At 69.8% G+C, this 56,407-nt stretch carries 56 protein-coding genes and 2 pseudogenes (2 of these 58 only partly in view); 39 read left to right on the top strand and 19 right to left on the bottom strand.

Translation table 11 applies throughout. From position 1 onward, the window contains the following. On the bottom strand, nt 1-12 hold the 5' portion of the coding sequence (locus RM423_RS07280) for an aldo/keto reductase (protein ID WP_311422348.1). Its footprint begins 972 nt before the window's first position; only the first 12 of its 984 coding nucleotides appear in the window; its start codon is at nt 10-12; the stop codon falls past the left edge of the window. A gap of 51 nt (nt 13-63) precedes the next feature. On the opposite strand from RM423_RS07280, the gene RM423_RS07275 reads away from it, so the two are divergent. Beyond that, nucleotides 64-1,311, top strand: coding sequence for a molybdopterin molybdotransferase MoeA (locus tag RM423_RS07275; RefSeq protein ID WP_311422347.1), 1,248 nt, complete (start codon nt 64-66; stop codon nt 1,309-1,311). On the opposite strand, the gene RM423_RS07270 is transcribed toward RM423_RS07275, so the two are convergent. Then, nucleotides 1,304-2,179 carry an alpha/beta fold hydrolase gene (locus tag RM423_RS07270; protein WP_311422346.1) on the bottom strand — a complete coding sequence of 292 codons (876 nt, stop codon included), beginning with the start codon at nt 2,177-2,179 and terminating at the stop codon, nt 1,304-1,306. The two genes, RM423_RS07275 and RM423_RS07270, sit on opposite strands and share 8 nt — an antisense overlap. A gap of 45 nt (nt 2,180-2,224) precedes the next feature. Here RM423_RS07270 and RM423_RS07265 point away from each other — a divergent pair, with 45 nt between their 5' ends. Further along, nucleotides 2,225-2,662, top strand: coding sequence for a TIGR03668 family PPOX class F420-dependent oxidoreductase (locus RM423_RS07265; RefSeq protein ID WP_311422345.1), 438 nt, complete (start codon nt 2,225-2,227; stop codon nt 2,660-2,662). Nucleotides 2,663-2,759: 97 nt separating this feature from the next. Here RM423_RS07265 and RM423_RS07260 read toward each other — a convergent pair whose 3' ends face one another. Continuing rightward, nucleotides 2,760-4,169 carry an NADP-dependent succinic semialdehyde dehydrogenase gene (locus RM423_RS07260; RefSeq protein ID WP_311422344.1) on the bottom strand — a complete coding sequence of 470 codons (1,410 nt, stop codon included), beginning with the start codon at nt 4,167-4,169 and terminating at the stop codon, nt 2,760-2,762. A gap of 123 nt (nt 4,170-4,292) precedes the next feature. On the opposite strand from RM423_RS07260, the gene RM423_RS07255 reads away from it, so the two are divergent. Both RM423_RS07255 and RM423_RS07250 read left to right on the top strand, forming a co-directional pair. Then, nucleotides 4,293-4,667 (top strand): TraR/DksA family transcriptional regulator, encoded by a 375-nt coding sequence (locus RM423_RS07255; protein ID WP_311422343.1) that lies wholly within the window; start codon nt 4,293-4,295, stop codon nt 4,665-4,667. 97 nt (nt 4,668-4,764) lie between these two features. Continuing rightward, entirely contained in the window at nt 4,765-5,340 is a 576-nt protein-coding gene (locus RM423_RS07250; protein WP_311422342.1) for a dienelactone hydrolase family protein, read from the top strand. Nucleotides 5,341-5,656: 316 nt separating this feature from the next. Here RM423_RS07250 and RM423_RS07245 read toward each other — a convergent pair whose 3' ends face one another. After that, nucleotides 5,657-6,979: a hypothetical protein gene (locus RM423_RS07245; RefSeq protein WP_311422341.1), complete on the bottom strand. Its 1,323-nt coding sequence runs from the start codon at nt 6,977-6,979 to the stop codon at nt 5,657-5,659. Between the two features lie 93 nt (nt 6,980-7,072). Here RM423_RS07245 and RM423_RS07240 point away from each other — a divergent pair, with 93 nt between their 5' ends. Beyond that, entirely contained in the window at nt 7,073-7,507 is a 435-nt protein-coding gene (locus RM423_RS07240; protein WP_311422340.1) for a VOC family protein, read from the top strand. A gap of 39 nt (nt 7,508-7,546) precedes the next feature. Here RM423_RS07240 and RM423_RS07235 read toward each other — a convergent pair whose 3' ends face one another. From RM423_RS07235 to rnhA, 3 genes are all read right to left on the bottom strand, one after another. Beyond that, nucleotides 7,547-7,780: a hypothetical protein gene (locus RM423_RS07235; RefSeq protein ID WP_311422339.1), complete on the bottom strand. Its 234-nt coding sequence runs from the start codon at nt 7,778-7,780 to the stop codon at nt 7,547-7,549. A gap of 106 nt (nt 7,781-7,886) precedes the next feature. Beyond that, a complete protein-coding gene (locus RM423_RS07230) occupies nt 7,887-9,074 on the bottom strand; it encodes an MFS transporter (RefSeq protein WP_311422338.1) in 1,188 nt (395 codons plus the stop codon). Nucleotides 9,075-9,117: 43 nt separating this feature from the next. Further along, nucleotides 9,118-9,612, bottom strand: a complete 495-nt coding sequence (rnhA, locus tag RM423_RS07225; protein WP_311422337.1) for a ribonuclease HI — start codon at nt 9,610-9,612, stop codon at nt 9,118-9,120. 192 nt (nt 9,613-9,804) lie between these two features. On the opposite strand from rnhA, the gene RM423_RS07220 reads away from it, so the two are divergent. After that, nucleotides 9,805-10,359 (top strand): AAA family ATPase, encoded by a 555-nt coding sequence (locus tag RM423_RS07220; protein ID WP_311422336.1) that lies wholly within the window; start codon nt 9,805-9,807, stop codon nt 10,357-10,359. A gap of 87 nt (nt 10,360-10,446) precedes the next feature. Here RM423_RS07220 and RM423_RS07210 read toward each other — a convergent pair. The 3 genes and pseudogenes from RM423_RS07210 to RM423_RS07200 all read right to left on the bottom strand — a co-directional run bounded on the left by RM423_RS07210 (nt 10,447) and on the right by RM423_RS07200 (nt 14,001). After that, a pseudogene (locus RM423_RS07210) lies at nt 10,447-12,095 on the bottom strand (alpha-amylase family protein). A gap of 37 nt (nt 12,096-12,132) precedes the next feature. Continuing rightward, nucleotides 12,133-13,407 (bottom strand): competence/damage-inducible protein A, encoded by a 1,275-nt coding sequence (locus tag RM423_RS07205; RefSeq protein ID WP_311422333.1) that lies wholly within the window; start codon nt 13,405-13,407, stop codon nt 12,133-12,135. 45 nt (nt 13,408-13,452) lie between these two features. Continuing rightward, a complete protein-coding gene (locus RM423_RS07200) occupies nt 13,453-14,001 on the bottom strand; it encodes a DinB family protein (protein WP_311422332.1) in 549 nt (182 codons plus the stop codon). 115 nt (nt 14,002-14,116) lie between these two features. On the opposite strand from RM423_RS07200, the gene RM423_RS07195 reads away from it, so the two are divergent. Next, nucleotides 14,117-15,910 carry a carbohydrate-binding module family 20 domain-containing protein gene (locus RM423_RS07195; protein ID WP_311422331.1) on the top strand — a complete coding sequence of 598 codons (1,794 nt, stop codon included), beginning with the start codon at nt 14,117-14,119 and terminating at the stop codon, nt 15,908-15,910. Between the two features lie 23 nt (nt 15,911-15,933). After that, the gene (locus tag RM423_RS07190; protein ID WP_311422330.1) at nt 15,934-16,284 is read left to right on the top strand and encodes a VOC family protein; all 351 of its coding nucleotides are present in this window, start codon (nt 15,934-15,936) and stop codon (nt 16,282-16,284) included. Nucleotides 16,285-16,483: 199 nt separating this feature from the next. On the opposite strand, the gene RM423_RS07185 is transcribed toward RM423_RS07190, so the two are convergent. From RM423_RS07185 to RM423_RS07180, 3 genes and pseudogenes are all read right to left on the bottom strand, one after another. After that, on the bottom strand, nt 16,484-17,032 hold the full coding sequence (locus RM423_RS07185; RefSeq protein ID WP_311422329.1) for an MOSC domain-containing protein: 549 nt from the start codon (nt 17,030-17,032) through the stop codon (nt 16,484-16,486). A 77-nt stretch (nt 17,033-17,109) separates the two neighbouring features. Then, a pseudogene (locus RM423_RS25460) lies at nt 17,110-17,219 on the bottom strand (VOC family protein); the annotation flags it as partial. Nucleotides 17,220-17,274: 55 nt separating this feature from the next. Continuing rightward, nucleotides 17,275-18,201, bottom strand: a complete 927-nt coding sequence (locus RM423_RS07180) for a CapA family protein (protein WP_311422404.1) — start codon at nt 18,199-18,201, stop codon at nt 17,275-17,277. Between the two features lie 324 nt (nt 18,202-18,525). Here RM423_RS07180 and thrS point away from each other — a divergent pair, with 324 nt between their 5' ends. Further along, nucleotides 18,526-20,601, top strand: a complete 2,076-nt coding sequence (gene thrS / locus RM423_RS07175; RefSeq protein WP_311422328.1) for a threonine--tRNA ligase — start codon at nt 18,526-18,528, stop codon at nt 20,599-20,601. An 89-nt stretch (nt 20,602-20,690) separates the two neighbouring features. Then, nucleotides 20,691-21,164: an HIT family protein gene (locus tag RM423_RS07170; RefSeq protein WP_396327634.1), complete on the top strand. Its 474-nt coding sequence runs from the start codon at nt 20,691-20,693 to the stop codon at nt 21,162-21,164. Between the two features lie 51 nt (nt 21,165-21,215). Here RM423_RS07170 and RM423_RS07165 read toward each other — a convergent pair whose 3' ends face one another. Then, nucleotides 21,216-21,773: a hypothetical protein gene (locus RM423_RS07165; RefSeq protein ID WP_311422326.1), complete on the bottom strand. Its 558-nt coding sequence runs from the start codon at nt 21,771-21,773 to the stop codon at nt 21,216-21,218. Nucleotides 21,774-21,888: 115 nt separating this feature from the next. Between RM423_RS07165 and RM423_RS07160 the strand changes: the two genes are divergently transcribed. From RM423_RS07160 to RM423_RS07120, 9 genes are all read left to right on the top strand, one after another. After that, nucleotides 21,889-22,314 carry a VOC family protein gene (locus RM423_RS07160; protein ID WP_311422325.1) on the top strand — a complete coding sequence of 142 codons (426 nt, stop codon included), beginning with the start codon at nt 21,889-21,891 and terminating at the stop codon, nt 22,312-22,314. Nucleotides 22,315-22,456: 142 nt separating this feature from the next. Next, complete coding sequence (pgsA, locus tag RM423_RS07155; protein WP_311422324.1) at nt 22,457-23,068, top strand: phosphatidylinositol phosphate synthase; 612 nt, start codon at nt 22,457-22,459, stop codon at nt 23,066-23,068. After that, a complete protein-coding gene (locus RM423_RS07150; protein ID WP_311422323.1) occupies nt 23,065-24,018 on the top strand; it encodes a phosphatidylinositol mannoside acyltransferase in 954 nt (317 codons plus the stop codon). The genes pgsA and RM423_RS07150 overlap by 4 nt, the downstream gene beginning before the upstream one ends. A gap of 3 nt (nt 24,019-24,021) precedes the next feature. Next, nucleotides 24,022-25,149: a glycosyltransferase family 4 protein gene (locus RM423_RS07145; RefSeq protein WP_311422322.1), complete on the top strand. Its 1,128-nt coding sequence runs from the start codon at nt 24,022-24,024 to the stop codon at nt 25,147-25,149. 82 nt (nt 25,150-25,231) lie between these two features. Then, entirely contained in the window at nt 25,232-25,801 is a 570-nt protein-coding gene (locus RM423_RS07140) for a LemA family protein (RefSeq protein ID WP_311422321.1), read from the top strand. Between the two features lie 52 nt (nt 25,802-25,853). After that, nucleotides 25,854-26,795 carry a pyridoxal 5'-phosphate synthase lyase subunit PdxS gene (gene pdxS / locus RM423_RS07135; protein ID WP_311422320.1) on the top strand — a complete coding sequence of 314 codons (942 nt, stop codon included), beginning with the start codon at nt 25,854-25,856 and terminating at the stop codon, nt 26,793-26,795. An 86-nt stretch (nt 26,796-26,881) separates the two neighbouring features. Then, nucleotides 26,882-27,124: a DUF2277 domain-containing protein gene (locus RM423_RS07130; RefSeq protein WP_311422319.1), complete on the top strand. Its 243-nt coding sequence runs from the start codon at nt 26,882-26,884 to the stop codon at nt 27,122-27,124. Then, nucleotides 27,121-27,798 carry a pyridoxal 5'-phosphate synthase glutaminase subunit PdxT gene (pdxT, locus tag RM423_RS07125; RefSeq protein WP_311422318.1) on the top strand — a complete coding sequence of 226 codons (678 nt, stop codon included), beginning with the start codon at nt 27,121-27,123 and terminating at the stop codon, nt 27,796-27,798. The genes RM423_RS07130 and pdxT overlap by 4 nt, the downstream gene beginning before the upstream one ends. After that, nucleotides 27,795-28,553: a YebC/PmpR family DNA-binding transcriptional regulator gene (locus RM423_RS07120; RefSeq protein ID WP_311422317.1), complete on the top strand. Its 759-nt coding sequence runs from the start codon at nt 27,795-27,797 to the stop codon at nt 28,551-28,553. The genes pdxT and RM423_RS07120 overlap by 4 nt, the downstream gene beginning before the upstream one ends. 36 nt (nt 28,554-28,589) lie before the next feature. Here the strand turns inward: RM423_RS07120 and RM423_RS07115 are convergent, their stop codons facing one another. Together RM423_RS07115 and RM423_RS07110 are read right to left on the bottom strand one after the other, a co-directional pair. After that, nucleotides 28,590-30,902: an MMPL family transporter gene (locus RM423_RS07115; protein ID WP_311422316.1), complete on the bottom strand. Its 2,313-nt coding sequence runs from the start codon at nt 30,900-30,902 to the stop codon at nt 28,590-28,592. A gap of 156 nt (nt 30,903-31,058) precedes the next feature. Continuing rightward, nucleotides 31,059-31,847, bottom strand: coding sequence for a site-2 protease family protein (locus RM423_RS07110; protein WP_311422315.1), 789 nt, complete (start codon nt 31,845-31,847; stop codon nt 31,059-31,061). A gap of 124 nt (nt 31,848-31,971) precedes the next feature. Here RM423_RS07110 and ruvC point away from each other — a divergent pair, with 124 nt between their 5' ends. From ruvC to RM423_RS07070, 8 genes are all read left to right on the top strand, one after another. Then, nucleotides 31,972-32,535, top strand: coding sequence for a crossover junction endodeoxyribonuclease RuvC (gene ruvC / locus RM423_RS07105; RefSeq protein WP_311422314.1), 564 nt, complete (start codon nt 31,972-31,974; stop codon nt 32,533-32,535). After that, complete coding sequence (gene ruvA, locus RM423_RS07100) at nt 32,532-33,140, top strand: Holliday junction branch migration protein RuvA (protein ID WP_311422313.1); 609 nt, start codon at nt 32,532-32,534, stop codon at nt 33,138-33,140. The genes ruvC and ruvA overlap by 4 nt, the downstream gene beginning before the upstream one ends. Further along, nucleotides 33,137-34,180: a Holliday junction branch migration DNA helicase RuvB gene (gene ruvB / locus RM423_RS07095; RefSeq protein WP_311422312.1), complete on the top strand. Its 1,044-nt coding sequence runs from the start codon at nt 33,137-33,139 to the stop codon at nt 34,178-34,180. Before ruvA ends, ruvB begins: the two co-directional genes overlap by 4 nt. A 205-nt stretch (nt 34,181-34,385) precedes the next feature. Next, nucleotides 34,386-34,760 carry a preprotein translocase subunit YajC gene (locus RM423_RS07090; RefSeq protein WP_311422311.1) on the top strand — a complete coding sequence of 125 codons (375 nt, stop codon included), beginning with the start codon at nt 34,386-34,388 and terminating at the stop codon, nt 34,758-34,760. A 152-nt stretch (nt 34,761-34,912) separates the two neighbouring features. Beyond that, nucleotides 34,913-37,123 (top strand): protein translocase subunit SecD, encoded by a 2,211-nt coding sequence (gene secD / locus RM423_RS07085; protein WP_311422310.1) that lies wholly within the window; start codon nt 34,913-34,915, stop codon nt 37,121-37,123. Next, entirely contained in the window at nt 37,123-38,226 is a 1,104-nt protein-coding gene (secF, locus tag RM423_RS07080; RefSeq protein ID WP_311422309.1) for a protein translocase subunit SecF, read from the top strand. The genes secD and secF overlap by 1 nt, the downstream gene beginning before the upstream one ends. Next, nucleotides 38,223-38,777 carry an adenine phosphoribosyltransferase gene (locus tag RM423_RS07075; protein WP_311422308.1) on the top strand — a complete coding sequence of 185 codons (555 nt, stop codon included), beginning with the start codon at nt 38,223-38,225 and terminating at the stop codon, nt 38,775-38,777. The genes secF and RM423_RS07075 overlap by 4 nt, the downstream gene beginning before the upstream one ends. Before the next feature lie 314 nt (nt 38,778-39,091). Then, nucleotides 39,092-41,572 carry a RelA/SpoT family protein gene (locus tag RM423_RS07070; RefSeq protein ID WP_396327633.1) on the top strand — a complete coding sequence of 827 codons (2,481 nt, stop codon included), beginning with the start codon at nt 39,092-39,094 and terminating at the stop codon, nt 41,570-41,572. A 53-nt stretch (nt 41,573-41,625) separates the two neighbouring features. On the opposite strand, the gene RM423_RS07065 is transcribed toward RM423_RS07070, so the two are convergent. Next, complete coding sequence (locus RM423_RS07065; RefSeq protein ID WP_311422306.1) at nt 41,626-42,537, bottom strand: peptidylprolyl isomerase; 912 nt, start codon at nt 42,535-42,537, stop codon at nt 41,626-41,628. A 267-nt stretch (nt 42,538-42,804) separates the two neighbouring features. Here RM423_RS07065 and RM423_RS07060 point away from each other — a divergent pair, with 267 nt between their 5' ends. The 8 genes from RM423_RS07060 (at nt 42,805) to bsaP (ending at nt 51,365) form a co-directional block, all read left to right on the top strand. Continuing rightward, nucleotides 42,805-43,473, top strand: coding sequence for an MBL fold metallo-hydrolase (locus RM423_RS07060; protein ID WP_311422305.1), 669 nt, complete (start codon nt 42,805-42,807; stop codon nt 43,471-43,473). Continuing rightward, nucleotides 43,470-44,885, top strand: coding sequence for a histidine--tRNA ligase (hisS, locus tag RM423_RS07055; protein ID WP_311422304.1), 1,416 nt, complete (start codon nt 43,470-43,472; stop codon nt 44,883-44,885). Before RM423_RS07060 ends, hisS begins: the two co-directional genes overlap by 4 nt. 103 nt (nt 44,886-44,988) lie before the next feature. Continuing rightward, nucleotides 44,989-46,842 (top strand): aspartate--tRNA ligase, encoded by a 1,854-nt coding sequence (gene aspS, locus RM423_RS07050; RefSeq protein WP_311422303.1) that lies wholly within the window; start codon nt 44,989-44,991, stop codon nt 46,840-46,842. 59 nt (nt 46,843-46,901) lie between these two features. Continuing rightward, nucleotides 46,902-48,140: an adenosylmethionine--8-amino-7-oxononanoate transaminase gene (locus RM423_RS07045; RefSeq protein ID WP_396327632.1), complete on the top strand. Its 1,239-nt coding sequence runs from the start codon at nt 46,902-46,904 to the stop codon at nt 48,138-48,140. A 16-nt stretch (nt 48,141-48,156) separates the two neighbouring features. Then, nucleotides 48,157-49,365 carry an 8-amino-7-oxononanoate synthase gene (locus tag RM423_RS07040; protein WP_311422301.1) on the top strand — a complete coding sequence of 403 codons (1,209 nt, stop codon included), beginning with the start codon at nt 48,157-48,159 and terminating at the stop codon, nt 49,363-49,365. Then, the gene (gene bioD / locus RM423_RS07035; RefSeq protein WP_311422300.1) at nt 49,362-50,114 is read left to right on the top strand and encodes a dethiobiotin synthase; all 753 of its coding nucleotides are present in this window, start codon (nt 49,362-49,364) and stop codon (nt 50,112-50,114) included. Before RM423_RS07040 ends, bioD begins: the two co-directional genes overlap by 4 nt. After that, nucleotides 50,111-51,160 (top strand): biotin synthase BioB, encoded by a 1,050-nt coding sequence (bioB, locus tag RM423_RS07030; RefSeq protein WP_311422299.1) that lies wholly within the window; start codon nt 50,111-50,113, stop codon nt 51,158-51,160. The genes bioD and bioB overlap by 4 nt, the downstream gene beginning before the upstream one ends. Before the next feature lie 7 nt (nt 51,161-51,167). After that, nucleotides 51,168-51,365 (top strand): biotin synthase auxiliary protein BsaP, encoded by a 198-nt coding sequence (gene bsaP, locus RM423_RS07025; protein ID WP_311422298.1) that lies wholly within the window; start codon nt 51,168-51,170, stop codon nt 51,363-51,365. Here bsaP and RM423_RS07020 read toward each other — a convergent pair. Beyond that, the gene (locus RM423_RS07020) at nt 51,362-52,039 is read right to left on the bottom strand and encodes a pyridoxamine 5'-phosphate oxidase family protein (RefSeq protein WP_311422297.1); all 678 of its coding nucleotides are present in this window, start codon (nt 52,037-52,039) and stop codon (nt 51,362-51,364) included. The genes bsaP and RM423_RS07020 overlap by 4 nt on opposite strands. Before the next feature lie 31 nt (nt 52,040-52,070). Between RM423_RS07020 and RM423_RS07015 the strand changes: the two genes are divergently transcribed. Further along, complete coding sequence (locus RM423_RS07015; RefSeq protein ID WP_311422296.1) at nt 52,071-53,399, top strand: aminotransferase class I/II-fold pyridoxal phosphate-dependent enzyme; 1,329 nt, start codon at nt 52,071-52,073, stop codon at nt 53,397-53,399. A 36-nt stretch (nt 53,400-53,435) separates the two neighbouring features. On the opposite strand, the gene RM423_RS07010 is transcribed toward RM423_RS07015, so the two are convergent. Next, a complete protein-coding gene (locus RM423_RS07010; protein ID WP_311422295.1) occupies nt 53,436-54,305 on the bottom strand; it encodes a formate dehydrogenase accessory sulfurtransferase FdhD in 870 nt (289 codons plus the stop codon). 215 nt (nt 54,306-54,520) lie between these two features. Here RM423_RS07010 and RM423_RS07005 point away from each other — a divergent pair, with 215 nt between their 5' ends. The 3 genes in view from RM423_RS07005 to RM423_RS06995 are tightly spaced (at most 12 nt apart) and all read left to right on the top strand, a layout consistent with a single transcriptional unit that may run on beyond the window. Beyond that, nucleotides 54,521-55,825 (top strand): replication-associated recombination protein A, encoded by a 1,305-nt coding sequence (locus tag RM423_RS07005; protein WP_396327631.1) that lies wholly within the window; start codon nt 54,521-54,523, stop codon nt 55,823-55,825. Nucleotides 55,826-55,837: 12 nt separating this feature from the next. Then, a complete protein-coding gene (locus tag RM423_RS07000) occupies nt 55,838-56,248 on the top strand; it encodes a DUF948 domain-containing protein (protein ID WP_311422293.1) in 411 nt (136 codons plus the stop codon). 1 nt (nt 56,249) lies between these two features. Next, a protein-coding gene (locus RM423_RS06995) for a hypothetical protein (protein WP_311422292.1) crosses the window boundary here: on the top strand, nt 56,250-56,407 show its 5' portion. 121 nt of this gene lie beyond the right edge of the window; only the first 158 of its 279 coding nucleotides appear in the window; it begins with the start codon at nt 56,250-56,252; the stop codon falls past the right edge of the window.

Below are 56,407 nucleotides of genomic sequence, written 5' to 3'. Positions count from 1 at the left end.
GCGTTTTTCCATGCGTCAACAACTACCGCATGGCCGTAAGTGGCGGCATCGTAGGGTGGCGCCATGATCGAGCTTGCCGACGCGCGGCGGACCCTGCTGGCCGCCTGCCCGTCCATCGCGCCGGTTGCGCTGCCCGTCGCCCGGGCCGACCGATGCGTCATCGTTGCCGACGTGGTCGCCACTCATGCGGTTCCGCCGTTCGACAACACCAGCGTGGACGGCTACGCGGTTCAGGCGGCGGACACGGTCACGGCCACCCAGGACCAGCCGGTGCACCTCGACGTCCTCGGCTCGGTGCTGGCGGGCTCGGTGGCTGATCGGCCGGTCGAACCCGGACGCACCTGGAAGGTGATGACCGGCGCCCCGCTACCGGCCGGCGCGGACGCGGTCGTGATGGTGGAGCGGACCTCCGCCCGCGCCGGGTCACAGCTCGGCGCGGCCGGCGACCAGGTTGCCATCCTCGCTCCCGCGCGGTCAGGGGCGGGCATTCGCAGGGCCGGCAGCGACGTCCGCACGGGAGAGACGGTGCTCGCCGCCGGAACGGTGCTGCGGCCGGCACACCTGGGAGTGCTCGGCAGCGTCGGCGCGCGCGAGGTGCTGGTGTACCGGCGGTTGCGGGTCGGCGTGCTGGTCACCGGCGACGAGCTGGTCACCGATGGCGGCGAACTCCGGCCCGGGCAGATCCACGAGTCGAACCGGGCGATGCTGATGGCGTTGCTGGTGCGGGCGAATTGCGAGCCGATGGACCTCGGCGTGGCCAGTGACGATGTCGCTGACCTCGAACAGCGGCTGCGCCATGCCATGGCAGCCTGCGACGTGATCGTGACGTCCGGCGGGGTGTCCATGGGCGACTCCGATCCGGTGAAGGCGGTGCTGGAGCGGATGGGGCGGCTGAACTGGATGCAGGTGGCTATCCGTCCGGCGAAGCCGTTCGCGTTCGGAGTGCTGGACGGACCATCCGCGCCGGTGTTGGTGCTCGGGCTGCCCGGAAATCCGGTGTCGTCGCTGGTCAGCTTCGAGCTCATCGCGCGCCCGGCGTTGCGGCACATGATGGGCCACGTCGAGCCGTACGGCCCGTCCGTCCTTGCCATCGCCGACGAACAGCTCGGCAGGCCGCTGGCGGACGGCCGGACGGCGTTCCTGCGCGTGCTGTCACGAATCGGTCCGGACGGCCGGGTGCATGTCCGTCCGGTGACGGGTCAGGACTCGCACCAGCTGTCGGCAAGCGCCTCCGCCGACGCGCTTGCCGAGGTTCCCGATGACCGGACGGTCCAAGCCGGTGAGGATGTGCTGGTGTATCCGCTCAGCTGAGCGGGCCGTCCTCGACGGGCAGTCCCAGAAACCCGGCGATCAGCTGCCCGACCCGGGCGGCGTGCCGGCGGTGCGGATCGTGGCTGCTGCCGGACAGGATCTCGACCTGGGCGCTGGGCACCCCGTCGAGCACGGCAAGAGCGTGCTCGACGGGCACGATCGGATCGTGCTCGGACCAGATCACCAGGGTGGGCCGGTCCGGATCGAGATAGCCGAGCTCGACCATCGAGCCGCGCTGGCCGTGCGGGGCGATCGCCCCGCGCAGGCTCTCGAAGAAGACCGACCGGCGCTCGCGGCCGCCGATGTTGGCGCCCACCCGGCCCAGGTTGGCCACCGTCTCGGGCCGCAGCCGCAGCAGCTTGTGCAGAGCGCGAGCCCGGTAGACCGGCGCCATCCGGTCGTTGACGAGCAGTGCCAGGACTCCCTCGGTGCCCGGAACGGCCGCGGCGCGCAGCACCGGATGCACCCGGTGCCCGAGGCCACCGCTCGAAATCAGCACGAGCCGCTGGCAGAACTGCGGAAAGCCGCGCGCCAGGTGCATCGCGATGGCGCCACCGAGGGAGTGGCCGACGACCGTGACGTGCCGAAGCCCCAGCGTCTCGACCAGCGCGGACGCGCTGCGGGCGAACGCCTCGAGGTCATAGGTGAGCGGCGGCTTGTCGGATTCGCCGTGCCCGAGCAGATCCGGGGCGATCACCCGGGCGCCGCGCCGCGCCAACTGGGACATCAGTGGCTCCCATGTCCGCGCGTCCGAGGCCAGGCCGTGCAGCAGCAGGATCGGCGGTCCGTCCGCCGGACCGGCGCTGAGGTAGGACACCGTGTGGCCCCAGATGTTGGCGCTCTGCCGGTGCGGCGTCGGAGATTCCACAGGGGAACAGTAAGCGGACCGCCCGCGGCGCTCTACTCTTGGCCGGTGCCGGTGCTTCCCGATAGCGAGTCACGGTCGCGGGCGGCCGCTGCCCGGGTCGCCCGGCTGGCGACCGTCTCGGCCGCGGGGGAGCCACACCTGGTGCCGGTGTGCCTGGCGATCGTGGACGGCACCGCATATATCGCGGTCGATCACAAGGCCAAGCGGAGCACGGAACTTCGCCGGACGGCCAACCTGCTGGCGACCGGACGGGCCAGCCTGCTGGTGGACTTCTACGACGAGGACTGGCAACGGCTCTGGTGGGTCCGGCTCGACGGCACCGGCAGGGTGGTCGAGGCTCCGGCCGAGCTGGCCTCGGCCCGAGCGGCGCTCACAGCGAAGTACCCGCAGTACCGGGAGCACCCGCCGGACGGGCCGATGCTCGCGGTGGACGTCCACCGGTACCGGGGCTGGACGGCTGCGGCTCAGATGCCCGCGACGTGAATTCCGCCGAGTCGTCCCTGGAAATCGGCGTGAACACTTACTTATCAGCGACTGCCGCTGACCACCGCGCTTGCGCTATCTGCGCTGTCTGTGCCGGCTACTCGGCGTGTGAGCCGGTCCGGACGTCGGCCGCTTCGCCGATCCATACCGCCTTGAGGTTGCAGAACTCGCGGATGCCGTGCTCGGACAGCTCGCGTCCGTAGCCCGAGTTCTTGATGCCGCCGAAGGGCAGTTCGTTGAACGAGGTCGTCATGCCGTTGATAAACACCGCGCCCGCCTCGAGGTCCCGCGCGAAGGCCTGCTGCTCGTCCGGGTCGGTCGTCCAGGCGTTGGAACCCAGGCCGAACTTGGTGCCGTTGGCGATTTCGATGGCCTCGTCGTAGGAGTTCACCCGGTACAGCCCGGCGACCGGCCCGAAGACCTCTTCGGCGTACATCTCCATGTCGGTGCTGAGCTCCGCGACGACGGTCGGCGGGTACCACCAGCCCGGCTTGTCGATCGGCTCTCCGCCGCACAGCACCTTTCCGCCCTTGTCGACCGCGTCGCGGACCTGGGCTGCGACGTCGTCGCGCCCCTGCTCGGTGGCCAGCGGGCCGACGTCGGTGTTCTCGTCCATCGGGTCGCCGATGACCAGCTCGGACATGTTCTGAACGAACGCGGTGGCGAAGGCGTCATAGACGTCGGCGTGGACGATGAACCGCTTCGCGGCGATGCAGGACTGCCCGTTGTTCTGGCAGCGAGCGGTGGTGGCGACCTTGGCGGCCTTCTCGATGTCGGCCGAGGGCATCACCACGAAGGGATCGCTGCCGCCGAGCTCCAGGACGGTCTTCTTCAGGTTGCGTCCGGCGGCCTCGGCCACCGCACGGCCGGCGCCCTCGCTGCCGGTCAGGGTAGCGGCGGCGACCCGCTCGTCGGCGAGCACCTTCTCGACCTGCGCCGAGCCGATCAGCAGCGTCTGGAACGAGCCGGACGGAAAGCCCGCGCGGTCGAACAGGTCCTGCATGAACAGCGCGGTCTGCGGAACGTTCGAGGCGTGCTTGAGCAGGCCGACGTTGCCCGCCATCAGGGCCGGGGCGGCGAAGCGCATCGCCTGCCACAGCGGGAAGTTCCACGGCATGATCGCCAGCACCGGCCCCAGCGGCTGGTACGTGCCGTAGGCATTGTCGGCGTTGACCGCGGCGGCCTCGACCGGTTCGTCGGCCAGGAACCGCTCAGCGCTGTCGGCGTAGAACCGGCAGGCCTTGGCGCACTTGGCGGACTCAGCCCTGGCCGAGGCCAGCGTCTTGCCCATCTCGGTGGTCATCATCGCGCCGATTACGTCCTGCTCGGCGTCGAGAATGTCGGCTGCCGCGCGCATCCATCCGGCGCGCTCGGCGAAGCTGGTGCGCCGCAGCGTGCGGAAGGCGTCGGCGGCGGCCTGCAGCTTGGTGTCGATCTCGGCGTCGGTGAGGGCGTCGAAGGTCTTGAGGACCTCGCCGGTCGCCGGGTTGGTGGTCGCGATAGCCATGAAGGGCACTCCTGCTCTGGCGGTGGGCTGGCCGTTTCTCACCACGTTAGTCCCCGTGCTGAACTGATCGCGGTCGCGTGTCAGCGTGGAATTTCGGCGTTCACGCCCGCGTTCGGGTCCGACGTGAGCGAGCAGCGGGCGTCCTCAGAGCTGTCGGACCGGCTGGCTGCCGAGTGGTCCTCCGCGCTCGCCCAGATCGCGTCGCTCAGCGCGGACCTGCAGGCCATGATGGCGGCATCGGAGTCCACCAACGCCGACGACGAGCACGACCCGGAAGGCTCGACCATCGCCTTCGAGCGGGCGCAGCTGGTCGCGGTGCTGGACCAGGCACGGGGCCGGCTGATCGACCTGGAACGCGGGCTCGCCCTCGTGGCCGACGGCTCGTACGGGGTGTGCGAGCGCTGCGGTTCGGCCATCGGCGCTGAGCGGTTGCTGGCCCGGCCGGCGGCTCGGACCTGCATCGAGTGCGCCCGGTCCGGCTCGTCATCCCGGCGCTGAGATACCTGCGTTGAGTCGCGAGTATTGCGGGATCTCGTTGGAGCATCCTAGATTCTGGGGTATCCGATCTACGCGTTCGACAAGCGGGAGTGCAGGGATGGCCGAGGTACTGCTCTTTCACCACGCGCTCGGGCTGACCCCTGGTGTGGTGACCTTCGCCGACGAGCTGCGCCGCGCCGGGCATACCGTGCACACGCCCGACCTGTTCGAGGGCCGCACCTTCGACACCCTGCAAGAAGGGGTGGCCCACGCCGAGAAGGTCGGCTTCGGCGAGATCCTCGCGCGCGGCGTCCGGTCGGCAGACACGCGGCCTGCCGAGCTCGTGTACGCCGGCTTCTCCCTCGGTGTGCTGCCGGCCCAGAAGCTGGCGCAGACCCGGGCCGGCGCACGGGGTGCGGTGCTGTGCTATTCCTGCGTCCCGGTCTCGGAGTTCGGCTCAGGCTGGCCCGACGGGGTACCGGTGCAAGTGCACGGGATGAACGCCGACCCGATCTTCGTCGACGAGGGCGACATCGACGCCGCCCGGGCGCTGGTCGATGAGGCCGCGGACGCCGAGCTGTTCCTCTACGCCGGCGACCAGCACTACTTCGCCGACAGCTCGCTGCCGTCCTATGACCCGGAAGCCGCGGCGCTGCTGACCCAGCGCGTGCTCGAGTTCCTCGACGGCCGGTAGCCGAGATTCGGCTGCTCGTCGGCAGCTGAAGTCACTCGGGGTCCGGGCAGTTCGGCCGACCGAGTGGGATGCTGCGGCGGTGATACTGGTGCCACCGTCCGCGTGGCGGATGTTCTGGATATATGGTCCAGGACAAGACCCGATCTCCATCGTCACCATTGGTCCTCACCCGGACTAAAGATGCCAGAACGGCCCGCCCCCGTCATCGGGAGCGGGCCGTTCTCGCGTGCAGTTCTCGCGTGCGGACGTGTCAGTCGGTGGTGCCTGGTTCGACCACCAGATCGTCAGCGTCCATCGCGCGCCAGTGTGCTCCGGCTCACCAGCCTTCCATCCGAACCTGGCCGAGCCGTCCGTGCAGATCGCGCATCACAGCCCAGGTGTCATGCCCCGACGGCGCCGGCGTCCCCGGCGGGTTGAGCAGGATCGGCGCGTCGGCACCGAGCAGCTTCCGCAGAGCGTCGGCCTCGACCGGATTGCTGGTAGCGAACGCGACCGCAGTGGACAGGAGCGCGCCGCTACCAGCGATCTGGGCGACGGTGTCGGCGCTCTCGGCGGACAGACCGACGGCGGCGTTCTGTTCGCGCGCGATGCGTACCACCCTGCCCAGCACGGACCCGACCGCGGACGGGATCGAGACACCAGCGGGCAGATCCACCTGCAACAAGCGGGGAAACTCAGCCTTCGACGCGAACTGCGACAGCAGCTGCATGGCGGCCAGGCCGGCGCCCAGCTGGCCATCGCCGGCCAGCCGGATGATGGTCACGTACCCGGGCTCGATCCGCTGGCCGCCCGAGCCGCCGAAGAGTTCGCCCACGCCCGTGCTACGTGACAGGCTGCCGAACGTCTGCCACAGGCCGCCCAGTCCGACGGCTCCCTGCACCAGATCATCCAGCTTCGGCAGACTCGCGGCGGAGTGCCGGATGACGCGCACGTTGCGGCCGAGGCCCTTCGCCCGTGAGCTCAGCTCGCCGGAGAGGTCGAGCAACACCACACCGGTGCCGCGGGAAGCCGCGTCCTGTGCGACGCTCAGCGCCAGCCGCGCCCGGAGATCCGCCTGACCGAGGATGGCGAACAGGGGGCTCTTGCCGGCTCGCACGGCGGCGTGCGGGTCGAAGGACACCGGCGAGCCGTCCAGCGTCACGCCAAGCTGGGAACCTGAATCGTCGCCCAGTTCGATGGGATCGGCGCTCGACTGCTCCGCCTCATCCGTGGTCGCCGTCGCAGCCCGGGGCGGCGCGTCCGGCTCGTCCGGCTGTTCGACCGCGGGAGCGGCAGCGCCCGGGGCCGGGATACGCACCAGGGTGCGGGCAGCCTCGACGAAGCCCGCCTCCCAGGCCAGCGTCTGCTCCTGGCTGAGGGCGTAGAGGTCATGCGGAAGCATCTCGGTCGGAATGTCCAGGCGCTGGTCTCGCAACAGCGTCAGCAGCGCCTCGTGCGACGCTCCCTGGGTCCAGCGGACGCCGCTTTCCCAGCCGCGCCGGAACTGGACGCCGACGGTTTCGCCGAAGGGATGGTGTAAGCCCTCGGCCGACTCGACAGCGGCAAGCAGTGCTCGCTGGCAGACTTCGGAGATCGGGATCTGAGCCGCCTTGACGCGGCGCTCCAGATCGTCGGGCAGGTAGACATTGGCACGGCCCATGACGTCGCCTCACTTCTATGCGCAGGTATGCGCACACCCTACTCACGAACTCTAGGCGGCGTGGCGATGCGCCACCCCCGGTAGGCTCCGACCGTGGAACAGCGACTCAGCCTCGTCACCCTCGGCGTCACCGACCTGCCGCGTGCCCGAGCGTTCTATGAGCACCTCGGCTGGCGCGGTCAGGAGGTCGAAGAAACGGTGTTCTTCCAGGCCGGCGGCATGGGGATCGTGCTGTGGAGCCTGGATAAACTCAGCGCGGACTGCGGTGTTGCGCAACGGCAGGAAAGCGGCTTCGACGGCCTCGCCCTGGCGCAGAACGTCCGCTCGCGCGATGAGGTGGACGAGGTGATGGCGGCCGCCGAGCGTGCGGGCGCAAGCGTCACCCGCGCGCCGGCGGAAACCTTCTACGGCGGCTACGCCGGGGTCTTCACCGACCCGGACGGTCACGCCTGGGAGATCGCGCATAATCCCGGATTCACCCTCGGTCCCGACGGAACCCTTACGATCCCGGACTTCAGCGCTCTCTAGACAGGCGCTTGTGAGACAGGCGCTTAGAAAACCGGTGGGTCAGCGCCCGTGAATGGCGCCCAGAATGACACCGCCGGCGGCGATGTCCTCGGCATCATCGTCGGTCCCCGGGCCGTTGGTACTCGCGTCGTCGTTCCCCGGTACGGCCGAGTCCTCGCGACCCTCCTCTTCGGCGCGGTCGATGTTGCCGACGCCGGGAAGCGGACCCTCTTGAGCGGCCTCTTCCACGGACTCGTGCTGGGAATCGCGGACGGTGTTGTCGCTGTCGGTCATGGCATGCCTCACACGGACTCGGGTGATCCAGGGTCAGGACGCACCAGCGGCCCAGCGGCCACCGACCCCATTTTCGCCGCGGGCAAGCCGCACCGCAAGGTAAACGTCAAGCCTGTCCATGACGCCGGGCGGTCAGCGGCAGTGCGGTGAGCATGAGCAGAGCCGTCAGGGCGAGGACGATCGGCACCCCGAGGCCGGTGGCGGCCAGCGCGCCGACCACGATGGCGCCGATCCCGGTGCCGGCGTCGAAGGCGGCGTTCCAGAGCGCGCTCGCGGTGGTGGCGTGTCCCGGTCCCGCCGCCGCGAAGGCCTGCACCAGCGTCAGGTTCTGCACGGCGCCATAGCCTGCTCCGAACAGGACGGCACCGGCAACGAGCACCGGCGCGGACCCCTTTCCGAGGCCGAGCGCGACCAGCGCCGTCCCCAGCACGGCGGCAACCAGCGCGGCCGGCAGCAGCAACCCGGTGCCGAAGCGGTCCGACAGCGCTCCGGCACGCCATCGTCCCAGTGCGGCGGTTGCCCCGAAGCCGAGCAGCGCGGCGGTGGCGAGCGCGCCGGTGGGCAGCTGGATCGGCAGGTAGGTCACCAGGCCCCCGCCGGCGAGGGTGGCGGTGAGCAGCACGAATGCGGGAGCGGCGACCCGGACCACGACGGCGCGGCCGCGCTCTGGACGGGCGCGCTCGGACTGTGATTGCGCCGTCCGGACCGGTGAGTGCGCCGAACGTCCGAGGGCCAGCGCGAGCGGCACCGCCAGCACCGGCAGCGCGCTCGCGTACGCCACCCAGCGGAAGCCGCCGTGCTGGGCCAGCGCGACACCACCCGGGACGCACAGCAGGTTCGGCACCGCGATGGCCAGCCCGTACAAGCCGATCGACTCACCGCGACGCTCCGGTGACGCCACCGCGGCGGCCAGCGTCGAGCCGACCACGGTCACCACCGCAAACCCGGCACCCCGAACCGCGGCCGCGCCGAGCAGCAGCCCAAGGTGGTGCCCCGCCGCGTACAGCGGCGCGGGCGCGCCGAGAGCGACCAGGCCCGCCGCGAGCGTCGGTCCCAGTCCGCAACGCCGGACGAGGGCCGGCACCGCGCCCTGAACCAGGACCGTGCACGCAAGCATTGCCGTCGTCACCAGCCCCGCGCGGTTCTCGCTGACACCGCCGGCGGAAGCCCAGGCCGGCGCCGAGCCGAGCAGCAGGCAGAAGCTGGAGAACGCGAGCAGGCTCAGCCCCACCAGCCGACGCACATCGCGGGAGTGCCAGAGCGCGCGCTCGACGGGTAGGGCGGCGTTGCTCACCGTCCCACTCTCTCAGGCGCTCCCACGCTGTTGACGGGCTGAGTCAGCGAAGCGGTACCCGAAGGAACTCCGCCGCCCCGGCATTGGCCAGCGCGTCGGCCCTCTCGTTGCCCGGGTCCCCGGCGTGCCCGCGAACCCAGCGCCACTCGACGCGGTGCCGGGCGCAGGCGTCGTCGAGCTCGCGCCACAGCTCGGCGTTCTTGACCGGCTTCTTGTCCGCGGTCATCCAGCCCCGCGCCTTCCAGCCGTGGATCCACTCGGTGATGCCCTTGCGCACGTACTGGCTGTCGGTGAAGAGCGTGACCTCGCAGGAGCCCTTCAAAGCAGTGAGGCTCTTGATCACTGCCGTCAGCTCCATGCGGTTGTTCGTGGTCAGGGCCTCGCCGCCGAACAGTTCCTTCTCGTGCGTCCCGCTCCGCAACCAGACGCCCCAGCCACCCGGACCGGGATTGCCCTTGCACGCGCCGTCGGTGTAGATCACGACCTGAGTGGTGACGCCGGATGCGGCACCGCTGGTGCGAGCAGGGGAATCGGCCATCCGCAGACCTTAGCTTGCTACGGTGCCGACCTCGGGTCGCGATCGCCGACGCGACAAAGGAGCCCGCCGCCTACTCTGCCTTCGCCGCCATCGCCTCACAGACCATCCCCTCACCACCGGGGCGGTCGACATCACCTCATGGCGGGTCGCCGGCTAAGAATCGACGGTTGTGGGCGTCGGTAAGCTCCCACGGTGGCTGAGACAGTGCTGGTCGTGCTCGCGGGGTTGCCGGGTACCGGAAAGACGACTTTGGCCCGGCGCCTGGTGACGGCCCTGGGAGCGGCCTATGTCCGCATCGATGCCATCGAGACGGCAGTGATTCGCTGCGGTCTCGCGCGGCCGCCGGTGGGACCCGTCGGCTATGTCGTCGCCCACGAGATCGCCGCCGCAACCCTGTCGCTGAGCACGCCGGTGGTCGTGGACGCGGTGAACCCGGTGCCCGAGGCCCGCGCCGGTTGGGCGGGGCTGGCAATGCGAACCGGCGCACGGCTGGCCGTCTGCGAAACCACGCTCCGCGATCCGGCGGAGCACCGCAGTCGGGTGAGCGCTCGGTTGCCCGACCTACCCGACCAGGTGGTGCCGTCCTGGGACGAGGTGCTGATGGGCGGGTACGTCGAGTGGGACGAGATCCGCGATGGCGCCCGTCTCGTGGTCGACATGACCGACACCGACGAGGGAGTGTCGAAGGCCCTGCGCTACCTAGGCGACCCGGCCGGTTCGGAAGCCGCTCCCAGCTGGCATCGGTAGCGAACCTCGGTGATGGTGACGCCGCCGATCTCGGCTGTCTTTCCGTCGCCGTCTGCGCGCCAGCGATCAGCATCGAAGGCCCCGGCATCACTGGCCCCGGCGCAGCCGGATCCAGCGATAGCCCCAGCCGCCCAGCGACAACTGCGACAGCTTCGACCGCAGCGGCTCGTACACCGTGTCGGAGAAGACCTCGTACGGACGCTTGCCGGTGTCCACCCCGCTGAGGTCGATCGTGACCGGCTCCTCGGCCAGGTTGTGAATGAGCAGGATCGAACCCTCCGGGGCGTCGAAGCGATGCAGCAGCACCGAGCGCGGCAGTGGGATGTCGACCACGCTCGGCTCGCCGACGCCGATCTCGGGGCACTCGCGCAGCACCCGGATCAGTTCCTCGAACCAGCGCAGCAGCGAATCGCGTTCACGCCGTTGCGATTCGACGTTGACGCGCTTCGGTGCGTAACTGCCGCGAGTGGGCAGCGGCCTGACCAGTTCGGCGACGGATGCGGTCGAGAATCCTCCGGTACGGTCGGCGCTCCACTGCATGGGTGTGCGAATCGCCTCGCGTCCGGCAGCTTGAGGTCCTCGCCCATGCCGATTTCTTCGCCGTACCGAACGACCGGGGTACCCGGCATGCTGAATTGCAGCGAGTACGCCAACTCGATGCGCTTGCGCTCGCCGCCCATCATCGAAGCAAGCCGCCGGCGGATGCCGCGGTCGTAGATGCGCATGGTGGCCTTGGGGGCGAACGCCGCCATCACGTCGGCGCGCTGCTCGTCCGTCAGCTTGCTCAGATCGAGTTCATCGTGGTTACGCAGGAACGTTGCCCACTGCGCCATCGCGGCGAGCTTCGGCAGCGCGCCGAGGGCTTCGATCAGCGGCTCGGCGTCCTTGCGGGCCAGTGCCAACCACAGTTTGGCATTCAGCCCGAACGCGAACATCAGGTGAGCGCGGTCATTCGGGCCGCCCGGGGCTGCGGCGCAGTATGTCGGCACATCCTCGGGCGACACATTGGCCTCGCACAGCAGGACGGCCTGGCCCTCACGCCACTGCACGTCCTGTCGCCAGTCGTCCAGGATGGAGAAGTCCAGCGGGCCGGAATCCACATCGGGGGAGACCTGCTCCAGGACGAAAGGCGCGGCGTCGATCCGGAAGCCGGACGCCCCCAGCTGCAGCCAGAACCCCATCACCTTCTTGATCTCCGCCCGGACGGCGGGGTTACCCCAGTTCAGATCGGGCTGGAAGTCATAGAACCGGTGGAAGTACCACTGCTTGGCGCCGTCGTCGAACGTCCAGGTCTCGGTCTGCTCACCGGGGAAGACGATGCCCTGTCGACGGTCGGCCGGCTCGTCCTTGCTCCAGACATACCAGTCGCGATAAGGCGAATCCGGGTCGCTGCGGGCGGACTGGAACCACGGGTGCTGGTCGGAGGTGTGATTCACGACGAGATCCAGCAAGAGCCGGATGCCGCGCGAGCGCGCCTGGGTGGCCAGTTCCACGAAGTCCCCGAGCGTGCCCAGCCGCGGATCGACGCCGTAGTAGTCGCTGACGTCATAGCCGCCGTCACGCTGCGGCGACGGGTGGATCGGGTTGAGCCAGAGGCAGGTCACGCCCAGGCGAGCAAGGTAGTCCAACCGGCTGGTCAGGCCGGGCAGGTCGCCGCAGCCGTCGCCGTTGGAGTCCTGAAAGGAGTCGACCTCGACGGAGTAGACGACGGCCTCTTTGTACCAGCGCTCGGACATCGATCGGCCTTTCGCCGGGACGTGGGTTCGACGCAGCTTAGGTCACCAGCAGCTCTCGGATCAGGTGCATGGCGGTGAGCACCGTCCGGGCGCGGATGTCGGCCCGCGAACCGGGCAGGTTCAGCCTGCGGGCCAGCGATCCGTCCTTGCTCGTGACGCACAGGTATACGAGCCCGACCGGCTTCTCGTCGCTGCCTCCATCCGGCCCTGCGATGCCGGTGACGCCGACGCCGAGGTCGGCGCCCAGGCGTTCGCGCGCACCGGCGGCGAGCGCCTCGGCCACCTCGGCGCTCACGGCACCGACATCGGCGATCAGCTGGACGGGCACCCCGGCGAGGTTGTGCTTGGCCTCGTTGGCATAGACCACCAGGCCGCCGAGCAGGTACGCCGACGAGCCGGGACGATCGGCCAGCCGGCCCGCGAGCAGCCCGGCCGTGCAGGATTCAGCCGTCGCTATGGTGAGTTCGCGCTCGATCAGCGCACCGGCCACGATCTCGTCGATGGTCCTGCCGTCCGACGAGAACAGCGTGCGTGCAAAGGCCGATTGGATCGCGGCCTGAAAGTCCTCGTAGCTGTCCTCGGCGGCCGGGCCGTACCGGGTGACGATCTCGAGCTCCCCGTCGCGCAGACAGGTCGTGATCTCGAGCTCGGCGATCGTGGCCTCGCTCTCGCGCATGGTGGCGGCGAGCTCGGATTCCGGGGTACCCCACAACCGGATCGTCCGCTGCCGCAGCTCGTCCCGCCCGGCCAGCGCGGCCTGGACGTCCGGGTCCGCCAGGGCGGCCGGCCACATTCCCTGCAGCTCGCGCGGCGGGCCGGGCAGGACGACGACGGGCGGCCCGCCGCGCCCTTGCGCCACCGGGACCACCAGCCCTGGCGCAGTTCCGACCGGGGCGAGGACGGTGGCGCCGTCGGGTACCAGAGCCTGCTTGCGGGTCGCGGCGGCAGTCGCTACCGGATCGGGCTGCCAGCCGCGCCGCTCGTTCAGGCTCGCGACGATGGCCGCGATCTGCCGCTCCAGTTCCGGGTCCAGCCGCGACCGGCGTCCCTGGCTGGTGCCCACAACCTCCGCCGTCAGGTCGTCCGCGGTGGGCCCGAGGCCGCCGGAGGTGATGATGAGATCGATGCCAGTGCTGCCGAGAAACTCCAGGGCCCGGCGCAGGTCATCCGGACGGTCGCCGACGACGATGACCTGGGCGACGTCCACACCCGCGATCCGCAGCTGCTCGGCCAGCCATGGACCGTTCCGGTCGCTCACCCGTCCGGTCAGCACTTCTGTTCCGGTGACGACGATTCCTGCGCGGCTGCTCATCCTCGGATCTTAGGAGCGCCGCCGGATCTTGGGAGCGCCGCCGGATCAGTCGCCGGTGCGGCCGTCGATGCGCTCCCGAAGCAGGTCGGCATGGCCGTTGTGGCGGGCGTACTCCTCGATCATGTGGACGTAGATCCAGCGCAGTGATACCTCGGAAACCCCATGCCGCAGCTGAGCGCCCACCGCGTCCAGGCTCGGGTAGCTCTGCGCCACCCGGTCGCAGTGTTCGACCTCGGCGCGGAAGGTGGCCAGCGCCTCGTCCGGGTCCGCGGTGTGCACGTTGTCGAAGTCGCCGTCCGGGTCGCTGTCGGAGCAGTAGAGCGGCGGCGCGTCCTCACCGGCGAGGGTTCGGCGGAACCAGCTCCGTTCCACCTCGCTCATGTGCCGCAGCAGCCCCAGCAACGACAGCGAGGACGGCGGCACCGATCGGGTCCGTAGCTGCTCGGCGTCCAGGCCTTCGAGCTTGGACAGCAGGGTCGCGCGGTGGAAGTCCAGCCACGCCTGCAACATCGGACGTTCGTCTGCCGCGAAGGGCGGGTCGCTGCGTCCGGGTGCGGGTGGGAACTCTGGTTCGCTTGCGGGTGCGTCGCTCATCCTCAGGACCGTAGCGCAGTGATCGGTTGAACTGGCGCCTCGCGATCAACTGTGTACCGTGGCCTAAACCCTCCAAATGCCTTTAGAGCCACATTCGTCTACCTGGGGAGCCCGAATGCGCCTACCCGCCGAGCGAGTCCGCCGCACCCTCTACGCGACCGCCGCCAGCGCCGCACTGGCAGCCACCGCGTTTGCCGGAGCGTTTCTCGCTCAGCCAAGTTCGGCTGCGGCCACGGTCGCGCCCCGGGGAGACGTCATCGCGAACCTCTTCGAGTGGAACTGGGCCTCGGTGAGTGCCGAGTGCACCAACGTGCTCGGACCGGACGGGTACGGCGCGGTGCAGGTGGCGCCGCCGCAGGAGTCGGTGACGCTGCCCGGCAACAGTCCGGCGCACCCGTGGTGGGAGGTCTACCAACCGGTGAGCTACCAGTTGAACAGCAGGATGGGCAACCGCGCGGCGTTCACCTCGATGGTCTCGGCCTGCCACGCGGCTGGCGTGAAGGTATATGCCGACGCGGTCCTCAACCACATGACGGGACAGGGCGCCACCGGGTACGCAGGCACCGACTTCACGAACAAGTACACCTATCCGGGTCTGTACGGCAGCCAGGACTTTCACCACTACCCGGCCGACTGCCCGAACTCCAGTGGGCTCGTGACCGACTACAACAACCAGACCGATGTGCAGAAGTGCGAACTGGTCAGCCTGTCCGATCTGCGCACCGAGAGCTCCTACGTGCGCGGCAAGTTGGCGGCGTATCTCAATGACCTGCTCAGCGTGGGGGTCGACGGCTTTCGGCTGGACGCCGCCAAGCACATCAACGCCGCCGACATCGCCGCCATCCAGTCCCAGCTGACGCGTGCTGCCTTCGTATACCAGGAGGTCATGCCCGGTGGTGCGGTCAACCCGCCGGCGTACGAGGCCAATGGCAGCGTCCTGGAGTTCAGCTATGGCCAGCAATTGAAAACGCGCTTCCAGAGCACCATCGCCGGACTGCAGACGTTCGGCTCATCCGGCCTGGAACCGAGTGCCGAGTCGGTCACCTTCGTCGACAACCACGACACTGACCGCAACGGCTCCACCCTGAGCTACAAGGACGGCGCCACCTACCAGCTCGCCAACGTCTATTCGCTCGCCCGCGGATACGGCACGCCGCAGGTGTATGCAAGCTTCACCTTCTCCAACAACGACCAGTCGCCGCCCGCTGACGGCAATGGCTTCGTCACCGCGACCAACTGTGGCAATGGAGCCTGGTCGTGCCAGGACCGAACGTTGTCCACGGTCGGGATGGTCGGCTGGCACAACGCCGTGGGTACTGCTGCAGTAGCGAACTGGTGGAGCGATGGCAGCAATGTAATTTCATTCAGCCGTGGCACCGCCGGCTTCGTAGCGATCAACAACTCTGATTCCGCGACGACCCGAACCTTCGCCATCGGGCTCGCCGCCGGGACGTACTGCGACGTCATTCACGGCACCGCGTCCGGCACCACCTGCAGCGGTCCTACGGTCACCGTGGACGCATCGCACAACGCGAGTATCACCGTCGCCGCCAAGGACGCGGTTGCCTTCGACATCGACTCGACGGTGACCGGCGGTGGCAGCCAGCCGCCGGCCAGCACCGTGGCGGTGAGCTTTCACGAGTACGCCACCACGACGTACGGCCAGAACGTGTTCGTGGTCGGTGACATCGCGGCGCTGGGCGGCTGGGACACCAGCAAGGCGGTCGCCCTGTCCTCGGCTGGCTACCCGACGTGGTCCGGCACCGTCATCGTCCCGGCCGGAACGTCCTTTCAGTACAAGTACCTCAAGAAGAACCCGGACGGGTCCATCACCTGGGAAGGCTCCTCGAACCGCACCGCGTCCTCCGGAACCGGCAGCACCCTCAGCCTGAGCGACACCTGGCGTTAGCGGCGGCGCCTACCCTGCTGAGCATGGACCTCGAGTGGGAGCAGGTTGTCGTTGATGCCGCACAGCCGAGGGGACTGGCCCGCTGGTGGGCTCAGGCGCTCGACTGGGTGATGGTCGACGAGTCCGACGAGGACTGCGAGATCAGGCCGACACCGCAGCGCCTGCCAGGCATCTTGTTCACGCCGGTCACCGAGGCGAAGGCCGGTAAGAATCGGCTGCACCTCGACTTCCGGCCAGCTGACCAAGAAGCCGAGGTTCAGCGGTTGCTCCGCCTGGGAGCCACCCGTACTGACATCGGTCAGGGTAAGCAGTCCTGGGTGGTGCTGCAGGATCCAGAGGGCAACGAGTTCTGCGTGCTGTCCTCGCGAAGCTGACTCGGCTTCATCCGCTTCTGCTGTCACGGCCGCGATCGAACCGATGCTGAACCGGGGCACCTGGAACAAGTAACACCTCGGCCACCCAACGGTGGAGTGAGCTGCCGCGAAGGCGTGCGGCACGCTGTCTCTTCGTGCTCGGTCTGTACAACCGCTCTCACCAGACAGATATGGCGCGATGGGAAATCTGTTGCATGCCTCAGACGGGTTCGAGCCGGTGATGGTCTCCGGTGGGCAACTCGACCGTGATGGAATCTCGCGGCGAAACGACACCGCCAGCCAGCACGATGCCCATGACGCCCGCCCGGCGAATCACCGTTCCGTCGGGGGCGTACCCCACCACCCGCTTGAGCAACCCGGACCGGAAGTCATTGATCTGACCGCAGGGATTGCGCAGTCCGGTGACGCGCACGACGGCGTCCTCGCTTATCCGCAGCAGCGCACCGCGGGGCAGGTCGAGCAAGGGGATACCGCGGGTGGTGATGTTCTCGCCGAGTTGGCCGGGACGGACGTCGAAGCCGTCCTCGCGCAACTCGTCAAGCAGCTCAACGGAGATGAGGTGGACCTGGCGCAAATTGGGCTGGGTGGGGTCCGCGGCGACGCGCGAGCGGTGCTGCACGGTGACTCCTGCGTGGGCGTCACCCCGCACCCCGATCCCGGCAAGCAGCGTGATCTCGTCCGCCGGTACTTTGCTGAAACGGTGCTCGCCGTCGATGCTGACGGCTTCCACCGCCGCAGGGGTGCTCATTCGCCGATCCTCGCACGGCCAGCGGAGGGCGCCCGGTCGGCTCGCTCGGCTGCGGATCGTCCCGGTGCCCGGACCTCTCAGAAGCTGTGGTGCACGGCCTCGACATTGTGGCCGTCCGGATCACGAAGGAAGACGCCGTAGTAGTCGGGGTGGTATTCGGGCCACTCGCGCGCGCGTGCAACACCTCACGCATGGCGAATGTGTACCGGGAGGGTCTGACACCCTCCCCGATGTCGACAGCCTCAGTGGCCGGGCGGGGTGCTCGACAGGTCCGCGCACCGGGTGGCCTGAGTGAACTCGCCGAGGACCGTCCGCGCCACCGCCCCGGTCGCCGGAGGTGAGACGCCGGTGTCGTCCAGCCGTGACGGGGAGAAGTCCGCGGTCCGCACCCGGTCGTGCGCGATGGTCAGGGTCAGCACGCCGTTGTCGTCCTGGGCGTTGCCGAAGGACCGCCACCAGAAGTAGTTACCGAGGCCGTAGGCGACGTACGTGCCGTCCGGTCGCCAGCCGGCGCCCTGCAGCACGTGCGCGTGGGTGCCGACGACCGCGGCCACGCCCGCCGCGGCCAGCCGGTCGGCGAGGCCACGCTGGTCGGAGTTCGGGCAGCTGTCGTACTCGGTTCCCCAGTGGAGATAGGCGATCACCACATCAGCCTTGCCCTTGGCGGCCCGGACGGAGGCCAGCAGCCGGTCCGAGAAGGCGCTGGCGATTCCCGGGCTGTCGTCGGTCGCGGAAAAGCTCACCAGCGTCTCGTCCGGTACCTGGCTGGCGGCCACGATGGCGATCCGGACGCCGTTGACGGTGGTGTAGTACGGGGCGTAGGCGGCCGTCGCGTCGGCGCCGATGCCCACCACCGGAAAGCCGCTGGAGCGGATGGCGGCCAGGGTCTGGGACAGCCCGTCCGCACCGTAGTCGGCGCCGTGGTTGTTCGCCATGGTCGCGATGTCGACGCCGGCGTCCTTCAGCGCGGTGAACGCGGCCGGCGGCGCCTGGAAGGTGAACGTCTTGCCCTCGGCGCTACCGCCTACCGCGATGGCCGTCTCGAGGTTGACCATGCTCAGATCGGCCTTGGACAGCACCGCGGCGGAGCGGCCGAAGGCGGTGGCCGGGTTGGCGCTGAGCCGTGCGGCGGTCCGCCCGGCGAAGTGCACGTCACCGGCGAACGAGATGGTGAAGGTCCCCGGCGACTCGGCGGGCTGGTGTTGGCACTGGTGCTGCTGCTGGTGCTCGCCGGTGAGCTGGCGCCGGACGGGGCCACCGCTCCCGAGGTCTCGGCTGCCGGCGTTCGCTCACCGCGAGCGGAGGAGCCGCAGGCGGAGAGCGTGAGCAGCCCTGCCGCGGCACCGGCAGCCCAGATACTGCGTCGGATGTTTTCGGGCATCGCACTAGCATGCATCCTGAGATCGCCGATTCTCAGCACCGCCACGGGCAGCTCCGCAGCAGCACTGTCGGAGCTGCCAGGCACCGCATCGCGACAACAGGGGAGCCCATACGTGTCCAGCGCCGTATCGCCGTCAGCCGCCCAGCCGGACTTCCGGCCGCCGGTCACGGTGGCCGCGGGAACCACTCCGCGGACCGCGCTGGAAGCAGCCGGAATCGACATCAACTCACCCACCGGGGCCGTCGTCGTGCGCGACTCCGCCGGCCAGTTGCGCGACCTCGACGTCGCCTTCGAGAACGAGGACGACGTCGAGCCGGTCCGCATCGACTCACCGGCCGGCCTCGCGGTGCTGCGGCACTCGACGGCGCACGTGCTGGCCCAGGCCGTCCAGCAGCTCTTTCCCAACACTCTGCTGGGCATCGGGCCGCCGATCGAGAACGGCTTCTACTACGACTTCCTGCCGTCCCGGCCGTTCACCCCCGAGGACCTCAGCGCCATCGAGAAGAAGATGACCGAGATCATCAAGGCCGCACAGCGCTTCTCCCGTCGCCCGATCGCCGAGGACGAGGCCCGCACCGAGCTGGCGCACGAGAAGTTCAAGCTCGAGCTGATCGGCCTCAAGGGATCCGGCGACGGTGCCGATGACAGCGTCGTCGACAGCCCCGTCGACAGTGAGGAGGCCACCCAGGTCGGCGGTGGCGTCCTGACGATGTATGACAACCTCGACCGGCACGGCGAGCGGGTCTGGACGGATCTGTGCCGCGGTCCGCACCTGCCGACCACGCGTCGCATCCCGGCCTTCAAACTCATGCGCAGCGCCGCCGCGTACTGGCGCGGGGACCAGCAGAACGAGCAGCTGCAGCGCATCTACGGAACCGCCTGGGCCACCAAGGACGACCTGCGCGCCTACCTGGCGCGCCTGGAAGAGGCCGCCAAGCGAGATCACCGCAAGCTGGGTGCCGAGCTGGACCTGTTCAGCTTTCCGGACGAGATCGGCTCCGGCCTGGCGGTCTTCCATCCCAAGGGCGGCATCCTCCGCAAGAACATGGAGGACTACTCCCGGCAGCGCCACATCGAGGGCGGCTACGACTTCGTCAACACCCCGCACATCGCCAAGCAGCAGCTCTTCGAGACGTCCGGGCACCTGCCGTACTACGCCGACGGCATGTTCCCGCCGATGGAGTTCGAGGGAACCGACTACTACCTCAAGGCCATGAACTGCCCGATGCACAACCTGATCTTCCGGTCCCGGGGCCGGTCCTATCGTGAGCTGCCGCTGCGGCTGTTCGAGTTCGGCTCGGTGTACCGGTACGAGAAGTCCGGCGTGGTGCACGGCCTGACCAGGGTGCGGGGCATGACCCAGGACGACGCGCACATCTACTGCACCAAGGAGCAGATGGGCGACGAGCTCAAGAACCTGCTGACCTTCGTGATCAACCTGCTGCGCGACTACGGCCTGGACGACTTCTACCTGGAGCTGTCCACCCGCGACGACTCTCCGAAGTTCATCGGCGAGCCGGCGGAGTGGGAAGAGGCGACCGAGGCGCTGCGCCAAGCCGCACTCGATTCCGGGCTGGAGCTGGTGCCCGATCCCGGCGGTGCGGCGTACTACGGCCCGAAGATCTCGGTGCAGGCCCGGGATGCGATCGGCCGTACCTGGCAGATGTCGACGATTCAGGTGGACTTCCAGCAGCCCAAGCGGTTCGAGCTCGAATACACCGGGGCCGACGGCGAGCGGCACCGTCCGGTGATGATCCACCGGGCGCTGTTCGGCTCGATCGAGCGGTTCATCGGGGTGCTCACAGAGCACTACGCGGGCGCCTTCCCCGCCTGGCTCTCGCCGGTGCAGGTGATCGGGATCCCGGTCTCCGACGACCAGGTCGAGTACCTGCTCGGCGTCGCCACCCTGCTCCGCGGCCAGGGCATCCGGAGCGAGGTGGACGCCAGCTCGGACCGGATGCAGAAGAAGATCCGCACCGCGCAGCAGTCGAAGGTGCCGTTCATGCTCATCGCCGGGGCCAAGGACGCCGAGGACGGTGCGGTGTCGTTCCGGTTCCGGGACGGCGAGCAGCTCAACGGCGTGCCGCTGCAGGATGCGATCGACCTGATCACCGCCTTCGTCGTGCGGCGGGACAACCACTCGCCCTCGGTGGCGGATTTCTCTCCCGTCATTGCCGAGCAGCTGTGACCGGTACCGACGCGGGCGTCGAAACCGTGGACGCGGCTGAGTTCGCCGGTACGCCCGACGCGTTCCAGCGGCTCTGGACGCCGCACCGGATGGTCTACATCGGCGGCGAGGGCAAGCCGGCCTCGGACGCCGAGCAGCACTGCCCGTTCTGCGAGGTTCCGAAGAAGTCGGACGAGGACGGGCTGGTCGTCGGCCGCGGCGAGCTGGTGTTCGCGGTGCTGAACCTGTTCCCGTACAACCCGGGCCACCTGATGGTGGTGCCCTACCGCCACATCGCCGACTACACCGAGCTGACGGTGGACGAGGCCGCCGAGCTGGCGCTGTTCGTCCAGCGGGCGATGACGGTGCTGCGGCAGGTCGCTCGACCCGGTGGCTTCAACATCGGCATCAACCAGGGTGTGGTGGGTGGTGCCGGGATCGCGGCGCACCTGCACCAGCACGTGGTGCCGCGGTGGGGCGGTGACATGAACTTCATGCCGCTGATCGGGCACACCCGGGTGCTGCCGCAGTTGCTGTCGGACAGCCGCGACCAGCTGGCCGAGGCCTGGGCCGAATCCGGCTGAGCCGGTGACCCCCGCGCGGAACGGTCTACCGACCCTCCCGCGGCGGGTGGCTCAGGAGCGGGACTGGCGCGCGGACCTGAACGCCACGGCGCCCATGGCGAGGACGAGCAGAACCACACCGGCCCGCTCCGCCGTCTGCGACTGGACCCGGTTCAGCACGCTGCCCCCGCGCTTCTTGGCCTTCCTGGCCTGCTTGCGGGCCTTCTTCTTGGTCTGGGTGCTGGCGACGGCGGCCTGGTGGCGACGAAGGGCGGCCTCTTGCTTGGCGTGCTTGCTGGCGAGGGCAAGCTGGGCGGCGCGCAGAGCGGCCTCCCGCTTGGCCAGCTTGCGTGCCCGGCGGCCGCGTACGGCGATGGCCTCGGCACCCGCACCGACACCGGCTCCCACCGCATCGACGCCGGCGCTGACAGCGCCGACGCCGGTTCCCACGGCGTCCGTCATCGTGCCGGCCGCCGAGGCGATCGCGTCACCGGCGGTGCTGAGCGCATCCCCGGCGGTGGTGGCCGCCGTCTTGGCGGTGTCCGCGACGGCGCTCCCGGCGGTCCGGGCCGAATCGGTCACGGTGTGCACCGCATCGGCGACGTCTGACCGGGTGGAACTTCTGTTCACGATGGGCTCCTGACGGTGTGAGGAAGTTGGGTTGAACCTACCCAACGCGGTGAGGCCGAGCCCTGGTGGCTCGGAGGGGCTGCCCAAAGCCCGCCGGGGCTGCCACACTCGGACCATGACCGAGACGCCCATCACAGTGGAGGGTCCGCCGCCTCAAGTATGGCCCACCCTGCGCGCCCGCGACGCTCGGGCGCTGATCCGGTTCCTGGTCGACGCGCTCGGATTCGAGGAGACGGTCGTCTACTCAGACGGCGACGACGTGGCGCACGCCCAGCTGTCCTGGCCGCTCGGTGGCGGGATCATGCTGGGTTCGGCGGGGGAGTCGCGGCCGGATGACCCGTGGCCGCTGCAGCCGGGCACCTTCGGCGCGTACGTCGTGACCGACGATCCCGCGGCGCTGTTGGAACGTGCCCGTACGGCCGGGGCGGAGATCACCACCGAGTTGCACACCACCGATTACGGTTCGCTCGACTTCGCGCTGCGCGACCCGGAGGGCAACCGCTGGTCCTTCGGAACTTACCGAGGCGCTGCCCGGGCGTAGTGCGAGCGGCACGAGTACGAACCGGGCGGGCAGATATGCCATCCCACGGCGTGCGGCGGCGTTACTACCGGACGGCGGCCGCTTCCACGCGGACAGCGCCCGATGAACGGGAACGGGGTGCCGTGACAGCTATCGTTGAGCGGTGCTGAACCTGCTACGGGCCCCGATCGGCAAGGCCATCGCCCCGCTTGGACGATCCCTGGCCCGGGCCGGCGTGACGCCGGACATGATCACCGTGGCAGGAACCGTGGGCGCCACCGCGTCCGCGCTGGTGTGCTACCCGCGCGGCATCTTCTTCGTCGGAACCCTGTTCATCTGGGCGTTCGTGATGTTCGACATGGTGGACGGCGCGGTGGCGCGGGCCGGCGGGCTCACCACCCGGTTCGGCGCGGTGCTCGACTCCAGCTGCGACCGGATCGCCGATGCCGCGGTGTTCGGGACGCTCGCCTGGTGGTTTGCCCGGCACGGCCACCCGGCCCTGCTGGCGGCGTCGCTGCTGTGCCTGTGCCTGGGCTCTCTCACCTCCTATATCAAGGCCCGTGCCGAGGGCGCGGGCTTCACCTGCAATGTCGGCATCGCCGAGCGCTCCGAGCGGCTGATCATCGTCCTGGTCGGCACCGGCCTCACCGGCTGGCCGTTCCGGGTGCCCTACGTCCAGGGCATCGCTTTGTGGCTGCTGGTGATCGCGTCCACCATCACGGTCGGCCAGCGGTTCCTGACGGTGTGGCAGCAGGCTCGGGTGCAGGCGGCGTGAAGCTGCCGGCTCGCCTGACCGACTGGGCCGGCGACGCCGGCTACCCGGCGGGCTGGCGACTGGTTCGGGCGCTGCCGGCCCCACTCGCCCGGCGGGCGTTCGACCTCGGTGCGGACGTGGCCGTCCACCGGGACGGCCGCTCGGTGCACCAATTGCGTCGCAACCTGAGCCGGGTGCTGGGACCTGACGCGGGCGCCGGTGCGCTGGAGCGGACGCTGCGCGCCGGGATGCGATCCTACGGCCGGTACTGGCTCGAAACCTTCCGGCTGCCCAGCATGGACGTGACCGACACCCTGGCCCGCGTGCACACCGACGGTGCCGATCACGTGGACGCCGCCATCGCCGCCGGCAACGGCGCCATCTTCGCCCTGCCGCACAGCGGCAACTGGGACATCGCCGGGCTGTGGCTGGTGCGGCGCGGCTACCCCTTCAGCACGGTCGCCGAGCGGCTGCAGCCGGAATCGCTGTTCGACAAGTTCGTCGCCTTCCGCGAGGGCCTGGGCATGCGGGTGCTACCGCTCACCGGGGGCCCGCGGCCGCCGATGACCGTGCTGGCCGAGCGCCTGCGCGCTGGTGAGGTCGTCTGCCTCGTCGCCGACCGGGACCTGTCCCGGGCCGGTGTGCAGGTCGACTTCTTCGGCGAGCCCACCAGGATGCCGGCCGGCCCCGCGCTGTTGGCGGCCACTACCGGCGCCAAGCTGCTGCCCGTGCACCTGTACTTCGACGGCGACGGCTGGGGTCAGTGGATCGGCAAGCCCATCGACCTGGGCGACGGCAACCTCAGGGCCAAGGTGCAGCGGGGCACGCAGGCCCTGGCGTCGGCCTTCGCGGACCGCATCGCGGGGCACCCCGAGGACTGGCACATGCTGCAGCGGCTGTGGCTGGCCGACCTGGATCCGTCGAAGGCACCGGCCGCGCCCGCCGGCAGCTCAGCTCCCGAGGCGGGCTGAGCCATGCGCATCGGCATGGTCTGCCCGTATCTCTGGGACATCCCGGGTGGCGTGCAGGCCCACGTCCGGGACCTGGCCGAGACGCTGATCGCTCTCGGCCACGAGGTCTCGGTGCTGGCGCCCGGCGAGGAGGGGTCACCCACGCTGCCCTCCTACGTGGTCGCCGCCGGCAAGACGGTGCCCATTCCGTACAACGGCTCCGTCGCCCGGCTGCAGTTCGGGCTGGTGTCGGCGACCCGCGTCCGACGCTGGCTCCGGCAGGGCAACTTCGACGTGGTGCACGTGCATGAGCCGGCCCCGCCGAGCCTGTCGCTGCTCACCGTCCTGCTCGCCGACGTCCCGCTGGTCGCCACCTTCCATGCCGCCTCCACCCGGTCACGGTTCCTGGCCATGTTCGACAGCGTCGTTCAGGCCGTGCTGGAAAGGCTGTCCGGACGGATCGCGGTGTCCCAGGCGGCGCGCAAGATGATCGTCGAGCACCTCGGTGCGGATGCGGTCGTCATTCCCAACGGCGTGTCGATCGCGCACTACGCCGACGCCGCGCCGCTGCCGGGCTATCCGCGCGACCCGGCCCTGGGCGGGACGATCGGCTTCATCGGCCGCTACGACGAGTCCCGCAAGGGCATGGCGATCCTCATCGAGGCCCTGACCACGCTGGTGCGGCGGCGTCCCGGCGTGCGGCTGCTCGTCGCCGGCCGCGGTGAGGAGGCGGAGTTCCTGGAACGGCTGCCCGAGTTCCTGGTCGGATCCGTGGTGATGCTGGGCATGGTGAGCGAGCGGGACAAGGCCAGTCTGCTGCGCAGCGTCGACGTGTACGTCGCTCCGAACACCGGGGGCGAGAGCTTCGGCATCATCCTGCTGGAGGCGATGGCCGCGCGTACCCCGATCGTGGCCAGCGACCTGCAGGCGTTCCGCCGGGTGCTCGACGACGGCCGGGCCGGGCTGATCTTCCGCAACCGCGACGCCGCGGACCTGGCCGCGGCGCTGGACACGGTGCTCGGGAACGAGGCGTTGCGCGGTCAGCTCGCCGCCGCGAGTGCCCAGGTGGTGCAGCCCTACGACTGGGCCGTGGTCGCGTCCCAGATCATGCGCGTCTACGAGATCGCGGTCGCGGCCACCCTTCCGGACTGACGTGGCTGCCGCCCATCGCATTGGGGCTGATGCCGCAGTCGTGCCTACTCCGCACGACGCTTCACGTTTGTAGCCTGGGCTCGTGTTCTCGGCGGGTTGGTTGGTGGCGGCGGTGTTCGTCGCGATCTTGCTGACCAGCTGGGTCACCTTCACGCTGACCCGCCTGGACCGGTTGCATGCCCGGGTGGACGCGGCGCAGGCAGCGCTCGACGCCCAGCTCGTGCGGCGGGCGGCCGCCCTGCTGCATCTCGGCGAGATGCAGGGCTCGGCGATCCCGCGGCGCGCGGAACTGGTGCGGGCAGCTCGCGCGGCGATGGCCGCGTCACCGACGGACCGGCGGGTGGCTGAGAACGAGGTCGGTCATGCCATCGCGGGCCTGGCCGAGCGGCGCGAGGAGCTTCCCGCGGAGGCGGTCGCCGAACTCTCCGAGGCCGCGGCGCGGGTGCTGATCGCACGGCGCTTCTTCAACGATGCGGTCCGTGACACCCGGACCCTGCGAGCCCGCAGGATGCCCCGGTTGCTGCGGCTGGCCGGGCACCGGGAACTGCCGCAGTTCTTCGATATCGATGACACCAGCCTGCTGGTGGCCGAGCCGGCCGGGTCCGCCGAGCAGGGCGCGCCGAGCCCGCAGGACCGCTGGAGGGCGCCCTAACAGAAAGTGGCGCGTGCGGGTAAGAGAAGTGGCCCGGTCGTAGACTGGAGGCATGACTTCTGAGCACGACATCACTTCTTCCAATGGCAGCGTCTCCGCCGGCGGCAGTGCTCCCTCGGTGGGCACGGCGCGGGTCAAGCGCGGGATGGCCGAGATGCTGAAGGGCGGCGTGATCATGGACGTCGTCACGGCAGAGCAGGCCAAGATCGCCGAGAACGCCGGCGCCGTCGCGGTGATGGCCCTGGAGCGCGTCCCCGCCGACATCCGCGCCCAGGGCGGCGTGTCCCGGATGAGCGACCCGGACATGATCGACAGCATCATCGCGTCGGTCTCGATCCCGGTGATGGCCAAGGCCCGCATCGGCCACTTCGTCGAGGCCCAGGTGCTGCAGGCCCTCGGGGTCGACTACGTGGACGAGTCCGAGGTGCTCACGCCGGCCGACTACGCCAACCACATCGACAAGTGGCAGTTCACGGTGCCCTTCGTGTGCGGCGCGACCAACCTGGGCGAGGCGCTGCGCCGGATCACCGAGGGCGCGGCGATGATCCGCTCCAAGGGCGAGGCCGGCACCGGTGACGTGTCGAACGCGACCACCCACATGCGCAAGATCGGTGGTGAGATCCGTCGCCTGACGTCGCTGTCCAGCGACGAGCTGTTCGTCGCCGCGAAGGAGCTGCAGGCACCGTACGAGCTGGTGGCCGAGGTCGCCCGCGCCGGCAAGTTGCCGGTGGTGCTGTTCACCGCGGGTGGCATCGCGACTCCGGCCGATGCCGCGATGATGATGCAGCTCGGTGCCGAGGGAGTGTTCGTCGGCTCGGGCATCTTCAAGTCCGGCAACCCGGAGCAGCGGGCCGAGGCGATCGTCAAGGCGACCACCTTCTACGACGACCCGGACGTGCTGGCGAAGGTGTCGCGCGGGCTCGGTGAGGCCATGGTCGGCATCAACGTCGAAGACATCCCGCAGCCGCACCGGCTCGCCGAGCGCGGCTGGTAACCAGATTCAGATGTGATCTCAAGGGGATCCGACCGCTTTAGCGGCCGGTTCACCCCCGCGATCGTCAGCAGCGAGGGAGCGCCACCATGTGCCGCAGCATCAAGACCTTGCGTCCGCCCTACACCGAGGACGCGACCTCGGAGGACAGCCGGGCCGCCGCGCTTCAGTACGTCCGCAAGGTCGCCGGCATGCGCGCGCCGTCCAGGGCCAACACCGAGGCGTTCGACGCAGCGGTGGCGGCGGTGGCCAAGGCCACGGACGAGCTGCTCGCGCAGTTGGTGCTGGCCGGGCATTCAACGTCAGGCCGAGCCACCGCCGATAGCCGGTGACCGCGGCGCGACCCCGCATCGGCGTCCTCGCCCTGCAGGGCGACGTCCGGGAGCATCTCACCGCCCTGCGGTCTGTCGGAGCCGACGCGATCCCGGTTCGCCGCGAATCCGAGCTGGCCGATCTGGACGGCCTGGTCATCCCGGGTGGCGAGTCGACCACCATCGTGAAGCTGGCCCAGCACTTCGACCTGCTGGAGCCGCTGCGCAAGCGGATCTCCGACGGCCTGCCGACCTACGGCTCGTGCGCCGGGATGATCCTGCTGGCGGACCGGATCGTCGGAGGCGCCGTCGATCAAGAGACGTTCGGTGGGATCGACATGACGGTCCGGCGCAATGCCTTCGGCCGCCAGATCGAGTCGTTCGAAGAGCCGGTGAACGTCGAGGGCGTCGCGGGCGGCCCGGTGACGGCGGTCTTCATCCGGGCACCGTGGGTCGAGGACGTCGGCGGCGGGGCAGAGGTGCTCGCCAGGGTCACGTCCGGACCGGCGGCGGGTAGGGTTGTGGGGATTCGTCAGGGGCACCTGCTGGCCACGTCGTTCCATCCCGAACTGACCGGTGACGCGCGGGTGCACGGGTATTTCGTGGACATGGTGCGGAACGTCCTCGGGAAGTCGGCCGAGGTCCCCACCACGAAGAGCGAGGATTCAGCAGTGACTGCGAGGACAGGTAGATGAGCGGCCATTCCAAATGGGCGACGACCAAGCACAAGAAGGCTGTCGTCGACGCCAAGCGCGGCAAGATGTTCGCCAAGCTGATCAAGAACATCGAGGTGGCCGCGCGTATCGGCGGGGGCGACCCCAACGGGAATCCGACGCTGTATGACGCCATCCAGAAGGCGCGCAAGACCTCCGTCCCGCTGGACAACATCGAGCGGGCGGTCAAGCGCGGCTCCGGTGCCGAGGCCGGCGGGGCGGACTGGCAGACGATCATGTACGAGGGGTACGGCCCGTCCGGCGTCGCCGTCCTGATCGAGTGCCTCACCGACAACCGCAACCGCGCGGCCGGCGAGGTCCGCATCGCGATGACCCGCAACGGCGGCAACATGGCCGACCCCGGCTCGGTCGCCTACCTGTTCGCGCGCAAGGGCGTCGTGCTGGTTCCGAAGAACAAGCTGACCGAGGATGACGTGCTCGGCGCGGTCCTCGACGCGGGCGCGGAAGAGGTCAACGACCTGGGCGACGAATTCGAGGTCATCAGCGAGGCGACCGACCTGGTGGCGGTCCGGACGGCGCTGCAAGAGGCCGGCATCGACTACGACTCCGCCGACTCGTCCTTCCTGCCGAGCGTGCAGGTGCCCCTCGATGAAGAGGGCGCCCGCAAGGTGTTCAAGCTGATCGACGCGCTCGAGGACTCCGACGACGTGCAGAACGTGTACGCCAACTTCGATGTAGCCGACGACGTTATGGAAGCGCTCGAAGCCGTCGGCTGACCGGCTGCCGCACTCCGGACCGGCCGGCGTCTGATGTCAGACGCCGGCCATTTCTTTCTGACCGTCCGGGCCTTCTCCACCCGCCTGCGCGCCTGCGTCGTGACCGTCGTCCTTGGCCTCGATGGACACCTGCGGCGTGATCCGCCCCAGCCAGGACGGGAAGTACCAGTTCGCCTTGCCGATCACGTGCATGAGCGAGGGCACCAGGATGGTCCGCACCACGAAGGCGTCCAGGAATACCGCCGAGGCCAGGCCGATGCCGAACAGCTTGATCACCCGGGCGTCACCGAGCACGAAGCCGCCGAACACCGCGATCATGATGAGGGCGGCCGCGGTGATGATGCCGCCGGTCTCGCCCTGCCCCACGGTGATGGAACGCCGGTTGTCGCCGGTGTGCACCCACTCCTCGTGCATCCGGCTCACCAGGAACACCTGGTAGTCCATCGACAGCCCGAACAGGATCGCGAAGAACATCACCGGCACGAACGCCTCGATGGGGCCACCGCCACCGATGCCCAGGGTCTCCGACAGCCAGCCCCACTGGAAGATCGCCACCACCACGCCGAACGAGGCACCGGCCGCGAGCAGGTTCATCGCCGCGGCCGTCAGCGGGATCACCACGCTGCGGAACGCGATCAGCAGCAGCAGGAACGACAAGCCGATCACCGCGATGAAGAAGTACGCCATCTTCGCAGACAGCACCTTGGCGAAGTCGACGAAGATGGCGGTGACACCGTAGACGTAGATGTGGTTGGAGCTGTTGGCGTAGAGCGGCGGAAGCACCGTGCCACGCAGATTCTTGACCAGATCGGTCGTTCTCGCGTCCTGCGGCGAGGTGGTGCTCTTGAAGGTGACGAGCGCGATCCCACGTCCGGTGGGAATGGCGTGCACGCTCGCCGGCGCGACGTCGGGCACCTGGGCCAGGGTCTGCCCGACCTTGGTGAGGTAGCCCTTGTCGGCCGCGCCCGGGCCGCTGATCACCAGCTGCAGGCCCGAGTTGTAGCCGGGACCGAAGCCTTGGGCGATCAGGTCATAACCCTTGCGGGTGGTGGACGAGCTGGGGTCGTTGCCCTGGTCGGAGGACCCGAGCCGGATCGAGAAGAACGGGATTGCCAGCACCGCCAGGACGACGAACGCGGCGATGCCCAGCACCAGTCGCCTGCCCTCGACGAGGCGTGACCAGCGGTACCAGAAGCCATGGTGCTCCGAGAGATCGAACGAGCCGGCCCGGACGGCCTTGCGCTGCTTGCGCGGGAGCACCTTCAAGCCCAGGAAGCTGAGCAGTGCCGGCAGCAGGGTCAACGAGGCCAGCATGGTGAGCGCCACGCCGATGGCGGTGCCCAGCGACACCCCGTACAGGAAGCTGACGCCGAGGGTCCACAGTCCCAGCAGCGCGATGCACACGGTCGTGCCGGCGAACAACACGGCGCGTCCGGAGGTGTTGACAGCCAGCAGGATCGAGTCTTCGACGCTCATCCCGCGCAGCAGGTTGCGCCGGTGCCGGGTGACGATGAACAGCGCGTAGTCCACTCCGACGCCGAGGATCATGAGCAGCGCCAGCTGATTCGCGAACGAGGCGACCGACATCACGTGCGAGAGCAGGCCGATCAGGGCGAGGCCGCTGCCCATCGCGGCGATCGCGCTCACCAGCGGAAGCACCGTCGCGCCGACCGTGCGGAACACGATCAGCAGGATGATCAGCGCGGCGATGAAGCCGATCACCTCGGGCGGAATGCCGTGGGCCCTCTGCATCGACAATGCCTGGAACGCGTTGCCGGTGAACTCGACCTGCAGGTTGCCCGCGCCGAGGCCCTGCAGCGCCTTGTGCACGCCCGCGATGTCGCCGTTGGTGGGCTGCACCTGCGCCCAGTTGAGCTCGACGACGGCGATGGTCTTGTCCTTGCTCACCAGCGCGGCCTGGGCCGCCGCGGCTTGCGAACCGCCGGCCGCTCCCGCGCCGCCCGCGTTGCTCGAACCGCCGGTGCTCCCGGCTGAGCCGGCTGCCTGCGGGCAGGTCACCGTGCCGAAGGGGGAGTTGACCGACGCGATCCCGAACCCGGCGGTGCACAGCCTGCGCAGTTGCGGTTGCACCGTCGAGGCGAAGTCGCTCACCACGCCGGACTTGGCGTGCAGCACCATGGTGCCGCTCGCGCCGTTCTGGCTGTTCAGCCCGGACGCTGTCAGCAGCTGCGCCACGGTGTCGGTCTCGGTGTGCGGCAACTTGAAGTCGTCCTTGTAGGCGGAGCCGCCGGCCCCCGACAGCAGCACCTGCACGGCGACGATGAACGCGATCCAGGCGGCCACCACGAGCCAACGTCGGGAAACCGCGAAGCGAGCGAGCGTCTGCATAGGTCAAGCCCCACGTGACTAGCCGGAAACATCAAAGTCCAACAGCAGATGGAGTATCGCCGACAGCGGGCGCATCGGACGCATCGGGCGCGCTCGCTCTCAGCACCTCTACAGAATCGGCACCTCTACAGAATCAGCCGGCCCGGCGGTACCGCGTCAGCTCGATTGCCAGAACTTGATCAGCTGGAAGCCGGCCGCGGCGTAGTACCGGGGCACCCCGGAGAAGTCGAAGAGCCAGTAGATCGCCGAGAAGAACGCGCGGTTCACCGTCTGGATCTGGATCAGCGCGAACACGATCAGCATGCCGAACGGCTTGAGTTGCTCGGCGCCGTGGCGGAACTTCGGGTCGAGGTACGGCTCGATGGTGCCGTAGCCGTCCAGCCCGGGTATCGGCAGCAGGTTCAGCACGGCGGCCATCACCTGCAGCAGACCCAGGAACGCCATCGCGTACCAGAACGCGGCGTGTGCCCCGGTGTCGAGGTTCATCCGGACGACCACCAGCAGCACGACCCCGAAGGCCAGGTTGGTCAGCGGACCCGACAGTGACACCAGCGCGCGCTGGGCGTCGGTACGGAAGCGGTGTGGATGGACGTACACCGCGCCGCCCGGCAGGCCGATCCCACCGAGGGCGATGAACAGGACGGGCAGCGCGATGGACAGCAGCGGGTGGCTGTACTTCAGCGGATTGAGGGTGAGGTACCCGCGCGCCTCGACCTCGTCGTCGCCGAAGCGCCAGGCAAGGAAGGCGTGCGCGAACTCGTGCAGGCACAGCGTGACGACCCAGCCCGCGATCACGAACAGGAACACGCCCAGCCGAGCCGTCCGGGTGTCGGTCGTGGCCTGCCACGCCAGGTATCCGCCGAGCGCGGTGGCGGCGAGCACGGCCAGGAAGATGGGACTGGGACGGACGCCGGCGCTGCGGGAGCGCCGATACGGCAGGGTCATGGAACCGGAGTCTAGGGAGGACAGTCCAGGGACGACTCCGGCGTGCCGCCGAAAGCGACGCGAGCGGCGGCGGTAGGGTGTCGAACGCGCGTTCGATTGAAGTGCCGTGAGAGGTGGGTGGCGGATGCGGGTGCTCGGCGTGGACCCTGGCCTGACCCGCTGCGGCGTCGGAGTCGTCGAGGGCACCACCGGGCGCCCGCTGACCCTGGTGCACGTCCAGGTACTGCGAACGCCGGCTGAGGACGACATCGGGGCGCGGCTGCTCGCGCTCGCCGACGGCCTCGACGCCGCGGTCGCTGCCCACCGTCCCGATGTCGTGGTGGTGGAGCGGGTCTTCGCCCAGCACAACGTCCGCACCGTCACCGGCACGGCACAGGCAGCGGGGCTCGCGATGGTCGCCGCCACTCGGCTCGGAATCCCGGTGCACCTGCACACGCCGTCGGAGGTCAAGGCGGCCATCACCGGATCGGGCTCGGCGGACAAGGCTCAGATCACCGCGATGGTGACTCGTATCCTCAGGCTGGACTGCGCGCCCAAGCCCGCGGACGCCGCCGACGCGCTGGCGCTGGCGATCTGCCACATCTGGCGCGGCGCCGCGCTGGCCCGATTGAACGACGCGGCCGTCCGGGCGAAGGCGGGCGTGCGCACCGCACCGACGCGCTCAGCACCGATTGGAGTACGCCGATGATTGCCAGCGTCCATGGCCGCGTTGCCGCCGTCGGCCCGGACGGCGCCGTGGTCGAGGTCGGCGGCGTGGGCCTGGCTGTCTCGTGCTCGCCTGGGACCCTCGCCAGGCTGCGCGTCGGTGACAGTGCCCGGCTGTCCACCAGCCTGGTCGTCCGCGAGGACTCGCTCACCCTGTACGGATTCGCCGACGACGACGAGCGCGGCCTGTTCGAGCTGCTGCAGACCGCGAACGGGGTCGGCCCGAAGCTGGCGCAGACCATCCTCGGTGTGTATCCACCACGCGAAATCCGCCGCGCCATCGCCACCGCCGACCACAACGCCCTGGTGAAGGTGCCCGGCATCGGCCGCAAGGGCGCGGAGAAGATCGTCATCGAGCTGCGGGACCGGATCGGGGCGTTCGACGGTTCCGACAGCTCCGTCGAGCTGGCCGGGGTCACCGCAATCGCGCCCTGGAAGGACCAGGTGCTGCACGCGCTGGCCGGCCTGGGCTTCCCTGGTAAAGAGGCCGTCGAGGCGATCGAGACGGTCAGCGCCGACTCCGGCGACAATCCCGAGGTCGCCGTCATCCTGCGCCGGACGATCCAGCTGCTGGGACGCACCCGGTGACCGGCGGCCCGCTCGAGCGGGACGTGGTGTCGCCGCTGCCCGACGTGGACGAGACCGATATCGAGGCGAGCCTGCGACCGAAGCAGCTGGCGGAATTCGTCGGCCAGCCGAAGGTCCGCGAGCAGTTGCAGGTGGTGCTCGAGAGCGCGATGCGCCGCAACCGGCCGCCTGACCACGTACTGCTGTCCGGTCCTCCCGGCCTGGGCAAGACCAGCCTGGCCATGATCATCGCGGCCGAACTCGGCGCCCCCTTCCGGCTCACCTCCGGCCCGGCGATCGAGCGGGCGGGTGACCTGGCCGCCCTGCTCACCAGCCTGGGCGAGGGCGAGGTGCTGTTCATCGACGAGATCCACCGCATCGCCCGGCCCGCCGAGGAACTGCTCTACATGGCCATGGAGGACTTCCGGGTCGACGTGATGGTCGGCAAGGGGCCGGGCGCGACGGCCATTCCGCTCGACCTGGCGCCGTTCACGCTGGTCGGAGCCACCACGCGGGCCGGCCTGCTCACCGGTCCGTTGCGTGACCGGTTCGGCTTCACCGGCCACATGGACTTCTACGACGTCGCCGAACTCGAACTCGTGCTCCACCGCTCGGCCCAGCTGCTGGGCGTCCGGCTGACACCGGAAGGTGGCGCTGAGATCGCCAGCCGGTCCCGGGGAACCCCCCGGATCGCCAATCGCCTCCTGCGGCGGGTTCGCGACTTCGCCGAGGTTCGCGCGGACGGCATCGTCACCTCCGCGGTCGCCCACGACGCGCTAGCGGTGTACGACGTGGACGAACTCGGGCTGGATCGGCTCGACAAGGCGGTGCTGAACGCCCTGGTGCGCCGGTTCGGTGGCGGGCCGGTCGGCGTCAGCACCCTCGCGGTGGCGGTCGGAGAAGAGATCGAGACGGTGCAAGAGGTGGCCGAGCCGTTCCTGGTACGAGCCGGCCTGCTGGCCCGGACGCCGCGCGGGCGGGTTGCCACGCCGGCCGCCTGGCACCATCTCGGCATCCAACCACCGCCCGGCTCCGGCGCGCCTACGCTGTTCGACGCCTGACCGCTGTTCGACGCCTGACCGCAGTCGCGTGCCTGACCGGGCGGCGCGAACTTTTACGGCCGCACAGGCGTTGACGAACTAGACTTCCATCCGAACTTCGGTTCGCCACACTTGCACCCGACCTTTCCTTCGCCACGCTGCCGTGCCCACGCGCGGCAGCTCATCCGCCGCCGGTGCCGGCTCAGCCAGTTGGGATCTCATCGCCGTGACTCAAGCCCTGCCACTGATCGTCCTGGCCGCCCTGCTGGTCGGCATGGTGGCTTTCTCGCGGCGTAACAAGCAGCGTGCCGCCGCGGCCGACGCAGCCCGCCGCGAGCGGATCGGCGCCGGTACCGAGGTGATGACCACCTCGGGGCTCTACGCGACGGTGGTGTCGGTGAACGATGACGGCTCCGCACTGCTGTCGGTCGCGCCGGGCGTCGAGGTGCGCTGGACGGTCGCGGCCCTTCGGGAGGTCAATGAGCTGCCCGACCAGTACCGCACGCCGATCGCGGGCACGGCTCCCGGCACCGATCCCGCGGCGCGGGCTCGTCCGGCTCGGAATACCATGCCGCAGTCAGACGCGTCCGACCCGAGTTAGTCGCTTTTGCCGCCTCGCCAAGCCGGTTCGTCGCGTGATCGGTCATACTATGCGGCGAGTCCGGGGCCGGCTGTGGCTGGCGATCGGCTGAGGCGCCTGCCGCCGCATATGGGTGCGCAGGCGATCGATAACGACTGAGGAGAACAACTTCCGTGGCACCATCTGCCGGAACGCTGCGCGTCGGGCGTTATTTCGCAGTGCTTCTAGGTCTATTCGTCGTCCTGTACGGCGTGGTGTTCTGGCCACACCAGCCCCGCACCCCCAAGCTCGGCCTGGACCTCCAGGGTGGCGCCCAGGTCATCCTCAAGGCCGAAACGACCGGCGGCAAGGCGCCCACCAAGGCGTCGATGGACCAGGCCCGCCAGATCATCACCAACCGCGTCAACGGCCTCGGTGTGTCCTCGGCCGAGGTGGTCACCCAGGGCAATGACCGGATCGTCGTCTCCGTTCCCGGTGCCGGCGCAAACGACATCAAGGACGTCGGCGGCACCGCGCTGCTGCAGTTCCGGCCGCTGCTGATGGCCGCCATCCCGGTCGCCGCTCCGGCGCCGTCCGGCAGTGCCGCGCCATCCGGCACCGCTGCTCCGTCGGGGAGCTCGTCACCGTCGGGCACCGCCGCTCCGTCGGCCAAGGCCTCCGCCGGTCCGGCCAGCTCCGCGGCGCCTGAGGCCACCGCGTCGAGCTCACCGTCGCCGCACGGCCGGGTCGTTCCGCGTGCCGTCGGCAGTGTCACCCCAGCGTCCGCAAACCCGGCAGCGTCTGCCACCCCGGCAGCGTCTGCCACCCCGGCAGCGTCTGCCACCCCGACTGCGTCTGCCACCCCGGCGAAGACCCCCGCTCCTGGCGCGTCCGCGTCGCCGTCCGGCTCGGCTGCCGATCGGTCGGCGCCGGTGGACCAGTGGAAGGTCGTCGGGTTCACCCCGCCGAGCACTCCCGCCGCGGTCGCCGCGCTGCCCGCCGCTCAGCTGAAGGCGTTGAACTCCGCCATCCAGTCGTGGCCGTGCAATGACGTGGTCAAGCCGCTGGACGTGTCGAACAAGCCGATGATCACCTGTGATCAGGCGAACCAGACGAAGTACCTGCTCGGTCCCGTGATCGTGCCGGGTACCGAGGTCAAGAACGCCCAGGCGAATGCGCCCGGCTCGACGTCCGGGCAGTTCCAGTGGACCGTCAGCGTCAACCTCAAGCCCAAGGGCCAGTCTGCGTGGGCGGCCTACACCTCCAAGCACAACGTGACGGTCAACCCCAACGACATCGGTAACCAGGTTGCGGACACGCTGGACAACAAGGTCATCGTGGCGTCCACCATCCAGGGCACCATCGCCGGAACCACCGAGATCACCGGCCAGTTCACCGAGGCCCAGGCGACCGACCTGGCGAACTCGCTCAAGTACGGCGCGCTGCCGCTGAACTTCGTCCAGCAGGCGGCCACTTCGGTGTCGCCGACGCTGGGTACGGATCAGCTCAAGGCCGGTCTGCTGGCGGGCGGCATCGGCCTGGCCCTCGTCGTCGTCTACTCGCTGTTGTACTACCGGGCACTGGGCCTGGTGACGATCGCCTCGCTGCTGGTGTCCGGCGGCCTGACCTACGCCATGCTGGTGATCCTGGGCAAGCAGATCGGGTTCACCCTGACCCTTGCGGGCATCGCCGGTTTCATCGTCGCGGTCGGTATCACCGCGGACTCGTTCGTCGTGTTCTTCGAACGGATCAAGGACGAGGTGCATGAGGGCCGGACGGCCCGCACCGCCATTCCGCGGGCCTGGATCCGGTCACGCCGGACCATCCTCTCCGCCGACACGGTGTCGTTCCTGGCAGCCGCCATCCTGTACATCTTCGCAGCCGGTGACGTGAAGGGCTTCGCGTTCACGCTGGGGCTCTCAACCGTCCTCGACCTGGTCGTGGTCTTCCTGTTCACCCACCCGCTGGTGTCGCTGTTCTCCCGGAGCGCGGCCTTCGGGTCGGCACGATTCACCGGCCTGAACCACGCCCGGAGCGGTGGTATCGCCACCCGGACCGGGCCGGTCGCGCAACCGGCCGGCATGCCCAGCATGGCCGGCGCGCGGAGTACGTCGAGGAAGTCCGCGGGCGGTCAGCGCCTGATGGAGCCGGGGACTGCCGACACCCGCAGCACCGAGGCCGGTATCACCTTCACCGAACCGACATCACGGGGATCGTCCTCGGCGGCGCCCCTGTCAGCACAACGGTCAGCACAAGGGTCACCACAGGCGTCGCCGCAAGGGTCATCACAGGGTTCGCCACAAGGCGGCAAGCCGCGCGGCGGTGGCACGGCCGCGGAACGCGCGGCGGCCCGCCGGGCAGTGGCGCGCGAAACCGATGAGGCCACCCGAAAGGACAACAGCTGATGAGCTCGTCGAGATTTTTCAGCAGGCTCTACCGCGGTGAGACCGGCATCGACTTCATCGGCACCCGCAAGCGCTGGTACCTGGCATCGCTGGTCCTGATCGTCATCTGCGTCGGCAGCATGGTGTTCCGCGGCTTCAACGTGGGCATCGACTTCAAGGGCGGCACGCAGTTCCAGATCAAGGCGGCCAACACCTCGATCACCACGTCCAGCGCCGCGGCCGCGATGGCCCAGACGGGTCACCCCGCCGAGTCGGCGGCGCAGCAGGTCGGGTCCGGCGCGACCCGCCAGATCGTACTGAAGACCAAGCAGCTCGACCTCGCCACGCAGGCGGCGGTGCAGAACAAGCTCGGCCAGGTTCTGCACATCGACCCGAAGGACTCGATCTCGACGGACTCGGTGTCCTCGAGCTGGGGCGGTGAGATCACCAAGAAGGCCGTCCAGGGCCTGATCGTGTTCCTGCTGGTGGTCTTCGCCTACATCGCCCTGCGCTTCGAGTGGAAGATGGCCGTCGGCGCGCTCACGGCGCTGCTGCACGACCTCATCATCGCCGCAGGCATCTATTCCATCGTCGGGTTCGAGCTGACGCCGTCCACCATCGTCGGGTTGCTGACGATCCTGGGCTTCTCCCTCTACGACACCGTGGTGGTGTTCGACAAGGTCGCCGAGAACTCCCGTGACCTGGCGGCCACCGCGCGGATGACCTATGCCGAAGCCGCCAACATGGCGGTGAACCAGACCCTGATGCGCTCGATCAACACGTCCCTGATCTCGCTGCTCCCGGTGGCGGGGCTGCTGTTCGTGGGCGCCGGCCTGCTGGGTGTCGGCACGATCAAGGATCTGGCGCTGATTCTCTTCGTCGGGTTGGCCATCGGCGCTTACTCTTCGCTGTTCCTCGCGACGCCGGTCGTGGTGGACCTCAAGGAACGCGAGCCCGAGTACCGGAATCTGACCAAGCGCGTGCAGGCCAAGCGGGTGGCGGCCCGCACTCCGGTCGTGGAACCGGCTCTGGCGGGCACCGCTCCGGCGCCGCGCGGCAAGCCCGCCCCGGCTCCCCGTCCCGGAGCACGTCCGGCCAGCCGCCCCGCGAAGCGGCGCCCGTGACCGGCAGCGGCACGGCCGAGGCCAACGACATCAGCCTTGCCCAGCTCATCAACGGGCTGCTGCGCGATGTCGAGGACTTTCCCCAGCCCGGCGTGCGGTTCAAGGACATCACCCCGTTGCTCGCCGACGCGGCCGCGTTCGGCGCCTGCATCGACGAGCTCGCGGACCTCCCCGGGGCGTACGAGGCCGACGTGATCGCCGGCGTCGAGGCGCGGGGCTTCGTGGTGGCGGCCGCCCTTGCCCGCGCGGTCGACGCCGGAGTGGTGCCGGTCCGCAAGGCCGGCAAGCTCCCGCCGCCCACGCTCAGCGCGCGCTACGACCTCGAGTACGGCAGCGCCGAGATCGAGGTGCCGACCGGGCTGCTCGAAGGCAAGCGGGTCTACGTGGTCGACGACGTGCTCGCCACCGGGGGCACGCTGGCGGCGGCGATCGATCTGCTCAGCCGTGCCGGAGCGACGGTGACCGGCGTCGGCGTGCTGGTGGAGCTGTCCTTCCTGAAGGGCCGGGCGCGACTGGACGGGCACGACCTGCGGGCTCTGCTGACTCTGTAGCCCCCGGTCGCTGCCCACTCGGGTTCGATCCGAGTGAGCCGCGGGATGCCGTGTTTTCCGTTATCCCGTCCTGCGGGAGTTTCGCCTGGACCCCTAGACTGGACAAGCAACGTTTTCAGCGCCCGCCAGGGGAGGCTCTTCTGACTGCCGAGGCCACCGACCCAGGTGCGACTGCGACGCCCGTGTCGAGCACGACCGGAGCGCCGGTAGCGGACGCCGGTGCAGGTTCCGAGCCGGCGGCCGCCGTGCCGGGTGTGAGCAAGCCGGCTGCCGCCAAGCCGACTATCAGCGCTCCGGTCGTTACCAAGCCGAAGATCAGCAGTCCGGCTGCGGCCAAACCGAGTACCAGCACTCCAGCAGCCGCCAAGCCAGCAGAGGTGACGGCTGCTGACGGCACGCCGGGCAGCGGCACCGTAACCAGGACCGCCGCCGAAGCGGCCAGCGGCAGGGCGGCCGGCGCCGGTGCCCGGGCAGACCTCGTACAAGGCGGCCCGCACGGACCGACCGCGGCATCGGCGACCGAGATCGCCAACGGCGCGCACCGCCGCCGGGTTCGCGACCGGATCGCGCGCAGGCTGGTCACCACGCCCAAGCAGGCCGCCGTGAAGCCGGTCCTGGAACCGCTGCTCGCGGTGCACCGGGCCGCGCATCCGAAGGTGGACGCCCGGCTGCTGCAGCGCGGCTACGACCTGGCCGAGGAACGGCACCGCGGTCAGCTCCGCAAGTCCGGCGACCCCTACATCACCCATCCGCTGGCCGTGTCCACCATCCTGGCCGAGCTCGGCATGGACACCACCACGCTGGTGGCAGCGCTGCTGCACGACACCGTCGAGGACACCGGCTTGACGACCGCTGAACTCGCGGCCGACTTCGGTGCCGAGGTGGCGCACCTGGTCGAGGGTGTGACCAAGCTCGACAAGGTGAAGTACGGCGAGGCGGCCGAAGCCGAGACCATCCGCAAGATGATCATCGCGATGGCGCGCGACCCCAGGGTGCTGGTCATCAAGCTGGCGGACCGGCTGCACAACATGCGGACGCTGCGATTCCTGCCGCCGGCCAAGCAGGAGCGCAAGGCACGCGAGACCCTGGAAGTCCTCGCGCCGCTGGCCCACCGGCTCGGGATGAACACCGTCAAGTGGGAACTGGAAGACCTGGCCTTCGCGACCCTGTACCCCAAGCGCTACGACGAGATCGTCCGGCTGGTCGCCGACCGGGCACCGCAGCGCGACGTCTACCTCAACGAGGTGATCGAGCGGGTCAACCGGGATCTGAAGGCCGGTGGCATCAAGGCCGACGTCTACGGACGTCCGAAGCACTACTACTCGATCTACCAGAAGATGATCGTCCGCGGCCGCGAGTTCACCGACATCTACGACCTGGTCGGCATCCGCGTGCTGGTGGACTCCGAACGCGATTGTTACGGCACGCTCGGGGTGATCCACGCGAACTGGCAACCGGTGCCCGGCCGGTTCAAGGACTTCATCGCGATGCCCAAGTTCAACATGTACCAGTCGCTGCACACCACGGTGATCGGTCCCGGCGGCAAGCCGGTCGAGCTGCAGATCCGGACGCACGCGATGCACCGAACCGCCGAGTACGGTATCGCGGCGCACTGGAAGTACAAGGAGGTCGGCGGGGCCTCACCCTCACCATCGCCGTCCACGGTCAGCGACGAGATGGTGTGGCTGCGGCAGCTGCTCGACTGGCAGCGCGAGGCCCAGGAGCCGGGGGAGTTCCTGGACACCCTGCGCTTCGACCTCGGCGCGCGCGAGGTGTACGTCTTCACCCCCAAGGGCGAGGTCATCGGGCTGCCCGCCGGATCGACGCCGGTCGACTTCGCGTACGCGGTGCACACCGACGTCGGCCATCGCTGCATCGGCGCCCGCGTGAACGGCAAGCTCGTTGCGCTCGAGACCGAACTCGATCACGGTGACCGGGTCGAGGTGTTCACCTCCAAGGCGGAGGGCGCCGGCCCATCCCGGGACTGGCTTGCCTTCGTCGCCTCACCGCGGGCCAAGACCAAGATCCGCCAGTGGTTCGCCAAGGAACGCCGCGAGGACGCCGTAGAGGCGGGCAAGACCGCGCTGACCCGGGCCATGCGCAAGTCGTCCCTGCCGATGCAGCGGCTGCTCGGTGGCGACCAGCTCGTCACCATCGCCCGTGACATGCACCTGGCCGACATCACGGCGTTGTACGTCGCCATCGGCGAAAATCACGTCTCGGCGCAGTCGATCGTGCAGAAGCTGGTCGCGTCCCTCGGCGGAGTCGAGGGCGCCACCGAGGACCTCGCCGAAACCACCATCCCGACGCGCACCGAGACGGTGCCGCGGCCGCCCAGCGGCAACGCGGGCGTCATGGTTTCCGGCATGTCGGACGTGTGGGTGAAGCTTGCCCGCTGTTGCACGCCGGTGCCCGGTGACGAGATCCTCGGTTTCATCACCCGCGGTGGCGGCGTGTCGGTGCACCGCCGCACCTGTACCAACGCCGGTGCGCTGGAGGAGCAGCCCGACCGCCTGGTCGAGGTCGAGTGGGCACCGTCGGCGGACTCGGTGTTCGTGGTCTCGATCCAGGTCGAAGCGCTGGACCGCCACCGCCTGCTGTCCGACGTCTCGCGGGTGCTGTCCGACGAGCGGGTCAACATCCTGTCCGCGTCGGTCACCACCAACCGGGACCGGGTCGCGGTGTCGCGCTTCACCTTCGAGCTGGCCGAATCCAAGCACCTGGACAACCTGCTCCGCACCGTCCGCGGCGTGGAGGGCGTCTACGACGTCTATCGGGTGCACGCGGCCAACTGAGCCCGGCTGTAAGCCCGAACTGACCGCACGCCGCAGCGGTCAGGCCTTCGAGGTCAGGCCTTCAACGTCACGGTCTTGAAGTAGAGCGGCACCTTGGGCTTGCCGCCACCGGCGGAATTCGAGCCGTCGTCGCCACCGGTCGCCACCTTCTGCAGAATGTTCAGGCCGCCGGTCACGTGGCCGATGACGGTGTAGTTCTTGCCGAGCGAGCCGTTGCTGTCCTTGGTGATGAAGAAGAACTGGCTGCCGTTGGTGTTCGGGCCGGAGTTGGCCATGGCGAGGGTGCCCTCGGTGTAGCTGGCCTTGGCGAGGTTCTCGTCCTTCGTGCTGTAGCTCGGGCCGCCGGACGTGGTTCCCGAGGGGTCACCGCACTGCACGACATAGATGCCGGAGTTCACCGAGCGCGGGCACGGCGTCTGGTCGTAGAACTTCTTCGAGATCAGGTACTCGATGCTCTGTACGTTGCACGGCGCACCGGCCGCGTCCAGGCGCACCGAGATGGCGCCCTGGTTGGTGTCGAAGACCGCGATCTTCGCCGTCGTCGGGGTCGGCTGGGGGTCCGGCGGCAGGCCGACGTCGAACAGGTTGCCGGCGGTGAGCTTCGAGGCGTCCTCGGCGTAGCCGCACGGACCGCTGGTCTTCTTCGCCGCGCGAGCCGCGATCTTGGCCGGGCTGCGACTCGGCTCCGGAGCGGCCGTCGAGGAAGCCGACGCCGATGATGATGCCGATCCGGTGGCTGAGGACGAGGCCGATGATGAGGAGCCGGCGGCCGTGGCCGGGTTGCTCTTGCGGTCGCCGGACAGCAGCACGACCGTCGTGATCACCACCGCGAACAGCACCAGGACGCCGACCACGGTGGCGATCCGGTTCAGGTGGCGGCGCTGGGCCGCACGTCGCTGCCGGTTGGCCAGCTGGCGCTCGAGGTGGCGTCGGGCCGCTTCGCGGCGCTGCTTGTCGGTCGGCACGGGGTGTCCTCCAGGAAACGCGAGCGGGGGCTGCGCGCAGAGAGTGTGGCAAAGGGCTGAGGAATTGTATGAAACGAGGCTGGTGCTGCACGCCGGAACGGCTATGAGTCAGCTCAGTAGCGCACAGCCCGTCCATGGCACCGGCCTGCCACGCTCAGGAAAGCCGAACCGGCGCGCGGAGAAAGGGTATTGAGCACGCCTGGGTAGGCTCGGCAGTTGGGTTGCGGCACCAGGCTGGCCGCCGTCACGGAGTGCAGGGAGCGGGTAGTGCTGATCGAGGGTTTTCCGGCCCAGGTCGCCGGAACGAACTGTTTCGTGGTCGCTCCCGGCCCCGGCGAGCAGTGCGTGATCATCGACCCCGGGTACGGGGTGAGCGGACAGCTCGACGAGATCCTCACCGACAACCGGCTGCATCCGGTCGCGGTCCTGCTGACGCACGGCCACCTCGATCACACCTTCTCGGTGCTGCCGGTATGCCAGGCCCGCGACGTGCCCGCCTACATCCATCCCGGCGACCGGCCGGCACTGGCCGATCCCTGGACCGGCCTGGGCCTGCCGTTCGGGGCGCCGCTGTTCGGGGTGCAGAACCTGACGTTCGCCGAGCCGGACGACGTGCGCGCCCTCGACGACCACGGGCGCCTGGACATCGCCGGGCTCTCGCTGACCGTCCGGCACGCGCCCGGGCACACCGCTGGCTCGGTGGTGCTCACACTGGACGCGGCGGACGAGGATGTGCTGTTCGCCGGTGACGTGCTGTTCGCCGGCTCCATCGGCCGGACGGACCTGCCCGGCGGGTCGATGGCCGCGATGACCGAGTCGCTGCGCACCGTCCTCCTGCCGATGCCCGACGCGGTAGTCGTGTGTCCCGGGCACGGCCCGCGCACGACCATAGGACGAGAACGCGCCACCAACCCATTCCTGAGAGAACTGACGTGACTGCTTCCAAGCCGAGCCCGGTGAGCGGCTTCCCGGAACTGCTGCCCGCTGAGCGCTTCGTCGAGGTCCAGGTGATCGACAGCCTTCGCGCGACCTTCGAGCTGCACGGTTTCGCCCCGGTGGAGACCCGAGCCGCCGAGCCGCTGGACCAGCTGCTGCGCAAGGGCGAGATCGACAAGGAGGTCTACCTGCTCCGCCGCCTGCAGGCCAACGACGAGGGTGAGGTCGACGTCTCCGGGCCGTCCGCCCTCGGGCTGCACTTCGACCTGACGGTGCCGTTCGCCCGCTACGTCCTCGAGAACGCCGGCAAGCTGGACTTCCCGTTCCGCCGCTACCAGATCCAGAAGGTGTGGCGGGGGGAGCGGCCGCAAGAGGGTCGCTACCGCGAGTTCACCCAGGCCGACATCGACGTGGTTGCCAGGGACACGCTGCCCTTCCACCACGACGTCGAGGTCGCGCGGGTGATGGCCGAGGCGCTGTCGGCGCTGCCGGTGCCGGCGCTCACCCTGCAGGTGAACAACCGCAAGCTGATCGAGGGCTTCTTCCGCGGCGTCGGTGCTCCGGACATCCCTGCCGTGATGCGGGTGATCGACAAGATCGACAAGGTGCCCGCCGACATCATCGAGGGCATGCTGATCGACGACGCGGGCCTGGCCGCCCGCCAGGCGAAGCAGTGCCTGGCGCTGGCCGAAATCCGGGCCGGGAACACCTCATTCGTGGAGCGGGTACGAGCGCTCGGCATCGAGGACGAGCTGCTGGACGAGGGCCTGAGCGAGCTCGCCGCCGTGATCGCCGGCTGCGAGTCACTGGCCTCGGACCGGTTCCGGGTCGAGGCGGACCTGCGCATCGCCCGCGGCCTGGACTACTACACCGGAACCGTGTTCGAGACCCGGATGGCGGGCTTCGAGGGCCTGGGCTCGATCTGCTCCGGCGGCCGCTACGACTCCCTGGCCAGCGACGGCAAGACGGTCTATCCCGGTGTCGGCATCTCCCTGGGTGTCACCCGGATGCTGATCCCGCTGTTCTCGCGCAAGAAGCTCACCGCGAGCAGGTCGGTGCCCTCCGCGGTGCTCGTCGCCCTGCCGGACGAGCAGTCCCGCGGCCGGTGCGACGCGATCGCACAGCTGCTGCGTTCGCGGGGCATCGCGACCGAGGTGGCGCCCAGCCCGCAGCGGTACGGCAAGCAGATCCGCTTCGCCGAGCGCCGGGGGATTCCCTACGTCTGGTTTGCCGCCGGCGGCAACGCCGACGCCTCCGTAACGGAAGGCGGTCCGGGCAGTGGCGGCGAACCCGCCGACGGTGGCGACAGGGTCCGCGATATCCGTACCGGGGAGCAGGTGGCGGCCGAGGCGTCCAGCTGGCTGCCACCGGCCGAGGACCTGCGGCCCCAGATCGTCCGGCTGGAGAGCTGACCCGGCTTGGCACTCCGCGGCGGCTGAGGCTCGCTGACGCCGACGAAATCCCGAGCGCCCCCGTGGGAGAATAGGAGCAGATGTCGAATCGAGAGGATTTCCTGTGCTGCGCACGCATGAGGCCGGGACGCTACGAGCGTCCCAGGCAGGCCGGACCGTCATGCTCACCGGCTGGGTTGCCAGCCGCCGCGACCACGGCGGGGTGGCTTTTCTCGATCTGCGCGACGCCTCCGGCGTGGTGCAGATCGTCGTGCGCGACGAGGACGACGGCATCGCCTCGGCACTGCGCAACGAGTGGTGCATCCGGGTGACCGGCGAGGTGCGGACCCGGCTCGAGGGCAAGGTCAACGCCCATATCCCCACCGGCGAGGTCGAGGTCGTCGCCGAGAAGCTCGAGGTCCTCAACGAGGCGGCGGTGCTGCCGTTCCAGATCGACGAGCACACCGAGGTCGGCGAAGAGGCGCGCCTGAAGTACCGCTACCTGGACCTGCGCCGGCCCGCGCCCGCAGCGGCGATCCGCTTGCGTAGCAAGGTCAACCGGACCGCGCGGGACGTCCTCTACAGCCACGACTTCACCGAGATCGAGACGCCGACGCTGACCCGGTCGACCCCCGAGGGCGCCCGGGACTTCCTGGTGCCGGCGCGACTGCAGCCGGGCTCCTGGTACGCGCTGCCGCAGTCGCCGCAGCTGTTCAAGCAGCTGCTGATGGTCGCGGGCATGGAGCGCTACTTCCAGATCGCGCGCTGCTACCGCGACGAGGACTTCCGCGCCGACCGGCAGCCGGAGTTCACCCAGCTCGACATCGAGATGAGCTTCGTCGAGCAGGACGACGTGATGGCCCTGGCCGAGGACGTCCTGCGGTCGCTGTGGGCGTTGATCGGGCACGAGATCGAGGCGACCATCCCGCGAATGACGTATGCCGACGCGATGAACCGCTACGGTTCGGACAAGCCCGACCTGCGCCTGGACCTCGAACTCACCGAGTGCACCGAGTACTTCGCGAACACGCCGTTCCGGGTCTTCCAGGCCGACTATGTCGGTGCGGTGGTGATGACCGGCGGCGCCTCGCAGCCCCGCCGCCAGCTCGACGCCTGGCAGGAGTGGGCCAAGCAGCGCGGTGCCCGCGGACTGGCCTACGTCCTGGTCGGCGCGGAGGGTGAGCTGACCGGCCCGGTCGCCAAGAACCTGTCCGAGGACGAGCGGGCCGGCCTCGCCACGTTCGTGGGTGCCGAGCCCGGTGACTGCGTCTTCTTCGCGGCCGGTGCCCGCAAGTCGTCGCAGTCTCTGCTCGGGGCCGTCCGGCTGGAGGTCGGCAAGCGGGCCGGGCTGATCGACGAGTGCGCCTGGTCGTTCCTGTGGGTCGTCGACGCACCGCTGTTCGAGCCGAGCTCGGATGCGACCGCCAGTGGCGACGTGGCTGTCGGCTCGGGAGCCTGGACGGCCGTGCATCACGCCTTCACCAGTCCCAAGGCCGAGTTCTTCGACACCTTCGACACCGACCCGGGCAGCGCGCTGGCTTATGCATACGACATCGTCTGCAACGGTAACGAGATCGGTGGCGGCTCGATCCGTATCCACCGCCGCGACATCCAGGAGCGGGTGTTCGCGGTGATGGGGCTCAGCGAGGAGCAGGCGCAAGAGAAGTTCGGCTTCCTGCTGGACGCCTTCGCCTTCGGCGCGCCGCCGCACGGTGGCATCGCCTTCGGCTGGGACCGGATCTGCGCGCTGCTGTCGGGCACCGATTCGATCCGCGACGTCATCGCGTTCCCGAAGACCGGCGGCGGCTACGACCCGCTCACCGAGGCGCCCGCGCCGATCACGCCCGAGCAGCGCAAGGAGGCGGGCGTGGACGCGCGGCCGAAGTCCGACGGCAAGCCCGGTGACACCCCGTCGAAGGCCAGCCAGAACCCACCGATGACCGAGGCGGCGCAGCCGAAGGCGGACGCGGGCCAGTGAGCCGGCAGTCGGCGCTGCTGGCCGCCGACCGGGCGCTCGTCTGGCACCCGTACGGCCCGATGCCCGGTGAGGTGGAGCCGCTGCTGGTCCGCTCCGCCTCCGGTGTGCGGCTGCGACTGGACGACGGCCGCGAGCTGATCGACGGCATGGCGTCCTGGTGGGCGGCGATCCACGGGTACCGCAATCCGGTCCTGGACGAGGCCGCGCGGTCCCAGCTCGGCAACATGAGCCATGTGATGTTCGGCGGCCTGACACACGAGCCGGCCATCGCGCTGGCGACCCGGCTGGTCGACATCACGCCCGAGCCGCTGCGGCACGTGTTCTTCTCCGACTCCGGGTCGGTCGCGGTCGAGGTGGCCGCCAAGATGGCCCTGCAGTACTGGGTGTCGGCCGGCCGGCCGGACAAGCGCCGGCTGATGACCTGGCGCGGCGGCTACCACGGTGACACGCTGCACCCGATGAGCGTCTGTGACCCCGACGGCGGCATGCACTCCCTGTGGCGGGGCAGCCTGCCCGAGCAGGTGTTCGTGGCCGCCCCACCTGCGGGGTTCGACGAGCCGGTGGACGCGGACTACCTGCAGATGTGGGCCGAGGCGCTGGCGAGGCATGCCGACGAGGTGGCGGCGATCATCGTCGAGCCGGTCGTGCAGGGCGCCGGTGGGATGACCTTCCACAGTTCCGGCTACCTGACCGGACTGCGCGAGCTGGCCGACGAGCACGGTGTGCTGCTGATCTTCGACGAGATCGCCACCGGCTTTGGCCGCACCGGAAAGCTGTTCGCCGCCGAGCACGCCGACGTCTCACCCGATATCTGCTGCGTGGGCAAGGCACTGACGGGTGGCTACCTGTCGATGGCCGCGACCCTGTGCAGCACCGCGGTCGCCGAGCAGATCTCGCGTGGACCGGTTCCGGTGCTGGCGCACGGACCGACCTTCATGGCGAATCCGCTGGCCGCGGCGATCGCGCTGGCCTCGATCGACCTGCTGCTGGCCCAGGACTGGGTGGGTGAGGTCAGGCGCATCGAGACCGGGCTGCGAGCGGGGCTGGCCGGCCTGGCGGCGCAGCCGGGGGTGCGCGACGTCCGGGTGCTCGGCGCGATCGGCGTGGTGCAGTTGGACGACGATGTCGACCTGCTCGCCGCGACTGCTGCCGCGGTCGAGCACGGTGTCTGGCTTCGTCCTTTTCGGGACCTGATCTACACCATGCCGCCCTACATCACCGGCGACACCGACCTCGCCGCCATCGGTGTGGCGATCGCCGCAGCGGCTCGGGCCAGCGCCGCGACCGGCGGCCGCTGACGTAACGTTCCTGCCCGTGACGGGTGCCGAGATCCACGCTGCGCAGGCGGCCGGCGCGCTGACCTGGCTGCACGAGGCGGCCGCCGCCCGAGCGAAGGCCGGGCTGAGCCGGACGCTCACTCCGAGGGCGCCGCGGTCAACCGTCCTGGATCTGGCCTCCAATGACTACCTGGGCCTGTCGGCCGACCCGCGGGTGCTGGCCGCCGCCGTCGCGGCCGTACGGGAGTGGGGCGCCGGGGCGACCGGGTCGCGTCTGGTGACCGGTACGACGGAGTTGCACGCGGAGCTCGAAACGGCGCTGGCCGATCTCGTCGGGGTGCCGTCCGCACTGGTGTTCTCCAGTGGCTTCATGGCCAATCTCGCCGCGGTGGCGGCGCTGGGGGGTCCGGACTGCCTGGTGGTGTCCGACGCCGGCAACCATGCCTCGCTGGTCGACGGGTGCCGGCTGTCCCGCTCGCCGGTGGCGGTGACACCGCACGGCGACCTGGCGGCGGCCGACCGGGCGCTCGGCGGACGGGTGGTGCCGCGCGCCCTCGTGGTCATCGACGCGATCGGCTCGGCGGACGGGATGCTGCTGCCGCTGGCCGCGTGGCACGCACTGGCCCGGCGACACGGCGCGCTGCTGGTGGTGGACGACGCGCACGGACTCGGGGTGCGCGGCAATGGAGCCGGCTCGGTCGCCGAGGCCGGTCTGGCCGGCGAGGACGATGTGGTGCTCACCCTCACGCTGTCCAAGGCACTCGGTTCGCAGGGCGGCGCGGTGCTCGGTGCTCCCGCCGTGATCCGGCACCTGGTCGAGACGGCTCGCTCGTTCATCTTCGACACCGGGCTCAACCCGGCCGCTGCCGGAGCCGCGCTGGCTGCCGTCCGGATCCTGGCTGCCGACATGGCTGCACCGGCTGGCTCGGGGCTGGCCGATTCGGTGCTCGCTCGGGCGGCCGACCTGGCCGCGGCGGCCGGAGTGCCCGCCACCGACTCGGCCGTGGTGCCCGTGTTGATCGGTGCTGCCGCGCAGGCTCACGCGCTCTCGGTGGCCTTGCTGGAACGGGGCTTTCGGGTCGGCTGCTTCCGGCCGCCGTCGGTTCCGGTGGGCACCGCGCGGCTGCGGCTGACCGCGCGTTCGACGTTGACGGCCGCCGACCTGGAGCGCTTCCGGACGGCGCTGGCAAGCACCCGAGCCGTCGCCGTGGGCGGCAGCGCGCCCGAGGAAGGCCAGCGCGCATGAGGGTGCTCGTCGTGACCGGAACCGGAACGGACATCGGCAAGACGGTGGTCACGGCCGCGCTCGCCGCGTGCGCGCTGCGGGCAGGCGAGCGGGTCGCCGTCGTGAAGCCGATCCAGACCGGAGTGCTGCCCGGCGAACCGGGTGACCTGGCCGAGGTCCGCCGGCTGACCGGAATCGAGGACCTGCACGAGTTCGCGCGCTTCGACGAGCCGCTGGCTCCGGCCACCGCGGCCGAGCGGGCGGGGCGCCCGGCGCCGTCCGTGGCGCAGCTGACCGCGCGGCTCGCGGCGCTGGCCGACCGGGACCTGGTTCTGGTCGAGGGCGCCGGCGGCGCGGCCGTCCGGCTCAATGCCGCGGGCGAGACGATGATCGACCTGACCGCGCTGCTGGCAGGCACCGCCGAGACGCAGGTCGTCCTGGTCGCCTCGTCCGGGCTTGGCACCCTGAACACCGCGGCACTGACCGCGAACGCCTTTGCGGACCGGTCGCTGGCGCTGGCACATATGGTGATCGGAGCGTGGCCGGATGAGCCGGATCTGGCCGAGCGCTGCAATCTGGCAGACCTGCCGAGCTACGCCGGGGCCCCGCTGAGCGGCGTGATCCCGGGCGGCGCCGGAGCGCTGAGCACGGCCGAGTTCGCGAACCTGGCGGTCGAATGGATCACCCCGGCCCTCGGCGGCCGCCTGGATGCACAACACTTCGTGTCAGATCACGCCGTAGCACCGCCGGCCCGAAAGGCGACACCATGACGACGACCGCACCCAGCACCGACCAGAACGACGCCGGCGCCCCGGCTGAGCAGCCCGGCATCCTCGTCCGCGCGCGGGCAGGAGTCCTCGAGGGTGGTGTCGGGCTGTCCGAGGCCGAGGTGATCGAGGTGCTCCGGCTCGGCGACGACCAGTTGGAACCGCTGCTGCAGCTGGCCCACGAGGTGCGGATGCGCTGGTGCGGACCCGAGGTCGAGGTCGAGGGGATCATCAGCCTCAAGACCGGCGGCTGCCCCGAGGACTGTCACTTCTGCTCCCAGTCCGGTCAGTTCTCATCACCGGTCCGCTCGGCGTGGCTGGACGTGCCGAGCCTGGTCGAGGCGGCGAAGCAGACCGCCAAGACCGGGGCCACCGAGTTCTGCATCGTCGCGGCGGTGCGCGGCCCGGACGAGCGGTTGATGGCCCAGGTCGCCGAGGGCGTGAAGGCGATCCAGGCCGAGGTCGACATCCAGGTCGCGTGCTCGCTGGGCATGCTCACCCAGGCCCAGGTTGACGAGCTGGCCGCCATCGGCGTGCACCGCTACAACCACAACCTCGAAACGGCCCGCTCGCACTTCGACCAGGTCGTCACCACCCACACCTGGGAAGAGCGCCGGGAGACCCTGCGGATGGTCGCCGAGGCCGGCATGGAGCTCTGCTGCGGCGGCATTCTCGGCATGGGGGAGACGATCGAGCAGCGCGCCGAATTCGCGGCACAGCTCGCCGAGCTCAACCCCGACGAGGTGCCGATGAACTTCCTCAACCCGCGGCCCGGGACCCCCTTCGGCGACCTCGACGTGATGGAAGGCAAGGACGCGCTGCGGGCGATCGCCGCCTTCCGGCTCGCCATGCCCCGGACGATCCTGCGCTTCGCCGGCGGTCGCGAGCTGACCCTCGGTGACCTCGGTGCCCGGCAAGGCATGCTCGGCGGGATCAACGCGGTGATCGTGGGCAACTACCTGACGACCCTGGGACGCCCCGCGGAGTCCGATCTCGACCTGCTGGACGAGCTGAAGATGCCGATCAAGGCGCTCTCGGCGACTCTCTAGGAATCCGGTGACGGACGCAACGGCCCGCTATTGCGGGCAATGCGGCCGGCCGCTGGACGAGCCGCACCCCGACTGCTCGGCTCGCGCGGAGCTGGAACCGCCCCGGTACTGCCCCGAATGTGCCCGCCGGATGGTGGTGCAGGTCGATCCGGTCGGCTGGGTGGCCAGCTGCTCCCGGCACGGGCGGCTGACGTCCGGCCCCTAGCTCGATGGGGTGGTCGGTCTGGTCCAGGCGGTGACGTGGTCGGGCGTGGAAATGGAGGGTGCCAGGCCGGGCGCGGGTGCCGGGGGGCCGGGCGCCTGGGTGAGCGGCAGCACGCCGGCCCAGTAGGGCAGGTCGAGGTCGGACTCGTCATCGCCGGGCGGTCCGGTGCGAGTCTTGATGGATACGCTCTCCAGGGCCAGGCGCAGCACGGTGGTGGCTGCCAGCTCCTTGCGCGACGGTCCTCGTACCGCTGCCGATCGCCCGGGGACCACCGCATCCACGAGCGCGGCAAGAGCTGCCTGCTTCTCGGCCTCGTTCGACACCTCGGCCGCGATTCCGTGGACGACCACGGATCGGTAGTTGATCGAGTGGTTGAACGCCGAGCGGGCGAGTACCAGACCGTCGATCAGCGTCACCGTGACGCAGACCGCAAGGCCGCCGTCTGCAGCGGCGCGCATGGCGCGGGCCCCGCTGGAGCCGTGTAGGTACAACTGCTCACCTACCCGGGCGTGTAACTGAGGCAGCACGACCGGCCGGCCGTCGAGGACGTACCCGACGTGACACAAAACCGCCTCGTCCAGCACGGAGTGCACTGCGGTGCGGTCGTAGGTGACCCGGTCACTGTGCCGCGTGGGCGTCGTCTGCGCGGTTCTCGGGTAGCTGGCTTGTGTCACGTCGAATCTCCTGTACTGGTACAATTCTCAGATGGTAGCGATACAATACCGGGTACAGGGCCGCACCGCCAAGCAGATCGCGGACAGCGTGGAGTCCGGCATCCGCGTCGGTGCCCTGAAACCTGACGCCCTGCTGCCCAGCGTTCGGGCTCTTGCCGGTGAGCTGGAAGTGGCCGCCGGGACTGTGGCCGCGGCGTACAGACTGTTGCGGGATCGCGGTCTGGTCGAAGCCCGCGGACGGCATGGCACCCATGTCCGGCAGCGTCCGCCGCTGGCCGCGCGTTCGGGTGGGCCGCTGGTCCAGGCCGGCGTGATCGATCTGGCCAGCGGGCAGCCCGATCCCGGTTTGCTGCCCGACCTGGACTCGGTGTTGCCGTTGGCGCGGTGGGGGCCTGCGGCGGCTCCCTCGGCGGTTGTCCTGCCGCAGCTACTGGCCCTCGGTCGCGATCGCTTCGCTGCCGACGGGGTGCCAGGCGCGGCGATGACCGTGGCCTCGGGTGGCCTGGATGCCATCCATCGGCTGCTGTCGGCGCAGCTGCGCCCGGGCGACAGTGTCGCCGTCGAAGATCCTGGCTGGCCCAACGTCTTGGACCTCATCACCGCCCTCGGCCTGCGGGCACGCCCGGTGTCGCTGGACTCCGAAGGGCCGCTCCCGGAGTCGATGCGCGCGGTACTTCGTGCTGGGGCTCGGGCCGTCATCATCACCAGCCGGGCGCAGAACCCCACCGGTGTGGCGCTCACCCACAAGCGTGCGGACGAACTGCGCCGCGTCCTGGCCGACTATGCGCACATCTTCGTCATCGAGGACGATCATGCCGCTGAGCTCGTGGACGTCCCACTGGCCACGGTCGCCGGTGCCACGAAGTCGTGGGCGTTCGTACGCTCGACCTCCAAGCCCTACGGGCCGGATCTGCGCGTGGCCACGATCGCCGGCGATGACGCGACCATCGCGCGCGTCGACGGGCGAGTACGCGTCGGTTCCGGCTGGGTCAGTACCCTGCTGCAGCGCCTCACCGTCGAACTGTGGACCAACCCCCAGGTGGCCTTCGTCGTCGCCCACGCAGCCCAGACCTACGCGTCCCGGCGCCAGCAGCTCATCGAGGACCTCGCTCGACGCGGCATTCCCGCAACCGGCGACACCGGCCTCAACGTGTGGGTGCCGGTGATGGACGAGACCTCCGTGGTGGCCGGGCTGTTGCAGGCAGGCTGGGCGGTAGCACCCGGCGCCCGCTTCCGGCAGACAAGCCATCCCGGGGTGCGCATCACCGTGAGCGGATTGACGTCAGCCACCATCCCCACGCTTGCCGACCACCTGGCCACCGCCGTCACCGTGCCCCCGCCAAGCCGGTACACAACCTGAGCACAGCCGACCGTCACCCGTCAGTTGGGCTCAGCATCAACCTCGAACATCCAGGCCGGTGACCAGCTCGGTGCCGGCGTAGACGTTCATCCGGCCCGGACGGACCATGCCCGCCAGTACCAGGTCGTGCTCGCGCGCCAGATCGACGGCCAGATCGGACGGGGCCGACACCGCGACGATGGCGCCCACCCCGGCGGCCACCGCCTTCTGCACGATCTCGAACGACACGCGGCCGCTCACCGCCAGCAGCAGGTCCGTCGCCGGCAGCCGGCCCGCGAGCAGTGCCCAGCCGTTCACCTTGTCCACGGCGTTGTGCCGCCCGACGTCCTCGCGCACCACCAGCAGCTCGCCGGCCGCCGTCGCCAGCGCCGCGGCGTGCAGCGAGCCGGTCCGGTCGAACGTCCGCTGCCGCTCCCGTACCCGGTCGGGCAGGGCCTGCAGCACCGACGCCGCCACCGTCCAGCCGTCGGTGTGCGGATCGCTGCGGTGCAGTGGCGTCAGGTCGAGCACGTCGGCGCTGCACACGCCGCAGGCCGCGCCGGTCACCCAGGCGCGGGGGCGTGGCGGCTCGATGCCGGGCCGCAGCGCCAGGTGAACCTGGTCGATGCCCCGGCCGCTGATGCCGTCCAGCTCCCGCAGCGCCAGGTCATCGTCGGTACGGCACTGCCGCAGGCCCATCAGGTCGTCCGGGCCGCGCACCCCCGACTCGACGGTCAGCCAGCCGGCCGCCAGCTCCAGGTCGTGCCCGGGCGTGCGCATCAGCGTGGCGATGACCTCGCCCGAGACGATCAGGTTGAGCGGAGCTTCCACCGTCAGCTCGTCGCCGAGGGATTCCACGCCGGGCGTCCCGGTTCCGGCTTCGGGGCGCACCCGGGTGATCCGGCGCCGCGCCGTCATGACAGCCATCGAAGCACTCCGCACTGCGCCGGCCACCTGCCCGCGCGCAGCGTCCAATCTAGTGACTTCGCCCCGGCTATGGTGGGCAGGCATTCGAACGTCCGAGCTAGGCAATCGAGGTGGGATCGGCCGTGACGCTGTTCGGTGAGCAGGAGGAGCCGGTCGGCGATCCCGGCACCGCCCCGCAGGTGTCCGACGATCCGAACGCCCCGCTCGCGGTCCGGATGCGCCCGCGCACGCTGGACGAGGTGGTCGGCCAGCGGCACCTGCTGGGCCCCGGTTCCCCGCTGCGCAGGCTGGTCGAGGGCGACGCCCCGATGTCGCTGATCCTGTTCGGGCCGCCCGGCACCGGCAAGACCACGCTGGCCACCATCGTGTCGACGGCCACCAACCGGCGGTTCGTGCAGCTGTCGGCGCTGAGTGCCGGGGTGAAGGACGTCCGGGCGGTCATTGACACGGCCCGGCGCACCCTGGAGCACGGCGGCCGTCCCACCGTGCTGTTCATCGACGAGATCCATCGCTTCTCCAAGACCCAGCAGGACTCGCTGCTCGCGGCGGTCGAGGCGCGCACCGTCACCCTGGTTGCCGCGACGACGGAGAATCCGTACTTCTCGATGGTGTCGCCGCTGCTGTCGCGCAGCCTGTTGCTGACCCTGCAGCCGCTGACCGACGCCGACATCTCCGAGCTGGTCGACCGGGCGCTGGCCGGCGATCGCGGCCTGGCCGGCACGGTGACGCTTGCCCCGGACGCCCACGCACACTTGCTGCGGATGGCCGACGGGGATGCCCGCCGGGTACTCACCGCACTGGAGGCAGCCGCCGGCTCGGCTCGCGCCGACGGCAACACCGAGATCAGCCTGGCCGTGCTGGAACAGGCCGTCGACACCGCGGCAGTCCGTTACGACCGGGACGGCGACCAGCACTACGACGTCATCAGCGCCTTCATCAAGTCCATCCGTGGCTCCGACGTCGACGCGGCCCTGCACTACCTGGCGCGGATGATCGTGGCGGGGGAGGACCCGCGCTTCATCGCCCGGCGGCTGGTCGTGCACGCCAGCGAGGACATCGGGATGGCCGACCCCACCGCGCTGCTCAGCGCCACCGCCGCGGCGGACGCGGTCGCGCTGATCGGCATGCCGGAGGCCCGCATCAACCTGGCGCAGGCGACCATCCACCTGGCCCTGGCACCGAAGTCCAATGCCGTGGTGAGCGCGATCGACTCCGCGATGGCCGACGTCCGGGCCGGGCTGGCCGGGCCGGTGCCGCCGGCGCTGCGCGACGGGCACTACGCCGGTGCCAAGAAACTCGGCCACGCCCAGCGCTATGTCTATCCGCACAGCCTGCCCGAGGGCGTCGCGACGCAGCAGTACCCGCCGGACGAGCTGCTCGGCAAGGACTACTACCAGCCCGCCAACCGCGGCGCGGAACGGGCCATCGCCGAGCGGCTGGGCAAACTGCGGGCCGTGATCCGGGGCCGGCAATCGGGTGCGGGGAAACAGGTAGGGTCCTGTGGACATCACATCCGCTAAGGAGGCAGGCCCGTGCACGCTGGAGCCATCGCCGCGCTGATCGCCGCAGGCGCGTTCGTCCTGCTCGTGCTGCTGCTCGCGATCCCGCTGCTGAAACTCGGTAAGACCCTGGACGAGGCGACGCTGGCGATCCGCAAGACGCACGAGGGCGCGACTCCGCTGCTGTCCGGCGCGCAGACCACCGTGGCCAACGTCAACAGCCAGCTCGACCAGGTCGAGGGCATCACCCGCAGCGTCGGCTCCATCACCGACAACGCCGCGGCCCTGACCTCCATCGTGTCCGCGACCGTGGGTAGCCCGCTGATCAAGGTGGCCGCGTTCTCCTACGGCGTCCGATCCACGGTCCGCAAGCGCCAGGACGCGCACGCCCTCACCGAGGCACGCACCAGCCGGCGATCCGCGCGATCGGGACGGAGCAGCTGACGTGCGCAAGCTCTTCTGGATCGCCCTCGGCGCCACCCTCGGCGTGCTGATCTTCCGCCGGCTGTCCCAGGCCGCGCAGAAGCTGACGCCCCAGGGCGTTGCCAGCACCATCGGCCAGGGATTGTCCGAGCTGGCCTCCTCGCTGCGGGACTTCGCCGA

Origin of the sequence: Jatrophihabitans lederbergiae, assembly GCF_031845305.1 — a bacterium.
GTDB lineage: Bacteria > Actinomycetota > Actinomycetes > Mycobacteriales > Jatrophihabitantaceae > Jatrophihabitans_A > Jatrophihabitans_A lederbergiae.
Note: the sequence above shows the minus strand (reverse complement) of the source record. Positions and strands in the feature narration are given on the sequence as shown.

Bases quoted from the DNA above. Each gene is read 5' to 3' on its own strand.
- RM423_RS07275 (WP_311422347.1), top strand. From the start codon at position 64: ATGATCGAGCTTGCCGACGCGCGGCGGACCCTGCTGGCCGCCTGCCCG.
- RM423_RS07260 (WP_311422344.1), bottom strand. From the start codon at position 4,169: ATGGCTATCGCGACCACCAACCCGGCGACCGGCGAGGTCCTCAAGACC.
- RM423_RS07250 (WP_311422342.1), top strand. From the start codon at position 4,765: ATGGCCGAGGTACTGCTCTTTCACCACGCGCTCGGGCTGACCCCTGGT.
- RM423_RS07245 (WP_311422341.1), bottom strand. From the start codon at position 6,979: ATGGGCCGTGCCAATGTCTACCTGCCCGACGATCTGGAGCGCCGCGTC.
- RM423_RS07235 (WP_311422339.1), bottom strand. From the start codon at position 7,780: ATGACCGACAGCGACAACACCGTCCGCGATTCCCAGCACGAGTCCGTG.
- rnhA (WP_311422337.1), bottom strand. From the start codon at position 9,612: ATGGCCGATTCCCCTGCTCGCACCAGCGGTGCCGCATCCGGCGTCACC.
- RM423_RS07205 (WP_311422333.1), bottom strand. From the start codon at position 13,407: ATGAGCAGCCGCGCAGGAATCGTCGTCACCGGAACAGAAGTGCTGACC.
- RM423_RS07200 (WP_311422332.1), bottom strand. From the start codon at position 14,001: ATGAGCGACGCACCCGCAAGCGAACCAGAGTTCCCACCCGCACCCGGA.
- RM423_RS07195 (WP_311422331.1), top strand. From the start codon at position 14,117: ATGCGCCTACCCGCCGAGCGAGTCCGCCGCACCCTCTACGCGACCGCC.
- RM423_RS07190 (WP_311422330.1), top strand. From the start codon at position 15,934: ATGGACCTCGAGTGGGAGCAGGTTGTCGTTGATGCCGCACAGCCGAGG.
- RM423_RS07185 (WP_311422329.1), bottom strand. From the start codon at position 17,032: ATGAGCACCCCTGCGGCGGTGGAAGCCGTCAGCATCGACGGCGAGCAC.
- RM423_RS07170 (WP_396327634.1), top strand. From the start codon at position 20,691: ATGGTCTACATCGGCGGCGAGGGCAAGCCGGCCTCGGACGCCGAGCAG.
- RM423_RS07160 (WP_311422325.1), top strand. From the start codon at position 21,889: ATGACCGAGACGCCCATCACAGTGGAGGGTCCGCCGCCTCAAGTATGG.
- RM423_RS07145 (WP_311422322.1), top strand. From the start codon at position 24,022: ATGCGCATCGGCATGGTCTGCCCGTATCTCTGGGACATCCCGGGTGGC.
- pdxS (WP_311422320.1), top strand. From the start codon at position 25,854: ATGACTTCTGAGCACGACATCACTTCTTCCAATGGCAGCGTCTCCGCC.
- RM423_RS07130 (WP_311422319.1), top strand. From the start codon at position 26,882: ATGTGCCGCAGCATCAAGACCTTGCGTCCGCCCTACACCGAGGACGCG.
- RM423_RS07120 (WP_311422317.1), top strand. From the start codon at position 27,795: ATGAGCGGCCATTCCAAATGGGCGACGACCAAGCACAAGAAGGCTGTC.
- RM423_RS07115 (WP_311422316.1), bottom strand. From the start codon at position 30,902: ATGCAGACGCTCGCTCGCTTCGCGGTTTCCCGACGTTGGCTCGTGGTG.
- RM423_RS07110 (WP_311422315.1), bottom strand. From the start codon at position 31,847: ATGACCCTGCCGTATCGGCGCTCCCGCAGCGCCGGCGTCCGTCCCAGT.
- ruvC (WP_311422314.1), top strand. From the start codon at position 31,972: ATGCGGGTGCTCGGCGTGGACCCTGGCCTGACCCGCTGCGGCGTCGGA.
- ruvA (WP_311422313.1), top strand. From the start codon at position 32,532: ATGATTGCCAGCGTCCATGGCCGCGTTGCCGCCGTCGGCCCGGACGGC.
- secF (WP_311422309.1), top strand. From the start codon at position 37,123: ATGAGCTCGTCGAGATTTTTCAGCAGGCTCTACCGCGGTGAGACCGGC.
- RM423_RS07045 (WP_396327632.1), top strand. From the start codon at position 46,902: ATGCCCGGTGAGGTGGAGCCGCTGCTGGTCCGCTCCGCCTCCGGTGTG.
- bioD (WP_311422300.1), top strand. From the start codon at position 49,362: ATGAGGGTGCTCGTCGTGACCGGAACCGGAACGGACATCGGCAAGACG.
- bioB (WP_311422299.1), top strand. From the start codon at position 50,111: ATGACGACGACCGCACCCAGCACCGACCAGAACGACGCCGGCGCCCCG.
- RM423_RS07015 (WP_311422296.1), top strand. From the start codon at position 52,071: ATGGTAGCGATACAATACCGGGTACAGGGCCGCACCGCCAAGCAGATC.
- RM423_RS07010 (WP_311422295.1), bottom strand. From the start codon at position 54,305: ATGGCTGTCATGACGGCGCGGCGCCGGATCACCCGGGTGCGCCCCGAA.
- RM423_RS07005 (WP_396327631.1), top strand. From the start codon at position 54,521: ATGCGCCCGCGCACGCTGGACGAGGTGGTCGGCCAGCGGCACCTGCTG.